Here is a 57,671-nt window from a genome sequence, read left to right on the forward strand (position 1 = left end):
TCACCGCACAACCCCGAACCACACCCAAAACCACATGACCCAACCGCCGCGCCACCGACAACCGCTCCACCAACACCACACCAACACCCTCGGCCCAAGCGGTCCCGTCGGCGTCATCAGAAAACGACTTACACCGCCCATCAACCGACAACGCACGCTGACGCGAGAATTCGATGAACGCGTCCGGTGTCGCCATCACGGCAACGCCACCCGCCAAGGCCATGGAACATTCGCCCTGCTGAACCGACTGCACCGCCAAATGCAACGCCACCAACGACGACGAACACGCCGTATCCACCGTCACCGCAGGACCCTCAAGACCCAACACATACGAAACACGACCCGAAGCCACGCTCCCGGCCTTACCGATACCGAGATAACCGTCCACGCCGTCCGGAACCCGACCGATATTGGACGCGTAGTCGTGGTGCATCATGCCGAAGAAGACGCCAACGTCCTGACCGCGGAGTGACTTCGGGTTGATTCCGGCGTTCTCGATGGTCTCCCAAGAAACCTCCAACAACAACCGCTGCTGCGGATCCATCGCCAACGCCTCACGCGGAGAAATACCAAAAAACTCCGCATCAAACCCAGCAACATCACCCAAAAACCCACCCGACCGAACATACGTCGTCCCCGGCACATCAGGATCCACATCAAACAACCCACCCAAATCCCAACCACGATCAACCGGAAAACCACCAACCGCATCCCCACCAGAAACAACCAACCCCCACAAATCCTCCGGCGAACACACCCCACCCGGCAAACGACAACCCATCCCCACAATCACAACCGGATCATCATCGACAGCCGGCCGCCCGAGGTCGCTGTCAACGGTCGGCTCGGGCCCGGCCGCAGCTCCGAAGAGCTCGCGGTACAGGTGACCGACGAGCACGTCCACCGACGGGTAGTTGAACGCAAGAGCGGCCGGCAGCGACAGACCGGTCGCCACGACCAGCCGGGTGCGCAGCTCCACCGCGGTGGTCGAGGTGAAACCGAGATCCTTGAACGCGCGATCGGCCGCGACCACCGCCACCCCGGACAGAGCGCTGACCTCGGAGCGGACCATTTCGAGCAGCGCATCACGCTGCTCGGGCTCGGAGAGACCCGTCAACTCGGCCCGCAGCGCGGACGCCGTGGCCGGGTCGGCCGCGCGCGTCTCTGGCGTCACCTCGATGAGCCCGCGCAGCGGTCCGGGCACCACGCTCGACTCGAGTGCGGCGGTGTCCGGCTTCACTGCCGCGAGCGTCGGCGCGTCGGAGCCGAGCGCGGCGTCGAACATCGCCAGGCCGTCAGTAGTGCTCAGCGGCCGAACCCCGGCATGGTTGGGCCGAGGCGTGCCGACGAGGTCCCAGGCGAGGTTGAGCGCCGGCATCCCGTGCGCGCCCCGGCGCCGGGCCAGTGCGTCGAGGAAGGCGCTCTCCCCGGCACGATCACCGCCGAGCAGGCCGGACGAGGTGCCAACCAGGACGAACATCCGCAGATCGAGATCGCCGGTCAGCTCATGCAGGTTGACCGCACCGTCCACAGTGGACTGTGTGTGTACGACGGCACGAACGGGCATGGCCGCCTGCCGCAACGCACCGGCCAGTGCCGACCGATCGGCGGGATCGCACGCGACGAGCGACACCTCCGCACCGAAACGGCCGAGGTCCTCGACCAACCGCTCCGCGGAGCCGGCGGCGGCGCCGTCCGGACAGGTCAGCAGCAGACGCCGCACGCCGTGAACCGCGACGAGGTGTCGCGCCACCGCGGCGCCGGGCTCCGAGTCGACGCCGGTGACCATGACGGTGCCGTCACCGACGTCGAACGGCTCGCCGCCGACAACGCCATCGGTAAGGATTCTGGTCAGCCGGGGGCACAGCGGAACTCCTTGGCGCACAACGGTTTGCGGCTCGCCCAAACCGACCACGAGCGGAAGCGCCGCGACGTCCTCGTTCGTCGGCCCGAGATCGGTGATCGCGATTTCCGGCGCGTCCAGTTGTGCGGTGCGGACCACCCCCCACACCGGCGCGCTGGCGAGATCTGCCACGTCGTCGCCGGCGCCCACGGCGACGGCACCCCGCGTCACCACGACCAGGCGGATGCCGCCGAGCGCGCCTTCGCCGTACGCGGTCAGCTGCCGTTCGACCGAGGCCACGCGATCGCGAACCGCATCCGTGATCCGGTCACCCGACTCGTCGCCGACGAGCAAAACCGCCACTCGGGGCGCCGCTCGCCCGTTGGCGAGCTCACCCATCAGCGTGTCGAAGTCAGCGTACTCGTCAGCTTCGATCCCTTGTGTCGCAAGGGTTTCCACAATCCCGAACCGATCACCGCCGAGGACCGCCCAGCTCTCGTCGGACACCTCCGCCGGAGACACCGACGGAACGGGAATCCAGTCCAACCGCAGCAGCGTCTCGTAGTGGCCGCTGCTCGACGCCCGCAGCCGCGCCGGCTGCTCGAGCAGCACGTGCCTGGTGATCTTTCCCGACGCGGTGCGCGGGATGCGGTCGATCTCGTACAGCTCCTCGGGAAGCTTGAAGTAGGTCAGCTGCTCACGACAGGCGGCGAACACGTCGTCCGGATCGAAGCCGCCGTCACTCGCGACGATGAACGCCACCGGGATCTCGCCGAGCACCTCGTGCGGTTTGCCGACGACCGCGACGTCCGCGACACCCGGCAGTTGCCTGATCACCGACTCGACCTCGCCGGGGTGGATGTTCTCCCCACCACGGATGATCAGTTCCTTGATGCGGCCCGTGATCGTGAAGTACCCCGCCTCGTCCCGGCGCGCGAGATCACCGGTCCGGTACCAGCCGTCGGTCACCGCCTGCCGAGTCGCCTCCGGCTGGTTGTGGTAGCCGACCATCACGCTCGGCCCGCTCACCCAGACCTCACCCTCCGCGCCCGCCGACACGTCCAGTCCGTTCTCCGGGTCGATCAGCCGGACACCGAGACCGGGCACCGGCAGCCCACAGGACCCTTCGACCCTCGCGCCGGTCGGCCAGTTGATCGTGATCGACCCGCAGGTCTCGGTGCTGCCGTAGGCGTCGAGCAGAGGCGCGCCGAAGGTCTCCTCGAACGACTTGCGCAGTTCCGCCGTCGTGACAGCGCCGCCGACCAGGCACATCCGCAGGTCGGGCGCCTGGAAGCCGCGCTCCCTCGCGGCGCGGACGAGGTGGTGGTACATCGTTGGCACGCCGGCGAGGAACGTCGAGGATTCCTCCCGCAGCACCGCCAGCACCTCGTCGGCGGAGAAGCCGTCGACGATCCGGGCGGTCGCGCCCACCGCCGTCACCGACAGCACGCAGGCGATGTGCGACAGGCTGTGGAACAGCGGCAACGGCCACAGCACCCGGTCCTCGGCGGACAGCTCGGGGATGGGCACGTAGCAGGCGGCGACGGACCACAGGCAGTTCCGCTGAGTGGACAGCACGCCCTTCGGCCGCCCCGTGGTGCCCGACGTGTAAAGCATCCAGGCCACGTCGTCCAGTTCGAGGTCGTCCCGCGCCTGCCCGACCGGTTCGCTGTCCGCCAGCACGGCGAACGACACGGCCTCGGCCGGCGCCGGTTCGGCACCGACCACGATCACCCGGATGTGCGGGCGCTCCCGCAGCACGCTGCCGAGCGCCTCGAAGCGGACGAGGTCGGTCACCACGATCCGGGCGCCGCTGTCGTCCAACAGGTACGCCAACTCGGCCTCGGTGAGCTGTGGGTTCAGCGGCACACCGATCGCGCTGGCTCTGGTGATCGCCAGGTAGCTCTCGATCACCTCGACGCTGTTGGCCAGCAGGATCGCCGCCCGATCGCCGGGTTGGAGCCGCAGATCGGACAGGTGGCCGGCCAGCCGCCTGGTGCGATTCTCCAGATCCGTATAGGTCACGCTTCGCCGCTCGTCCCGAAACGCCACCTTGTCGCCAAATCGCTCCGCGTTGCCCATGAGCAACTCGGGAAGGGGGCGGATCAGCTCGGTGCGAAGCATTGACGACACTCCTCTACGGGCGAGATATGAAGACGTTTCACGCTCCGTTCGTGACGTTTGCCAACGGCACGGATGCGCAATCGAACCCGAGGCCCAGTCTCACGCCGGCAAAGCCAGCGCATTCCCCAGAACGCCCCCCTAACCCATCCCTAACTTCTGTCCTCGCGTAAGTATTCATGAATCCGCAATAGAGACCGCCGCGCGTCGGACATAGACTGACCGCGAATTGATCACCATCAATTTCACGTCATCGAGCTCGCCGACCCGGGGGTAGCACACACATGAGACAGCATTGGCTATGCTTCCACTTCACAAGATCACCGAGAGCCGCGACGCAAGGAATCGAGCAAGTCATTTCGACCGTCGGCGCGGCGTTGGTCGAGCAAATCCGGTCCGAGGCGGGCAGTCGTTGGCTCTTCCACCGGGGAGGTGAAGGGCGACGGCAGGACATCGAGGTGTGGTTCCGAGCTACCGCGAGCACGCAGCGCGCCCTACGGGAGCTCGCACATCTCAAAGCCAACGAGATTGGCTGGTCGGCGCGGACTTTCAGGCAGAACCCGGGCATTCAGAAGCACGGCACCGCCGGTACGGCGGACCTCGCGGTCGAACTGGCGTCGATCTCCAGCGAGCTGGCACTCGGCCTGCTCAGCTGCCCGGACCCGGCATGGAGTCGAACATTGCCGGCCGCGATCCACCACTTGTCACGAGTCCTCGAATTCGTTCCGGAAAAACATCGATTGAGCTTCCTCTTCCAGTGCTGGCAAACGTGGTCGAACACGCTCGAACCAGCTCGACGAGTAGCGGTCGGCGCATTTGCCGACATGGACGCCGGGCGCGCCACAAAAATCATTGAGTCCGTGCGAGTCGCCGAATCGACGGCGGCCCATTGGACCTCCTACGATTCCGCACTGGCCGAAACCCTGTCAGATAACGCCATCCCGAACGGCACACCGGTCAACTATCTGTTGTTCGAGCACGCGCATCTGACGAACAACCGACTCGGCATCGATACCGAGACTGAGGCGCGTGCGGCGAGGACACTGCGTTCCGCGCTCGTGTCCGGAATATCACTCGAATCTCTCACGACTCCTGCCGGCCAAGCTGACACACAAGTGTTCCAGGCAGTTTGATGAAGGACTGGAGGACCGACCCGCGATGACTTTCCCCGCGCACGGCGAGAAACAGACCGCGGCACCGCCGGAGCCGAGGACCGTTCGCGTCGACCTCGGTGAGCGGTCCTACGACGTCCGGATCGGGCCGGGTGTTCGGCGATCGCTGCCCGAGACGGTCGCGGAACTCGGCGCGCGCCGTGCCGCCGTTGTGACCGCGCGGCCGGACGAGTGGCTGCCCGATCTCGAAGTTCCCACGCTGGTCGTGCAGGCCCGTGATGGGGAGACGAACAAGACGCTCACCTGGGTCGCGGACGTGTGCAGCGAGTTCGCCCAATTCGGGCTCACCCGTTCCGACGTGGTGATCTCCTGCGGTGGGGGCACGACGACCGACTCCGTCGGACTCGCCGCGTCGCTCTACCACCGCGGCGTGCCGGTCGTCCATCTGCCGACCTCGCTGCTGGCGCAGGTCGACGCCAGCGTGGGTGGCAAGACGGCCGTGAACATCCCGGAAGGCAAGAACCTGGTCGGTGCGTACTGGCAGCCGGCAGCCGTCCTCTGCGACACCGACTTCCTCGACACGCTGCCGCGGCGCGAGCTGATCAACGGTTACGGCGAGATCGCGCGCTGCCACTTCATCGGCGCGGGCGATCTGTTCGGCCTCCCGATCCACGACCAGATCGCCGCGTCGGTGGCGCTCAAGGCGTCGATCGTGTCCGCCGACGAGCGCGACACGGGCCTTCGGCACATCCTCAACTACGGGCACACCCTTGGCCACGCCATCGAGCGCGCGACCGACTTCGCCATGCGACACGGCGAGGCGGTCGGGGTGGGCACCGTGTTCGCCGGCCGCCTCGCGGGCACGCTCGGCCGGATCGACGCCGACCGGGTCGCCGAGCACCACGAGGTCGTGGCCCGGTACGGCCTCCCGACGACGCTGCCGGCCGGCGTGCACCTCGACCGGCTGCTGGCCCTGCTGCGGCTGGACAAGAAGGCGGCGACCGGTGGGTTGACCTTCGTGCTGGACGGCCCGCGCGGGGTGGAGCTGGTGCGCGACCTGCCCGAGGCCGTCGTGGCAGGGGCGCTTCGAGAAATGCCGTGACACGCTACGAGCTGCCGCGGGAGACCGGCACCAGGCGCAGCAGGTCGGCCGGGGTCTCCAGCACGTGATCCGGCCGGGCCGCGAGCAGCGTCGCTCTGTCCGACTCGCCCCACATGGCGGCCGCCGAGGTGACGCCGGCGCCGCGAGCGCTCGCGATGTCGGTCACCGCGTCGCCGACCATGATCGCCGAATCGGGTTCCGCGCCGAGCAGGTCGAGCGCGCGCCGGACGATGTCCGGTGCGGGCTTCGGCCTCGCCACCTCGTCGGAGCCGATGACATGGTCGAACAACGCCAGCACACCGAGCCGGCCGAGCAGCGCCCGCGCCCGCTCACCACTCTTCCCGGTCGCCACGGCCATGCCGACGCCGGCGTCGCGCAGGGTGCTCAACAACTCCCGCACCCCGTCGAACAGGGTGACCTGGTGCGCGAGGCGGTGGCTCTCCCGGACGAACGGCTCCTCCATGGCCAGGGGGAGATCCATGATCCTCATGATGTCCGGAAAGTACCGGCCGAGGTGTCTCTCGTACTCGTCGAACGGCGCCTCGCCGTCCCCGACGACCTCGGCGTAGGCGATGGTGAACGCTTGGCGCATCACCGAGAAGCTGTCCGCGATCACCCCGTCGAGGTCGAACACGACCGCGGTCGTCGCCCGCGCGCCGACCGCGTCGCCGCCGTGTGCCATCAGCCTGGTGTTCACGAGTCCTCCTTCATCCGGCGACGGGCTGGCCTGTGATGGCCCGGTGCGCCGAGTCGTAGATCTGCTGAATGGCATGGATGGTCTGCCGTGCCTCTCGGATCGCCCGGCCCTTGCTCGCGGAATCGGCGAGCAGCGCGGGCACGTCGTCGAGTTGGTGGCGGTACTCTTCGCCGACAGGCTCGTCGGGTAGCTCGATCACCGTCGGCTCACCGTCGAACTCGCGGACAAGGGTCGACCCGCTCACCCTGTTCGGGCTGAACCCGAAGGTGCATCGCAGCGTGGCGGTGCCTGCGCTGCCCTCGAACCGGACCAGCGTCACGTCGCGCGCCTCGTGCGAGGCCCAGCTCGCCCGCAGGGAGACCGACAGCCCGTCATCGGCGATCAGGAAGCCGCGTGCGGTGTCCTCGACGTTGCCTGGCCGACCACCGCGCGGCTGCCCGGCGCCTTGCTCGTCATAGCGCCACGCCGCCTGCCGCGAACCATCGCTGATGAAGTCGTCGGACACGGTTCCGACGATCTGGTGGAACGACACGGGCCCGAGCAGCGGCGTGATCGTGTCCAGCAGGTGCCACCCGAGATCCACCAGGGCACCGCCACCGGACAGCTTTTGGCTGGTGAACCATCCGCCGAGGTCCGGAACGCCGCGTGCCCGGACCCAGGCGAGGTCGACGTGCCGGATGCGTCCCAGCGTGCCGATGACCTCACCGAGCGCGCGCACGTCGGCACGATGCCTGGCCGCGCTGCCGGCCAGCAGGACGGCGTCCGTCGCGCTCTCCGCGGCGGCCAGGTCGCTCGCCTCGTCCAGATTGAGGCACACCGGCTTCTCCAGGAACACCGAGATCCCGCCGCGCAACAGCCGGCACGCGATCTTGCTGTGCAGGTGGTTGGGCACAGCGACGACCGCTAGGTCGACGGCGGCCGGGTCGATCTCGGAGACGTCGGACAGCAGCGCGGCACCGCCACCGGCCGCCCCGACCGAGGCACGCGAGACGGGCTCCGGATCCACCAGCGCCACGACCTCGAACTCCGGGTGGTCCAGCAGCCTCGGCAGCCAGATCGAACGCCCCGCCCAGCCGAGCCCGACGACGGCGATCTTGATCGGCGGCGCCGCGCCGGCGAACCTCGAAGTCACGACCGCGCCAGCGTCTCGGCGACGACGTCGGCAACCTGGTGGATCTGTTCCTCCGTGGCCAGCAACGTCCTGTGGTGCAACCAGATGCAGTCGGTGCTGATCGCCTCGGTGTTCGGGCAGCGCGTCGCGATCTCGTCGACCGTCTCGTTCGGCGCGTTGCTCTCCCAGAAGCCGTCGGACCGGTAAATGGCCCGGAATGCCGCGAAGGCCGGGAGGCCGGCACCGACCAGCGCGTCCACGAGTTCATTTCGGCGCTGTTCGGTAATTCCGGGAATGCGGAACATGGCCATGTAGTGCGACTTCCGGTCACACCTGTCGTCACGCGACTGGGTGACGACACCGGGAATCTCGGCCAGTCGAGCGGCGAGCACCGGCCAGCGTTCTTCTCGGGTGTCGACCTGCGAGTCGAGCCGGGCCAGTTGGGCGCGCAGCACGCTCGCGGAGAATTCGTTCATGCGGAAGTTCGAGCCGGACTTCTGGTGGAAATACAGGCGGTCCGCGCGCGGACGGCCACAGCTGTGCCGGAGGAACGCCTCCTCACGCAGCTCCCGGTCGGGAAAAGTGACCGCACCACCCTCACCGGCGGTCATCAGCTTCCCGTTCTGGAAGCTGAACGCGGCGACCGAGCCGAGCTCGCCGACCCGCTTGCCCTGCCATCGCGCCCCGTGCGCGTGCGCCGCGTCCTGCACGATCGGGACCCCCGTATCGGCGGACAGCTTCGCGAGCGCGTCCATGTCGGACATGTGACCGGCCATGTGCACCGGCATGATCGCGCGAGTCCTCGGCGTGATCATGGCCTGTGTCGCGGCGACGTCGATGCAGTATGTCTCGGGGTCTACGTCGACGGGCACCGCGACGGCCCCCAGCCGCTGCGCCGCCTGCGACGACGAGATGAAGGTGAACGCGGGCACGATGACCTCGTCACCCTGGCCGACCCCGAGCACCTGGAGGGCCAGCTCGAGCGCGTGAGTGCCGTTCGTCACGGCCAGCGCGTACTCGGAACCGTGGTGCATGGCGAACTCGCGCTCGAAGGAGTCGACCTCCGCACCGCCCATGCGCCACCACTGTCCCTGTTCGAGCGCCCTGACAAGACCGGCTCGTTCCGCCTCGTCGAACTGGGGCCACGGCGGAAGAGTCAGCTGACGTCCTGAACTTGTGGACATATTTCTCCATTTCATCAGCCGGGAAGTACGAAGCTCCCCCGAATAGTCGGCTATTAGTTCGCAACGACTTCTCGTCAACCCCGGATAGCACATATCCGAGTTATCGCACAACAGCACGCTACCCCAGGTCAGGCGGATCGTCATTCCCCTCAGAGCACCCCTACCTCGCCCCAGTATCGATTCATCAAAGAATTACTCGTCACCGACCGGACGTTGAGATATGCTCGCTATCGAAATGGATCCTGCGCGGAAGTATGCGAGGTGACAGGTGACCGAACTACTGCTGTTGAACGGGCCGAATCTCGGCATCCTCGGCCGGCGCGAGACCGAGGTCTACGGCACGGACACACTCGCCGACATCGAGCAGATGGTGGAGAAGGAGATCGCCGACGTCGGCTGGCAGGTCAGGTCGGTCCAACGCGAGTCCGAAGGTGAGTTGATCACCGCGGTCCAGGACGGCTACGACACCGTCGGCGCCATCGTGAACCCAGGCGCGCTGATGATCGCCGGGTGGAGCCTGCGTGACGCGCTCGCGAATTACCCGAAGCCGTGGATCGAGGTGCATCTGTCGAACGTCTGGGCCCGGGAGCGGTTCCGGCACGAGTCCGTGCTCGCTCCACTGGCCAGTGGCCTGATCGCCGGCCTCGGCGCGACCGGTTACGTGCTCGCGGCTCGCGCGCTGCGTTCCCTCGTCGCGGACTGATCGCTGCGGAGCTGGAAGAACTCGCGGTACAGACTCAGCTGTTCGGTCAGCATGTGGCGGCCCAGGTGCACGGCGTGGCCCTCGGCCGACGCGGCCGCGAGCAGTGGGGTCATTTCCGGCGTCATGATGACGTCGGCCACGAGGCCCGGCCGACCGATGGCCGCCGGATCGAACGGCAGCGGATCCGCGGTCGACATCCCCAGCGGTGTGGCGTTCACCGCGATGTCGACCTTGTCGAGCACCGGAGTCGGCGTGGCGGCCGTTCGCCCTGGCCACAGCCGATCGAGGCGCTGGGCGAGGGCGTCGGCCCTTGCCGTGTCCCGGTCGCACAGGCGCAACACGTCCACTCCGGCGTCCAGCAGTGCCGGCGCGATCGCACTGCCCGCACCGCCGGTGCCGACCAAGGTCACCCGTGCACCGGCCGGGTCGTGGCCGCCACGGCGAAGCCCGGCGACGAAGCCCACACCGTCGAAGTTGTCGGCGTACCAACGCCCGTCCGATTCACGCCGTAGCGCGTTGGCGCCACCCGCGACCGACGCCGCGACGCTGGCGCGGTCGGCCAGCTCGACCGCGCCCGCCTTGTGCGGAATGGTGACCAGCAGCCCGTCGAGATTGCCGACGCGCCGCAGACCGCCGAACACCTCGACAAGATCCACCGCAGTCACGTGGATTGGCACCAACACGGCGTCCACGCTCTCCACGGCGAACAGTTCGTTGACCATCGCTGGCGCCCTGACCTGCGTGATCGGGTCACCCAGCACTCCGTACAGGCGGGTGGCGCCACCGACAGCGGCGTTGGCCGGGCCGCGGGTCACGAACGCTCACTCGCACGCGACCCGGCCACCATGCGTCCGGCTTGGTCGCGCAGCCACTTTTGGGCCTGCCGCTGCCGTTCTGCCCGCGCGGCCCTGGAGAGCTGGCTGAACGCGAGATCACGCACGACAACGCTGTGGAACGCGAAGACAGGCTCGCCGGCACGCGAGTCGTGCACCTCGCGGCGAAGGAACTCACGCTCCTCGAACAGCTCCAGGTATCGCATCACCTCGTGGAGGTCGCGGCCCGATACGGCGGCCACACCCGCCGGGCATATCGACTCACCGAGCACCGCGGCGTCCTGCAGAACCGATTTCTCCGTCAGCGACATCGCGTCCAATCGTGCCGCGATGACGCTCTGCACGGACGGCGGCGGCTCGAGGAACAGGTCGCTCAGATCCTGCTCGAACGCCTCGATCTGCCCGGCGCCGCCCGTCGGCGGTGACGGAAAGCCCTCGGCCTTGTCCCTGAGCATCCGCACGTACTCGACCGCGAATAGCGGGTTCCCACCGATGCGGTTGAGCAGCGCGCGCTGAAAGGTCGCCAGCCTGCCCTCGGTGAGCGACGGTTCACCCGGCTCGCAGAGGCCGTACTTGTACGACAGTTCCTCGATGATCCCCAGAATCGACTCGCCCGACAGCGGACCGATCTCCAGCTCCAGATCGACATCCTCGAGCCCGCCGGAGGAGGCCGGGCGCATGGTCGCCAGCACCAGCGCGGTTATGGCGGGACTCCGGACGAGCTCGCCGAGTACGGCGACCGCCGCGTCACCACCGTGGTGCGTGTCCTCGAAGATCGCGACCGTCGGGGTGCGCGCCGCGATCGCCGAGATGAGTCGAGCACACACCCGGAGCGCGGCGAGTTCGTCGACCGGCCCGGTCACCTCCCGCCGAGGGATCAGCAGATCGCGCAGCTCGCCCCGTAGCGTCGCCGCCGTCGGCTCGTGGCCGACCAGTTCGTGCACGGCGGCGGTGAGCTTGCGGTCGACGACCGCCGTCGGGTCGGAGTCGCTGATCCCGGCCACCGACCGGAGCAATCCGGCCGCGGCGGCTCGCACCGGGTCGCGCCCGAACGGCGAGAAGCGACTGACCAGGATTCGCGCATCGGGATGTCTTTCCCGCACGGCCCTGCTGAATTCGGAGACGAGCCGGCTCTTTCCGGTGCCGGCCTCACCGACGATGGAGACCAGTGCGGAACTTCCCAGGCGGCGGACCTCGTCGAACCGCAGCCACAGCTCGCTCAGCTCCTGGTGGCGCCCTAGCAACGTCGTCGTGTCGTCGTTGTCGGCACGATTCATTCCGCCGACAGTGGAAAGCTCCCAGCCACCAATGGCGTCATCGCACTTCGTGAACTCGAACGCGCTCTTGTTCGCGTTTCTCGTCTTGTCGCACACGCGCGGCTTGCCTGGCGCCGAGGCGGACAGCAGTCGAAGGCAGTCGTCGATAACCGCGCCGATGACCCGGTACGGGTGACCGTCGTCCATCGACGGTCGAGACACCAGCACCTCACCGGTCGCGACCGCCACGCTGGCACCGACGGTGGTCCCCGCCACGCGCGCCCGGTCCGAGGACCCCTCCGCGAGTGCCGCGAACCGCCCGCAGATGGCCAACGCGGCGCGGATCGCCCGCTCCCCGTCGCGCTCCAACGTGTCCGGGACGCCGAACAGGGCGAGCCAGACCGAGCCGAAATGCTTAGCCACCTGCCCGCCCCACTGCTCGACCTCCTCGCGGACGATCGTGGCCAGCTCCTCGACGGTCTGGTCGAAGTCCTCGGGATCGGTCGCCACCGCCGTGTTCCAACTCGGCTGGACCTGCAGGATGGTCGCCCACTTACGCTCGACGTGGATGCCGTCGCCCGTGGCCGGCTGGTTCGCCGGCCGCCACCCGGCAGCCGGCGGATCGGGTTCGTCGATGATCGCGGCCGTTGCGACAGGTACGTCGACGGTGATCTGTGCGCCGTTGTCGCGGCCGGCCGCGCCCATCTGGTCCGCCGAGGTCCGGCTGTGTGGGCCGAAGTGCCATGGCCAGCCGCGTTCGCGCAGGTCCAGCGCGGGGTCCTGGTCGAGGATGGCCCGCTCCAACTTCTGCAGCTCACGGCTAGGGTCCAGTCCCAGGGTCTCGACCAGCACCTGCCTGGTCCGCCGGTACACACTCAGCGCGTCGGCCTGCCGCCCGCACCGGTACAGGGCGAGCATGACCTGTCCGCACAGCCGCTCGCGGAGCGGCTCGGCCTCGGTGAGGGACTCGAACTGGTTGACCACCTCGTGATGCAGTCCGGTGGCCAACTGAGCCTCGGCGAGGTCCTCGAGCACGGCGAGTCGCGACTTCCGCACCACGCTCAGTTCGGGCCAGGCCACGCCGTGTTCCTGCAGGTCAGCGAGCACCGGACCGCGCCAAAGGGCGAGCGCCGCCCGCAAGTCACGGGCTGCCTCCGTCCATCTCCCGTCGGTCAGGTGATCACGACCTTGTTCGGCCAGCTCCCGAAACTGCGTGAGGTCGACCTTCTTCGAGTCGACGGCGAGCAGGTATCCCGGCGATCGCGTGAGCAGTGCCGGCATTCCGGCGCCACCTTTCCCGCTGGCGCCGAGCACGCCGCGGAGGCCGGCGACCGCGTTCTGCAGGATCTTGCGGGCGGTCGCCGGAGGATCGTCCGCCCATAACGCGTTGACGAGCTTGCTCGTGGCCACGACCTGATTAGAGTTGAGCAAGAGGTACCCCAGGATCGCTCGCTGGTTCACACCCCCGAGCGGCACCGGCAAATCCCCAGAGACGACCTCGAGGCCGCCAAGCACCCTGAATCGCACGGTCCCCTCATTTATCATGGTTATGCCATTCATGGACCTAACAAAGAAACGCGGAACTAAATTCGATTAATTCTCACGATACATGCCATTCGGGCTCATCTGGAGGGTCGAAGCGGGCGAACATTCAACACCACCCCCGCGATGGATATGAGGACAAAGGCTCACCGGTCCACGGTCAAACCATTTTCCCCGTCACCCAGCTTCAATACCTTCCGTGACATTATCTAACACAAAGCAAGGCTACCTAAGCAGGTGATCATGCGCAAGTATCCGAGCACGCTCGCTGAGTACATCTTAAGCTTTCCTCAAGGCGCTGACCTGCGGCTTTACTCATCCTTGCGCCGAGAACAGACAACCCGACATAAGATCCTGCCCGAAACACGAAGATGGTCCGCTCCGGCCGCTGCGCACACCCGCCCGACCCGCTCGCCGACGTGCACGTCCGGGTCGCCGGCTGCCCGAGCGCGAGGAGAAAATCATCGACGACCTCGCCGTGGCTGCGAGCGGCATCGTCTGAGAAGCCGTGCAGATCGGCATGGAAGACGCCGTCTGGGAACAACTCCGTGACGCGGTGCGCCCAGTGCACGGCCAAGGTGGTCTCGCCGACTCCGGCGACACCGTCGATGATGATCACGCCCGCGAACTTGAGTTCACGGGCGATGGCGTCTAACGCTGTCAGATGGTCACCGCGGCCCACGAAATCAGGCACGTCGGGCGGCAGGAGATGCGGCACCGCAACAGGCGCCGGCGCGGGCGACTCGGTGTGCGGCTCACTTCCAGGTGCCGGGCAAGCAGTGTTGCGCAACGACTCATGGTGCCGCCGTAAATGGTCTGCTGCCATGTCGTCGGCGTCTTCACGGAAGATTGCCACGTTCGCAGGTAGTAGTCGCTGGCCTCCTGAAACCGTGCGAGGCCGTGCATTGCGGTCAGACACAGACAGTCAGAATTGGACGGCTAGCGCCCGCAAGATCGCCCGCACATGCTTGTACAGGATCTGCAGCGCTCCCTGAAACTACCGACCCCGCAAAGACGCGGGTCAGAAGGCACCAAGGTTCTCACCGAAGGCGCACACACCAAAGTCACTGTCCGCACACACTCTCCAGAACATTTCCCGCTCCCGAACAGTGACTCTCCAGATTTCCTCCAGAACGCGTCCACTGGCGTCGACCGGCACACCCAGCAATAATCGCGACCAAAACCAAAAACACCCGCCGACCAGGGAGAATGTCCCGGTCGGCGGGCGATGCTTCGGGTGGAGCTGACGGGGATCGAACCCGTGACCCCCACACTGCCAGTGTGGTGCGCTACCAGCTGCGCTACAGCCCCATTTGGTCACGCGGACGGCTGCATGCTCTCCGCCGCGTGCTGGTACACGCTACATGACGTCCTCGGTACCGGTGAAACCGGGCTTCCGCCGGGCCACCTCAGGGTGCTACACCAGCAGGCGTGACCATGGACAACGCCGTCCCGCTCCTCGATCGTGACGCCGAGGGAGCCGACCCGCGACAACGCCGTGAACTCCAGGGTGCCCGCCTGCGCGACCTGATCGATCGGCTGCTGGGCGCCGGCGGCCTGCAGGCGGCCCGGCTGCGCGACGCGGGTGTCGAGCGTGGCGGCGACGTGACCTTGGACGACCTGCACCGCCTCCCGATGGTGACCAAGGCCGACCTGTGGGCGCACTATCCGCACGGCCTGCGCGCGGTCGACGCCGAGGAGATCGTCTGCGTGCACGGCTCCTCCGGCACGGGCGGGCGGCCGACCCTGATTCCCTACACGGCGCACGATCTGGACGTGTGGGCGCAGGTGATGGCCCGCGCACTCGCGGGCGCCGGAGCCACCCGCTCGAGCGTGATCCACAACGCCTACGGGTACGGGCTGTTCACCGGCGGGCTGGGCGTGCACCACGGCGGAATCCGGTTGGGCGCAACGGTTCTCCCGCTCTCCGGCGGCATGACCGACCGGCAGGTGCGCATGATCGCCGATCTTCGCCCCGACATTCTGACCTGCACGCCGTCGTACGCGATCTTCCTCGGCGAGGCGCTGCGCACGGCCGGCGTCGCCACCGATCTCCGCGCCGGCGTGTTCGGTGCCGAACCGTGGACCGACGAGATGCGCACGCAGATCCAGTCGCTGCTCGGCCTGCGCGCGCTGGACATCTACGGCCTGTCCGAGATCATCGGGCCGGGTGTGGCGTGCGAGTCGCTCGACTCCGACGGGATGCTCAACGTCGCTGAGGACCACTTCTATGTGGAAACCGTTGACGCGCAAGGGAATCCGGTGCCGGACGGCACACCGGGCGAGTTGGTGTTCACGACGCTCACCAAGACCGGTATGCCGCTGCTGCGCTACCGCACCGGCGATGTGGCGAGCCTGGCCGGCCCGGTCGCCGGCTCGCCACGCACGCTGCGCCGGATGTCGAAGCTGCTCGGCCGCACCGACGACATGCTGGTCGTGCGCGGCGTGAACGTCTTCCCCACCGAGATCGAGGCGGTACTGCTGGCCGACGTCCGGGTCAGCCCGCATTACCTGATCGTGGACGACCGCCGGGTCGCCGCCCGCCCGGAGCTTCGGGTCGCCGTTGAGCCGTTCGAGTCCACTGTGGACAACGATCGGCTGGGCACCGAGCTGACCGGCGCGCTGCGCGAGCGGCTCGGCATCTCCTGCGTGGTCAGCGTTCTCGGGCCGGGCAGCGTGCCGCGCACCGAGGTCGGCAAGGCGCGGCGGCTCGCCCGTTGGACAGAGGGTGAGCCGCCGCTCGCCGGACTCGGTTAGGCGGCGCCGGAGGCGACCCGATCAAGCCAGCCGCTGTCGCCGGTCTCCACGACCTTGTTGTTCACCGCGACGGTCGGCGAGAAGAAACCCTTGCGGCCGCTGGATTCCCGCTGCAGCTCAGGTGCCTTGCTGGCCTTCTGGAAGTCCTCGGCCGCGATCTGGTTGTACTTGCCGGAGTTCACGCAGGACTCGAACGCCCCATCGGTGATCCCGGCGCGCTTGCCGAGGCCGATCAGCTGCCCCTTGTCGTAGCCGCGTGCGCCTTCCTCCGGCTGCGCGGCGAACAGGCTCTTGTGGAACGACGGGAACTGGCCGGCGTCCGCCGCGCACAGTGCGGCGTTCGACGAATCGGCGGAGTACCCCGGCGGGTCGGAGGCGTCGGACAGCATCGGCATCATGTGGTAGCGCACCTTGATCGCGCCTTCGCCGACCTTCTTGTCGATGGCCTCGCCGTTGCGCTTCTCGAACGCACCGCAGCCGGGACACAGGAAGTCCTCGTAGATGTCCACGGTGACCTTCGCGTCCGGCTTGCCGACGACGACCACCGGACCCTCGCGCACGACCTGATGGTTGGTGGCGGTCTGCAACGCGATGGTCTGGTCCTCGGTCTTGTTCTTCTGCGAGTTGGTGTAGATCACGCCGCCGATCACGGCGCCGGCGAGCAGTACGACCACGATCGCGCCGATGATCATCTTGTTCCGGTCCCCGTTGGACCGCGCGGCGGCCACCGCCTTGGCGCCCTTGCTCTGCGCCTTGCTGCCGGGCGTGCCGCCCTGCTGCCGCCGTTTACGAGCGCTGCGCTCGGCTCCGCCCACCTGCTTGCCCTTCCTCGTTTTCTCCTACGTCGTCGAGCTGGTCGTCGACGACGTCGTCATCTTCGTCTGGTTCGGCCTGCTCCGCAGTACCGCCGGACAGCGCGCCGTCCAGCGAGAACAGTGTCCTCGGGCGCACGATCAGCCACGCGGCCAGCAGGAGGAACCCGATGTCGCGGGCCACTTCCTGTGGATACTGGGTCTCGCCCGGCGCGACCGCCCCGCCGCCGCCGAAGCAGCCGCAGTCGATCGTGAGTCCGCGTGCCCACGCCTGGCTCACCGCCGCGATGAGGCCAAGCAGCACCACCGCGGAGGCCACGGCGACGACCCTCGTGCCCAGCCCGAGCAGCACGAGCACGCCGAGGGCCAGCTCGAGGAACGGCAGCCCGGCGGACACCAGGCTCACTGCTCCGGCCGGCAGCAAGTCGTAGGCCTCGACCGCGACATAGCTCTGGTTCAGGTCGATGACCTTGAGCCAACCTGAGATGAGCCACACCGCGGCGAGGCCGAGGCGAACGAGTGTCCCGACGATGTCGAGCACCTTCGCGGATGGCCTTACCACGGGGCGCACAGTACTCACGGAATGTGAGATGAAGCTGAGAGATCGACATTGACTGCCACACTCCATCCGAAAGGTGTCACCCGATCAGACGAGGACGAACGTTGGGGCTGCCGGACGACCTCCCCGACCTGCCGGTTCGCGCGGTCCTGCGGGACGTGGCGTCGACGCTGCACGAGCACGGTGCCGCCGTGCTGCTCGCGCCGCCCGGCACCGGCAAGACCACACTGGTGCCACTGGCATTGGCCGACCGGGGCGCGCGGGTCGTGGTGGCCGAGCCGCGCCGCCTGGCCGCCCGCGCGGCGGCGGCGCGGATGGCCGCGCTGCTGGGTGAGCGGGTCGGCGAGACCGTCGGGTACTCGGTGCGCGGCGACCGGCGCGTGTCCAAGCGCACCAGGATCGAGGTGGTCACCTCGGGCCTGCTGGTGCGCAGGCTGCAGTCCGATCCCGAGCTGACCACCGCGGACACCGTGCTGCTGGACGAGTGCCACGAGCGCCATCTGGACGCCGACCTGCTGCTCGCACTGCTGCTGGACGCGCGCTCCGGGCTGCGGCCGGACCTGCGGGTGCTCGCCACGTCGGCGACGGTCGCGGCCGACCGGGTGGCCGAGCTGCTCGGCGACGCGCCGGTGCTGCGGGTGGACGCCAGAACCTTCGACGTCGACGTGGCGCACGTCCCGCCGGTTCGCGGCGAACGGCTGGAGGCGTGCGTGGCCCGCGCCGTGCGCACCGCGTTGTCCGATGTGGACGGTGACGTGCTGGTGTTCCTGCCCGGCGTGCCGGAGATCAGGCGGGTGACCACCGCACTCGGTGGAATCGCCGCCGACGTACTTCCCTTGCACGGCAGGCTGTCCAGCGCCGAGCAGGACCGGGCGCTGCGGCCGGGCGATCGCCGCAGGGTGGTGCTGTCCACCGCGGTCGCCGAGTCGAGTCTGACCGTGCCCGGGGTGCGCACGGTGGTGGACGCCGGGCTGGCTCGAGTGTCCCAAGTGGACCATCGCAGGGGCATGGCCGGCCTGGTCACCGTGCGAGTGTCGGCCGCGGTCGCCGAACAGCGCGCCGGGCGGGCCGGCCGGGAGGCGCCGGGCCGGGTGTACCGCTGCTGGCCGGCGCACGAGCACGGCACGCTCCCGCGGTACCCGGAGCCGGAGATCCGCACGGCCGACCTGACCAGGCTGGCCCTGGAGCTGGCCTGCTGGGGCACCCCGGACGGCTCGGGCCTGACCTGGTGGGACGCGCCGCCGGCGGGTGCGCTGGCCGCCGGGCGCGCGACGATCGCCGCACTGGGCGCGACCGACGGCGGCGAGATCACCGAACGCGGGCGCCGGCTGGCCGATCTCGGCCTGCACCCCCGGCTGGCCCGCGCGCTGCTGGACGGCGCGCGGACCGTGGGCGCGCGGGCGGCGGCCGAGATGGTGGCGTTGCTGGACGACGACGGGCTGGCGAAATCGGCGGACCTCGGCGAGTCGCTGCGTCTGCTGCGGGCCGACACCTCGTCGCGGTGGACGCGCGAGGTGCGTCGACTGGCCGCGTTGGTCAGCGGTGCGGACGGCAGGCCGGATCCGGCGCTGGTGGTCGCACTCGCGTACCCGGAACGCTTGGCGCGCAAGCGATCCGCGGGTTCCCCGGTGTACCTGACGGCCGGCGGGACGGCGGTCGAGCTGCCGCGCGGGTCCGGGCTGGAGTCCGCCGAGTGGCTGGCGGTCGCGGTGGCCGACCGGCCGCCGGGCGCCGCGCACGCCCGGGTTCGGCTGGCCGCGCCGGCCGACGAGGAACTGGCCGTGGCCGCCGCGCCGGCGCTGGTGTCCACCGGGGACGAGGTGCTCTGGCGGGACGGTGACGTGGTGGCCCGCCGGGTGCGCGCGCTCGGCGCGATCACGCTGTCCGAGCGGCCGCTGGCCGATCCTGATCCGCGTGCGATCGAGGCCGCCGTGCTGGACGGGTTGCGCCGAGACGGGCTGTCCCTGCTGAACTGGAACGAGCGGGCCCGGTCACTGCGGGACCGGATCTCGTTGCTGCACACGGTGTTCGACGACTGGCCGGCCACCGACGACGACGCGCTTCTGTCCACTGTGGACACCTGGCTGGCCGGCGCGCTCGGCCGGGTCCGGTCGCGCGCCGGTCTGGCCACCGTGGACGTCGCGGCGGCGCTGCGGAATCTGCTCGACTGGCGGCAGCTGTCCACGCTGGACGAGCTGGCGCCGGAGCGGGTGGCGGTGCCGTCCGGGTCGCGGATCCGGGTGGACTACACCGCCGACGGTCCGGTGCTGGCGGTGAAGATCCAGGAGGTGTTCGGCTGGACGGACAGCCCGACCGTGGCCGGTGGGCGGGTGCCGCTGGTGCTGCACCTGTTGTCCCCCGCCGGCCGTCCGGCGGCGGTCACCGGTGACTTGAAGTCGTTCTGGCACAACGGGTATCCGGCCGTGCGCGCCGAGCTGCGCGGCCGCTACCCGAAGCACCGCTGGCCGGAGGACCCGCTGGCCGCCGAGCCGAGCCGGCGCACGACCAAGCCCCCGACGAAGCGCGGGTAGCCTCGCGATCATGCGTTGGACCCACGACGAGTTCGAACTGGACGACGATCCCGCCAGGGTGGACCGCGACGCCGTGTGGCAGTACGTGTCCACCGAGGCGTACTGGGCTCGCTGGCGTACTCGCGAGCACGTGGAACAGCAGATCGACAACGCCTGGCGGGTGGTCGGCGTCTACCACGGCGAGGAGACGATCGGGTTCGCGCGCGCCATGTCCGACGGCGTGGCGCTCGCCTATCTCGCGGATCTCTATGTGCTGCAACGGTTTCGCGGGCGAGGGCTGGGCGTGGCGCTGGTGCGCGCGATGATCGAGGAAGGCCCCGGCGCGAGCTTCCGGTGGATGCTGCACACCGACGACGCGCACGAGCTGTACGCGAAGTTCGGGTTCGACAAACCGGATCGCACCTATCTGGAACGGCCCCACCCATCCCTGTGACACCTCACATGACGCGTTCCGAGGAGCCGGATCGCATGATGTGGTCCGCGCGGATCTGGCGCGCGATGAATCGCCCGTTCTCGACATTCGCCGAGATCGCCGTCGGAGCGAGTGAGTTCCCGTCCGGGAGCCCGGCGTAGTACAGGCCGGGAATCGCCCCGAGCAGGCCCTTCTGCTGGATCGGCGCGCCGAATTCGTCGAGTGCGTTGTCCGGCAGGATCCGGTAGTCCGGCCCGAATCCAGTGCACCAGACAATCGTGGTGATGTTTCGGCTCACCAGGTCGAGCTTGTTCCCGAAGTTGGATATCACGCCCATGTCGACGCCGGGTGCCGGCCGTTGCTCCGGTACGACGAAACCGCGCTGACGAATCCCGGTGTCGATTTTGTCCAGCACTTTCTGGAACGAGCGGGCGGACGCCTCCGCGATCGCGACGACATTGTCCTCCAGCAGGAGAACATCACCTTCCGCCGCGCGCGTGGAACCGACGAGCACGACTCCCTTCCTGGCCAATGTGCCGAGATTGAGATCCTCGCCGCGATCCTTCACGGCGGTCACCGGCAACCCGGCCAGCGGACGGTCACCTGCTTCCCCGAAATCGGGCGTGACGAAGTCCTCGTACAGCGAGAAGACGAACATCCAGTCGTGCAGGCCGCGACCGCGATACCGGCGGGGCCACGCCTGGTGGCGACCGACCGACAGCACGACATCGCGTCCGGCGTCCACGAGTTCGTCCGCGATCTGTTGACCACTGATTCCCGCGCCCACCACGAGGACGCTCCCGTCCGGCAGGGCCTCGGGATTGCGATAGTCGCGCGAATGCATTTGATTGACGGACGGATCGACATGCGACGCCAGATCGGGTATTCGAGGGTTCGCATAGCCGCCCATCGCCGCGACGAGATTGCGGGACTCGACGACGCCACCGGTGGATAGATGGGTCCTGAATCGGACGTCGTCGCGATCGGTGGCATCCGGCGGGCACTCGACCTCTCGAACCGGCGTGTGCTGCAACACCCGAAGATTTCGCTCTTTCACATAGCGGCGCAGGTGTCGAGCCAACTCCGGCCCGGACATGAGGCCGTCGGGATCGTCGCCGTCGTATTCCCACCCGGGAAACCGAACCGACCGATTCCCGCTGCCCACGAGCAGACTGTCCCAACGCTCGTGCGCCCACGCCTGACCGATCTCCACCCTTTCCAGGACGATCGACTCGTGGCCGAGCTCCTGCAGGGCGGCGGCCACCCCGCAGCCCTGTTGCCCGGCGCCGATGACGACCGTCTCCGAGTATTCGATGTCCACCTGGATCAACCTTCCACCGAGTTCACTAAAGCTAGGCTTACCTAAGCCTGCTCGTTGAAGTCGGCTTGATGTCAACCGTGATGAAATCCGGAGGGAGATCCGGCCACGAGCGCGCCGATCCAGCCCGTGAAGGTGACCGCACGGCCGCGCGAGGCCGTATGCGCATCACCCTCACATTTCCCGCGCCTTGGTGATCATGTCTGACCAGGGCTTTCTCTGCGGCCGAGGGACTTTAGCGGGCTAAAGTACGCGAAGGGGTACCGGTACGTTTGTCAAGCACTTGGTGACCCGGAGTTGGTCAGCGACGTCTCGGTCGGGCACTAGTCGACGGGTTCCAGGAACTGGCTGAGCACGTCGGGCAGCGCGTCGTCGGCGAACGCGACGCCCTCGTGCGCGTCCATGTCGAGGAACTCGTAGGCACCCTTCACCGCCGCCGTCGTCGCGGCCAGCGTGATCAGCCCGGCGCGCCGCTGGAACGGCGTCTGGCGCACCGTCCAGCCGATGATTCCGTTGCGCCGCAACGCGACCGTGCGCCGGGCGAGCACACCGTGCCTGGTCACCGCGTAGTCGCCGGACAGCCCGTGCCCGAGGTTGCGGTAGGCGTCCCTGGCCGCGAGTACCGCCGGCGGGGTGAGCACGATCGCGCTGATCCACGCGATGTGCAGCAGTACCGGCGTGACCGTCAGGCCGAGCACGACCAGCACCACGACGACCGCCGCGACGCCGGCCAGCGCCCACCGCAGCCTGCGCCCGCGCGCGGCGGCCGGGTGCGCGATCAGCCGCACGGTCTCGGTCGGCGCGACCTGCTCGCGCAGTACGTCGGCCGCGACCGCGTGCGCGACCTCCAGCGGCGCCTCGGGCAGTAGCATGCGGCTCGCCACCTTCTCGTCCTCGGCCTTCTTGGCCAAGCCGGTGGCCACCGCCTCCAGCCGGGCCGCTCCGACGAACCGGGCGCCCAGCGGCTCGACCACCTCGATGCCGCGCAGCCGTCGCTCCTCCAGCGAGACCGACCGCTTGGTGAGGAATCCGCGCTGCAGGCGCAGCGTCGGCCCGGGTTCGCGCTCCAGCCGGTAGTTGGACCACATCTCGACGTACAGGCCGAGCGTGCAGATCAGCCCGACTCCGAGCACCACGACCACGAGCAGCAGGATCGCCTGCCAGAGCGGCAGATCGCGGATGAACTCCCAGGCCCGGTGCAGCACGGTGTCCTGCGCGCCGAACCAGTCGGCGACCTTGAACACCACGCCGATCGCCGCCGCGCCGAGCAGCACCGGCCACACCGACAGCGGCGCGTACCTGATCCACTTCCAGTCCAGCGTGGCGATCGCGTCGTCCGAGGTTGGGACCGCCGTCGGTGTGGCCGTCGTCGGCGTGCGGTCCAGCAGGGTGGCCCGCAGTTCGTCGGCCCGCTCGCGGCTGATTGGGTCCAGCGTCACCTGGCCGTCGTCGGACTCGCCGTGCTGCCCGGTGCCGATCTTCACCTTCGCGACGCCGAACGCGCGGTAGATCGGGTTGGCGGTGACGTCCACGCTGCGGATCCGGTCGCGGTGCACGGACAGGTGCTTGCGGTGCAGGATCCCGGTGCGCGACTCGACCCGGTCGCCGGTGATCCGGTAGCTGAACTTCTTCCAGCGCAGGTAGTCGCCGAGGACCGCGAGCGCGACGGCCAGCACCACGCCGGGCACGCCGAACGCCAGCACGATCCCGACCGGCTTGTCGTCGCGAGTCATGCCGATCAGGATCGGAATGCCGGCGCCGATCAGCGCGCCGCCGACCAGAACCGCTGTCACACCAAGGGATCTGCGGTCCAGCGGGTGCCACTGGGTGTCCTGTGTGGACTTGACCGACGCTGTCATGTCGCGTCCCCGGGCGTCGCCTGGGTCACCTCGGTCAACTGCTGCACGAGGTCGGCGGCCAGCTCGTGGTCGAGCCCGTCGATGACGATCGCACCCTTCGCCGACGCCGTGGTGACGGTGATGCTGGCGAGCCCGAACGAGCGCTGCAGCGGGCCGCGTGCGCTGTCCACGGTCTGGATGCGCGACATCGGCGCGATCCGCCACTCCTGCCACAGCCACCCGGTGCGCGAATACACCGCGTCATCGGTGACCTCCCAGCGGTGTACCCGATAGCGCCAGCGCGGCAAGATCAAGGTGGAGGCCAGGCCGAGCACGGTGATCACGCCGGCGGACAGCCACAACCACTGCCGGGCGCCGGGGATCAACATTGCCAGCACGGCGAGCACGAGCACGATCGGCACGAAGCTGAGCAGTTCCTGGGCGGTCCACCACCGCACCGCGCGCGGGTCGACTCTGTTCCTTGGCGGGCGGAGCCGAACCGCGTCTCCCCCGATGGTCGCTGTGGTCACGCGGACAGCATGGATCAGCGCGACTACTCCCGCATCACCCCGCAGATCGATCCCCATGTCAATCGAAAGACTGACCCCACAGCATGTCGAGATCGTCTCGATTGACCGATTTGCGCATGGTCTGGGTCACATTTCGCATCTAGCCTCAGACAACCAACCACCCGCGACCTGCGCGGACGAGCCGAGCGGAGGCCAGCGATGTCGAGTGAGACGACCGAATCCACCTGTACCCACCCGTCGGGCAAGACCGTGCACACCCTGTGCGAGGCGTTCCAGGAGAGCGCGGTCATGCGCCCGGACGCGGTCGCGCTGCGCACCGCGGGCGGCGGGCTGGAGATCACCTGGCGCAGCTACGCCGAGCGGGTGCGCGCGATCGCCGCCGGGCTCGCCGCGCGCGGCGTCCGCAGAGGCGACACGGTCGGCCTGATGCTCACCAACCGCCCGGAGTTCAACCTGGTGGACACGGCCGCGCTGCACCTTGGCGCGATCCCGTTCTCGATCTACAACACCAGCTCGGCCGAGCAGATCGCCTACCTGTTCTCCAACGCGGAGAACAAGATCGTGGTGACCGAGCAGCAGTTCCTGCCCCGGCTGGGCGGCGTGGACCTGGAGCACGTGGTGTCGGTGGACGGCGAAGCGGACGGTGCCACCGAGACGCTGGCCGGCCTCGAAGCCGCGGGCGACGACGGGTTCGACTTCGACGCGGCGTGGCGGGCCGTCGAGCCGTCCGCGGTGGCGACGCTGATCTACACCTCCGGCACCACCGGCCCGCCCAAGGGCGTCGAGCTGACGCACTCGAACCTGCTCGCCGAGGCGGACGCGCTGTGCGGGTACATCGACGCCGGCCCGGACGACCGCACCACGTCCTACCTGCCGTCCGCGCACGTCGCCGATCGCGCGGCCACGCACTACTTCAACATGATCTACGGCGTCCAGATCACCACGGTGGACGACCCGCGCGCGATCGCCGCCGCGCTGCCCGAGGTGCGGCCGACCGTCTGGGTCGGCGTGCCGCGCGTGTGGCAGAAGATCAAGGCCGGCATCGAGGCGAAGATCGCGGCGGAACCCAAGCAGGCCAAGCGAAAGATCGCCGAGTGGGCGATCGGCGTGGGCCGGAAGGCCGCGCTGGCGCGACTGTCCACATCGGACCTCCCGCTGCCGCTCAAGGTCCAGCACCGGCTTGCCGAGACTCTCGTTCTCGGCAAGCTCCGGCACGCGCTGGGCCTGGACGAGCTGCGCTGGGCGGTGTCCGGCGCGGCCGCGATCCCGGTGGACACGCTGGAGTTCTTCCTGGGCATCGGGATTCCGGTCTACGAGGTGTGGGGCATGTCCGAGACGACCGCGGCGGTCACCACGAACAGCCCGGAGGACCTGCGGATCGGCTCGGTCGGCAAGGTGGCCCCCGGCTCGGAGTTGAAGCTCGCCGAGGACGGTGAGCTGCTCGTACGCGGCCCGCTGATCATGCGCGGCTACCGCAAGCAGCCGGACCGGACGGCCGAGACCATCGACTCCGACGGCTGGCTGCACTCCGGTGACATCGCCAAGATCGACGACGACGGCTTCGTGTTCATCGTGGACCGCAAGAAGGAACTGATCATCAACGAGTCCGGCAAGAACATGTCGCCGTCCAATATCGAGAACGCGCTCAAGGGCGCGTCGCCGCTGGTCGGCCAGGCGGTGGCGATCGGAGACGGCCGCCCGTACGTGACCGCGCTGATCGTGCTGGACCCGGACATGGCCGCGGCGAAATCCGGCCTGGCCGACGCGGCGCCGGTCGCACTCGCCGAGCACGAGGGCCTGCGCGCGGCGGTCACCGAGGCGGTGCGCACCGGCAACGCGTCGCTGTCCCGAGTGGAACAGGTCAAGCGGTTCCGCATCGTGGCCAGCGCCTGGGAGCCGGGCGGCGAGGAGCTCACCCCGACCATGAAGCTCAAGCGCAGGCCGATCGCCGACAAGTACCGCTCGGAGATCGACGGGCTCTACGCGCCGTCGCCCGATCCGGACGTGATCAACATCTGATTGCGGTGTCTGACATCGGGCAAAGCCGCCGCCAAGCACGCCTTCGGCGTCGGCGGTCGCCCTCGCCTTTCAAGCCGACCACAGCGTGGTTACCGCTCGGCGCGGACGTCCCGCTGTTCTCAGACGCTCACAGCGTGCGAACTCTGGCGAACACGACCAGCGGGGCGAGTGCGGCGACCCCGGCCACCACGGCCAGCAGCACGTACCCGCCGCCGGCGAACAGCGGGCCGGCGGACAGGCTCGCGAACGCCGCCGAGCCCCACACGACCGCGTCCACCGTGCCCTGCAGCCGGGTGCGCTCCGCCTCCGGCAGGTCACGGGCCAGCAGGCTGCTGCCGCCCACGAACGCGAGGTTCCAGCCGTAGCCGAGCAGGAACAGGGCCAGTGGCAGGCCGGTCGCGTGCGCGGTGGGCGCGGTGACGCAGGTGACCGCGGCGAGGATCAGCGTGCCGATGCCGAGATAGATCGTGACCCGGCCGCCCCACCGGTCGGCGATCTTCCCGGACAGCGGCGCCAGCGCGAACATGCCGACCATGTGCGCGGCGATCACCCAGCCGACCACGTCGAGCCCGTGGCCGTGATCATGCAGCTGCACCGGGGTCATGGTCATCACCGCGACCATCGCCACGTGCGCGGCCACCATCGCCGACAGCGGCGCCAGCACGGCCGGCCTGCGCAGCGCGGACAGGACCATCGATGGCGACTTCCGCTCGACCGGCGCGACCGCCTCGCCGCGCGGCAGCACGAACGTCGCGCCGACCGCGAGCAGGACGATCACCGTGGTCACCGCGATCGGGCCGGACAGCTCCGGCAGGCCGAGCCAGCGCGCGACCGACGCGCCGGGCGCGATCAGCGCCGGCCCGGCGATCGCGCCGACGGTGCCGGCCCACACGATCACCGACAGCCCGAAACCCTTGCGCGCCAACGGATACAGGTCAGCGGCGACGTACCTGGCCAGCTGTGCGCCGGCGTTGCCGATACCGAGCAGCACCATGCCGACGAGCAGCAGCGGCAGCACCCCGGACACCGCGGCGAGGAACGCGATGACACCGCCGAGCGCGCCGAGTCCGTACATCAGGGACAACGCGGACCGCTTGCCGAGTCGGGCCATCAGCGTGCCGGCGAGCAGCGATCCGGTCGCCGTGCCGAGCACGTTGGCCGCCGCCGGCAGGCCGCTCCAGCCCGCCCCGCCGATCTCGGAGGCGATCAGCGTCGCCGCCGTACTCGCCCCGACGATGGCCGTCGTCTTCGCCGCCACGCCGACGAACAGCGCGATCATCGCCCGCCGGCGCGTTCTCGCGTCGGTCTCCGCCTCCGTGCCCGTCTCCGTCACGATCACGGACACTAACCCGATCGGGTGACAAATCCCGAGTCAGTTGGCCAGGCTCGGCGCGGCGACGCGGGCCGGCTCGCGGCTGAGGCCGACCAGTGCCGCCCCGACCAGGGTGAGCGCGGCGGCGACCACCGCGGCGAAGGTCATGCCGACGGCGTACTCGTGCGGCGCGCTTCCGGTGGCCGGCGCGAGCGCGATCACCGCGGCGGTCAGCGCGAACCCGACGCACGAGCCCACGTAGCGGGCGGTGTTGTTGGCGCCGGAGCCCATCGCCACGCTGCTCGCCGGCACGCTCTGCACGGCGAGCGTGCCGAGTGCCGCGTTGGTCAGCCCGTACCCGGCGCCGGCGATCACGAAGCCGGGCAGCAGCCGCACCCAGTCGGAGTGTTCGGTGAAGCCGATCATGGCCAGTTCGCCGGCGCCACACAGCGCCAGCCCGACGGCGAGCCGGATCCGCGCGCTGATCCTCTGAACGCGGCCCGATCGCAGTGCGACCACGGTGGACAGGCCCGCCCAGATTCCGATCACCAGCGCGCTGCCGACCGGGGTGAGACCGAGCGCGATCTGCATCGCGGTGGGCGTGTAGCTGATGAACCCGATCACCGCGATTCCGTTGAACAGCGCGCCGAGTGTGGCGGCCCGGAACAGTGGCCGGCGCAGCAGCGCCAGGTCCAGCATCGGCTCCGCGACCCGCCTCTCCACCACCACGAAAACGGCGATCAGCAGCACCGCGGCGATCAGCAGGACGATCACGGCCGGCTGCCCCCAGCCGGCCCGCGCCTGCGTCAGCGCGGTGACCAGCAGCCCGACTCCGACGGCGAAGGTCAGCGCGCCCGGCAGGTCGAGCCGCCGCGGTACGTCGCTGCGGGACTCGTCCACGCCGAGCCGGCCGGCGATCGCCAGCGCCGCGGCGGCCACCGCGACCAACCAGAACGCGACGCGCCAACTCACCAGCTCGGTCAGCGCCGCCGCGATCAGCGGGCCGATGGCGGTGCCGGCGCCCACCATCGCGCCCCACAGGCCGGTCGCCCGCGCGCGAGCCGGTCCGGTGGGGAACGCGTGGCCGACGAGTCCGAGACCGGCGGCCATCACCGCGGCACTCGCCCCGCCCTGCAGCACCCGCCCGATCACGAAAACAGCGGTGTCCTGGGCCAGCGCACAGATCACGCTGGACAGCGCGAACGCGGCGGCGCCGATCACGAACACGCGCCGGCGGCCGTGGTCGTCGGCCAGGCTCCCGGCGACCAGCAGCACGGTGGACAGGCCCAGGCTGATGCCGCCGATGATCCAGGTGGTGCCGACCGCGTTCGCACCGAGCGAGGCGGCCGTGTCCGGCACGATCACCAATGCCATCGCGAAGTTGGCCAGTACCAAGAAAGTCGACGCGCTGGACACGACGAGCGTGGACCGGGTCCGGTCCGATGTGGACGTCGTTGCCACCGCGACTCCCTGAGTTCGTTCATTGAATCCAGGGTCACGGTAGCAGCGTCGGTTCAATGAATGAACCCAGTGATATCGTGAGTGACATGGGTCTCGGAAAGGGGTACGCCACCCAGGAGTGCGCCATGGCCAAGGCGCTCGAGCTGATCGGCGAGCGCTGGACGCTGCTGATCGTCCGGGACGCCTTCTTCGGCGTGCGCCGGTACAACGACTTCCTGCGGCGCCTCGATCTTCCGCGCGCGGTGCTCGCCGAGCGGCTGCAGGCCCTGGTCGAGCACGGCGTCTTCGACCGGCTGCCGGACCCGAACCACTCGACTCGCAGCGAGTATTCCTTGACGCCGCAAGGGATCGCGCTGTGGCCGGTGGTCTACTCACTGGCCAGGTGGGGCGAGCGGCACATGGACCCCAAGGGCGCCACCCGGTTCTACTTCCACGTCGAGTGCGGCAAGCGGATCGACGCGAACGGGCTGTGCGGCGAATGCGGCCGGTGGGTGCCGCCCACCGAACTCGAGGCGCGGCCCAACCCGCGGCGCGCCTACACCCGCACCGACCCGGTCAGCCTCGCGCTGCGCAAGCCGCACCGCCTCCTGGAACCGCTGCTTCCCTGAGCACGCACCGAAATCGCGTGCCACTACGTATTGCTTCGCGGTTTTCGACCGCTGATGCTGAGTAGTGGTCACGCCCCGAACCCTGCCGGTGGCGGACCGTTCTCAGCGAGGGAGAAACCATGAAGTCGATCAGGCGGCGGATGCTGTGCCTCGGCGCGGCCACCGCCACCGCGTTCACCGTGCTCGGAACCGGGTCGGCCCAGGCGGCCGTGCCGGGCGTGTACATCGTCGGCTTATCGGGCACCGGACAGACGGCCGAGACACTGGCCGGCCGCTACGGCGGCGACGTCCGCCAAGTGTACTCGGCCGCGCTGCGCGGATTCTCGGTCAGCATGTCCGACGAGCAGGCCAGGCGGCTCGCGGCCGACCCCGGCGTGGAGTTCGTGCAGCGGTCGACCCTGGTGCGCGGCGACGGGTACGGCGCCGGCCGGGCGGCCGGTGAGCGGCCGAAGCCGCCGTCGTGGGGGCTGGACGTCATCGACGGCAAGCGTGACGGCGTCTACACGTACCCGAACGGCGGCACCGGTGTCACCGTGTACAACCTGGACACCGAGCTGAACCTGGATCACGTGTCGTTCGAAGGCCGCGCGACGTCCGGGTACGACTTCGTCGACGACGACGCGAACGTCAACGACTGCAAGGCATCGTCGGACAGCGGGCACGGCACGTTCACCGGCGGCGTGTCCTCCAGCGAGGACTACGGCGTGGCCAAGGACGACAAGATCGTCGGCGTCAAGATACTGAGCTGCCAGGGCAGCGGGTCGAACGAGATGGTGATCGCCGGCATCGACTGGGTGGTGCGGAACGCCGCCAAGCCCGCCGTGATCAACGCGAGCTGGGGCGGCCCCGGAAACACCGCGATCGACCGTGCGGTGTCCAACGCCGTGCGGAGCGGGATCACGTTCGTCGCCACGGCGGGCAGCTCCGACTCCGACGCCTGCCAGTTCAGTCCCGGCCGGCTGCCCGAGGTGATCACGGTCGCCGCGACCGACGATCAACTCGCCGAGACCGGTCCGTCCAACCACGGCAGCTGCGTCGACCTGTACGCGCCGGGTGCCAACATCGTGTCCACGAGCAACTCGGACAACCAGGGCAGCAAGATCATGAGCGGCACCTCGCCGGCCACCGCGCACGTCACCGGCGCCGCGGCGATCTACCTGTCCGCGCACCCCGACGCCACGCCCCAACAGGTCCGCGACGCGCTGGTGAACAACGCCAGCGACGGCTGGGTGCTGAACCCCGGTCCCGGCTCCCCCAACAAGTTCCTCAACGTCAGCAAGCTCGGCGAGTAAGCCGGCCGACGGTCGGTCCGTCTGGGCTGTCGAGCCACACACGCTGCTCGTCGTCCGGGGTGACGGTGAGGCCGAAGCGGTCCCATGTGATCCAGCAGTACGCGGCGGCATACCAGCGGCTCCTGGCTGCTGCGGAAGAGCCCGATGAAGCCCGGAAACTCGTTGCTAGGGTGGCAAAGCAGTACCGATGAAAGATCAAACGAGAGAAGGCAATCGTGGGCACGATCGACCTGAACGACCTGCGGTGGCGCACGAGTTCCTTCACCGGAGGCGACAGCGGCAACTGCGTCGAGGCGGCCTGGCCGGGTGGCGGTGCCGCCATTCGCGACTCCAAGAACCGGGACGGCGGCACGCTCTTGCTGACGAGCACCGCGTGGGACGCGTTCCGCGCCAACCTCGGCTGACCTGGCGCGCTCGTCGGCGCGGGGCACAATTGGGCCATGACTTCCGGATCCGAGAACACGCCAGTACCCGAGGGCGACTACACCGAGTCGGGGGTGCCCACCTTCGACTACGTGCGGGACCAGATCGAGGGCCGTGCCGCCACGTCGACGGGCGCCGCCGAGCTGCCGACCGAGGCGGCCACGGCCGAGGCACTCGACGAGCAGATGGCCGAGCGTGAGAAGGCCGGCCGCGACAAGCTGGAGGAGATCCGCCGGTCCATGCGGGAGCGCTGACCCGCGACCTACCGCAGGTCGGTGACGCCGTCGTAGTCGCCGACCTCGGCGGCGCCGGTGACCTCGTACTCGAGGACCAGCAGACCGCGCGCGGTGGCGTCGTGCCGGACGAGTCGCAGGCCGGTCGCCGTGGCGGGGTGAGTCAACAGCCGGCGGCCCGATCCGAGCACGGTGGGCGCGACGACGAGCCGGAGCGTGTCGACGAGCCCGGCGGACAGCAGCGCGCCGCCGAGCCGGGCGCTGCCGTGCACCTGCAACTCGCGTCCCGGCCGCGCCTTCAGTTCGCGGACCGCCGGCTCGCCGCGCAACACCGTGGTCGGCGCCCAGTCCCCCGCCTCGATCGTGTTGGACACGACGTACTTCGGCAGCACGTTCATCCGCTCGGTGAACGGGTCGCCGGGATCGGTGATCGCCGGCCAGTCGCGCGCGAACGCGGTGTACGTCCGCCGGCCGAGCAGCAGGCCGTCGGCGAGGTCGAGCCACTCGGAGGCGCACCGTATGAACGCCTCGTCCATGTGCGGCACGAGCCAGCCGCCCAGGGTGAAGCCGTCGCTCGTGTCCTCTGTGGACGATCCCGGCCCTTGGCTCACGCCGTCCAGGGTGACGAATTCCGTCAGGGCGATCTTCATCCTTCGACCAGCTTGGTGAGTTGATCGGCGGCGGAGCCCCAGCCCTCGGCGAACCCCATCTCGGCGTGCCGCGCGCGGGCGGACGGATCACCGTGGCGCACGACGATCCGGTAGTCGGTCCCGTCCGGGTGATCTTTCAGCAGCACCTCGGCGGTCATCGAGAGCGGCGCCGGGCTCGCCGGACGCCACCCGCTGTCGACCGCGTTGGTAAACACGATCCGCTCGAATTCGTCCACCACAAGGAAACACGCGTCCATGTGCGGAACGAACGCCTCGCCGTCGTCGCTCATCAGCGTGACCAGCCCGCCGCCGGGCCGAGCGTCGAGCCGCTCGACGTGACAGCGCGTCGGCGCGGGGATCCACCACCGCGCCAGGTTCGCCGGATCCGTCCACGCGTCCCACACCGCCTTGCGAGGCGCGCGAATGACGCGGTCGATACCAAGATCGAGATCAGGATTCACTTCTTCTCCTCAGGATTCGTCACGAACTTCTCCAGGCGATCGGTGCGGTCCGACCAGATGCGCCGCTGCTCGGCGAGCCAGTCCTCGACGAGCGCGAATCGCTCCCGGTTCAGCTCACACGTGCGCACCCGCCCGGACTTCGCCGTGCGGATCAGCCCGTTCGACTCGAGCACCCGCACGTGCTTCATGAACGACGGCAACGTCATCGGCGCGTCCTTGGCGAGATCACCGACACTCGCCGGCCCGCGACCCAGCCGCTGAATCACGGCCCGCCGCGTCGGGTCCGCGAACGCCACGAACATCCCGTCGAGCACCGCCGAATACTGAGCCATGTGGCTAAGTATGGCCCGTCAGAACACTTAGCGCAAGGGCTAAGTGTTGTCGAGCGGGCGCGGTCATGCTCGTCGTGCACGACCGTGATGCTCAGCCGGCCTTTCCGTTGGCCACCGGCCCGGTGCCATCCTCCGGACATGAGCATTCGTCTCGACATCAGACAGCGAATCGTCGCGTTGACAGGCGCCGCCGCGGTCGCGCTCGCGTCCGCGACCGTCGCCACCGCATCCGTCCCGACCCCGGCGACCGGGCACGGCTGGACCGGAACCTGGGCGAGCGCCGCTCAGCATCCCGGCGCCGGTCCGTTCGAACCGGACTGGTCCACCGACGGGTTCGCCGACCAGTCCGTCCGCCAGGTGGTGCGCGTCAGCACCGGCGGCGCGGCCCTGCGCATCACCCTGTCGAACGTCTACGGAACGAAACCGTTGCGCCTGACCGGCGCGACGGTCGCGAAGACCAGCGACCAGGCCTCCGTCCGTCCGGATACCGTGCGCCCGCTGGCCTTCCACGGATCGCCGGCCACCGTCATTCCCGTCGGCCGGCAGGCCACCAGTGACGGACTCGGGTTCCCCGTCTCACCGCTGGAGCGGCTGACGGTGACGCTGTACTTCGCCGAGCCGACCGGTCCGGCGACGTTTCACCGGTTCGCCACGGCGGAGACCTACCGCGCGTCCGGCGATCGCCGGTACGACGCCGGCGGGGCGTTCAGCCTGACCGACACGAGCACGGCGTCGTACTTCCTCGCAGGCGTGGACGTGCTCGGGAAGCCGGGCCGGGCGCGGTCGTGGCCTTCGGCGATTCGATCACCGACGGCGTGGGCTCGTCCACGGGTACGGACAACCGCTATCCCGACGAACTGGCCGAACGGCTCGCCGGCACCCACCGGCCGGCGAGCGTGGTCAACACCGGCATCGGCGGCAACCGGCTGCTGAACGGATCACCCTGCTTCGGTGACGCGGCCCTCGTCCGATTCCAGCGGGACGTGCTGGACCAGGCCCGCGCCCGAACCGCGATCGTCCTGCTCGGCATCAACGACATCGTGTCCAACGACGTGGACACCTTCGGCTGCTTCGACCCGCGGCCGACCGTCACGGCCCAGCAGATCATCGACGGTCACCGGAAGATGATCAGGGCGGCGCACGCGCACGGCATCAGAATGATCGGCGCGACCATCACTCCGTACGAGGGCTTCCAGTTCTACACCGCCCAGGGTGAGCGGCTTCGGCAAGAGGTGAACCGGTGGATCCGCACCAGCGGTGAGTACGACGCGGTGGTCGACTTCGACCGGGTCGTCGCCGATCCCAGCGCCCCTGGCCGCATCCGCGCCGAGTACGACAGCGGTGATCACCTGCACCCCGGCGACGCCGGATACCGCGCCATGGCCCACGCCGTCGACCTGAAGACCCTCTGAGTCCGAGTTCAGTCGTGCAACTCGGCGACGTGCAGCCGGCGGCCGGCGGGCCAGGTCATCGTGGTGCCGCCGGTGAAGGTCACGTGCACGTCCCGGTTCTCCGGCTGCACACGCGCGACGTAGCCGACGGGCCCGATCGTGCCGTGCAGCCTGACCCAGGTGCCGAGCTGGAGTTCGCCGGCGGCGACGGTGCCGGTGTTGTGCGCGATCGAGGCCGGCGCGAGCCGGGTGGTGGCCAGGCGCCAGAACCCGTAGCCCGCAACGGGAAGCAGGACGACACACGCTCCGCTGATCGCCGGGTAGACCGGCAGCAGGGCGATACCGGCGACGAGTCCCAGGAGCAGGCAGATCACGACGATGATCAGACCGGTGCTGACCGGCCGGTCGCCGGCCTGCACCCAGCCGGTGGTCCGGACCAATCCGTTTCCGAGGAGCCCACGTGGCCGGTGGGCGACCGCCGGATCGCCGCGGTCGTGCTCGCCGACGAGTTCGGTGTCCAGTACAGGGTCCATACCGGTGGGCTTGCGGAACATGTCGACCATCGGCTCGGGCTCGTCGCGTGCGCTCACGCCCTCCTCCACCTCGGCTGGCGACCGTCTCGGTCCCTGCACACCACGTGCTCGCCTTCGACGGTCACGCCTCGGGCGCCCTCCGGGGAGCAGCGGTCACCCTTGCGCACGCCGTGTTGCACACCGTCCTGAGGCGGCGGCGTGGTGGGCGGGACGGGCGGCGGCCGGTGGGTCGGCGGCGGCGGTAGCTGGGTCGGCGGTGGCGGTAGCTGGGTCGGCGGTGGCGGCGGGCCCTGCTGGTTCGTGGGCGGTGGGCTGCTCGTGGGGTTCGGCACGCACGGCGGGCCCCACACTCCGCGCCGCGCCTGCCGGGCGTCGGCTTCCACAGCGGCGAGATCCTGCTGGTTGGGCGCGGTTCCGAGACTGATGTCGACCTGTGCCGCCCCACTGGCCAGGACGGTGTGCGCGTAGTCGTGCCCGTCGGCCAGCAACACCCGAGCCGGAACGCGGCCATCCGGGTCCGGTTGATGCGCACCAGGACGCTCGTCCCCGGCCAACCTGACCTGCTTGCCGAGCACCAGTTCCACGGCATGCAGCCGCGCCTGGTCGGCCCAACACGGTGGCGTGGCCCGGATTCCCGATACCCGCACCGCCACCGGCCGGTTGGTGAGGGTGTCCACGCCGTCCAGCAGGTTCGCCGACGGCACACCGATCACCGCGATCACCCGATCAGGTGCCGGCCGTGCCTCGGGGGTATCGCTGGTCTGGCCGACATCGGTGCTCGACGAGGCGGTGGGCGTCATCGTGGGAATCGGCGGCCGCGCGACCGCCGAAGCCGGGGCTCGCCCCACACCGGCCAGCGCCACACCGGCCACCACCACCGCGAGCAGGGTGCCCGTACACACGACCGCCACCCGCGTGCGCTGAGACACACGCCACCACCAGCGGCGAAGTGCGTCCGGATCGGACTGGCTGCCGTCGCGCATTTTCCATCTCCCCGACATTTGTTCGAGCGACGTATCCTGCCACACCGCGACAGAAGCCCGTCACCGACATTCGAGGGATATTCTCCGCACCCGCCAACAAAGAGCACCCAAAGCCGCGGATTGTCGATTTCCGCAGGTCAGAGCGCATGACGACTGCACATCGCCGATGCCCGTAAATAACGCGGCGCTAACAATTCACATCCAAGGCAATCCCACATCATTGCCTGAATCGGTCAGGCCCGCTCGATTCCGAGCGCGTGGTGGAGCTGGCGTGTCCACCAGAGCACGTGTGCGGTCGAGTCGTTCGCCGCGGCGCCGGTGAGGCCGGCACTGCGCCGGAAGGCGCTTCCGTGGAGGGCTTCCGTGGCCATCGCCTGGTGCAGGGCCGCGACCGTGTGCCGGGTGTCGTCCACGGAACTTCCGGGTGGCCGAAGCCGGTGGAGTGCGTAGACGACCGGATCGAGCATGCCGCTGCCCCGGTCGCGCCAGCCCGCCGCGTGCAGCGCCACCGCGAGTTCGCCGTAGCCGCGCCGGTACAAGGCCTCCAGCGACTCGACCAACTCGTGGAGATCGGCCCCGCCGTCCAGCCACGTCGCCAGAACGTCCTTGAGCGCGGCTCGAAGCTGGCGTCCACCGTGTCGAAGAAGCTCGGCGAGCAGCTTGTCGCGATTGCCGAAGTGATGCGTGACGCCGGCGTCGGTCATGCCGACCCGCGCGGCCACCGCGCGCACCTGTACGGCGGCGACGCCTCCCTCGGCGAGCAGCGACGCCGCGGCGTCGAGGATCAGCCGGCGGGCCTCGTCCGGGGGCCGTCGCACTCGCGAGGTGGTCACGAGCCAACACTACCTTGGCGCGTCAAAGTAGTGTTACCTTGGCAGCCCAAGGTAGAAAGGATCAACGATGCTCCCAGCAACGGTGACCGGCACGGGTCCGACGGTCCTGCTGCTGCACGCGGGCGGCGAGAATCGCGGCGTCTGGGCGCCGGTCGCGGCGCGGATGGCCGAGCACGGCCTGCGGACGGTGGCCCCCGACCTGCGCGGTCACGGGGACAGCTCCGGGCCGGCGACCACGCTTCGGGTGTTCGCCGACGACGTGATCGAGATCCTGCGCCGCGAGCCGGCGCCGATCGTCGTGGTCGGCGCCTCCCTCGGCGGGTTCGCCGCCCTCACCGCTCTCGGCGAACCGTCCATCGCGCGTCGCGTCGCCGGCCTCGCGCTCGTGGACGTCGTGCCCGATCCCGATCCGGACCGGGTGCGCGCGTGGCTCGAGACCCAAGGACTCGCCGGCCAGCAAGCCGAACTCGTGGACGACATCCTCGAGGCGGGCCCGGAGCTTCTCGCGACGACCGCGGCGTTGGACCTGCCCATCCTGCTCGTGCGCGGCGGACGCTCTCCACTCGGCGACGCCGACGCGGACCGGCTCCGCACGGCCAACCACCGCGTCACCGTCACCCGCGTGCCGGACGCCGGCCACCTCGTGGCGCGTGACGCCCCCGCGGAACTCGCGCACATCGTGTCCGCGTACGCCACCACCTGGCTCGCCGCCGGCGATGTCGTCAGCCGCGCGTTCGAGCTGCAACGCGGTGCTGGGAATCGAACCCAGGTCAAGGTCGCCAACTTGGACTGACCGTGCCCTGATACCAGGCCGCCAGCCGCCGTTCCGGTTCGAGATCGAATACGGTGGGCGGGTGACAGTCGGTGGGGGACATCAGCCAGCCGTGAGCCTGAACCGCAACCAGCACCAGGGCCTCTACGGCGAGTCCTTCGTGCGGGTCCTGGCGTCGGCCGCCGGGCTCACGGTCGCGAAGGCCGACCTGGATGTCACGGGCGACGACTACACCATCTGCCGCAAAGGCAATCACGGCGGCACCCGGCATCCGAAGATCGACGTCCAGGTCAAATCATGGTCACGGCGGTCAGCGGTGCATCACGATGGGCACTGGCATTACTCGATGCGACCGGGCCACTTCAACGAGCTGGCCGGCACGGATTTCCCACTGCCACGCTATCTGATCCTGGTTATCGTGCCGGACCAGCGGTCCGAGTATGCCGAGACCCGGCCGGACTCCCTGCTGGTCCGCTTCGCGGCCTACTCGATGTCGCTACAGGATCGCGAGCGGGTCGACCCCAACTCGACCGCCAAGGTGCCGGTGCACGTTCCGGTCGGCAATCTGCTTACCGTGGACAAGCTGCGCGACCTGATGGTTCCGCCGCCGGCATGGCGAAGGGAGTCCTGATGACGATGGGGCTTTCGGCCGGCGATCTGGCCGGCGTCGAGCTGGCTGGGATCGTCGCCTATCTCCGGGCGACCGGCTGGCGGGAGGCGGACAGCTTCGCGCGGACGGTCGTCTGGGCCCGTGCGGTGTCGGAGGACGACACCGAAGTGCTGGTGCCGGACAGCCGCCAACTCCGAGGGTACGAGAGCAGCGTGGCCGAACTGCTGGCCACGCTGTCGGCGGTCGAGCGGCGCCCGAGGACCGAGGTGTTGCGCGACATCACCTCCACAAACCTGGACGTCCAGTACATCCGCACCACGCCGGACGGGCCGAGCGGCACGATCCCGCTGCACGAGGGGTACCTGGCCATTCACGGGGTGCGTGATCTCTTCCTGTTCGCCGCGACCTCGGCCGTCTCGACCGATCGGCCCGCGGTCCTCCCGAGTACGAAACCCCTTGAAGCACAAGGATTCCTCGACACCGTCCGACTTGGACAGACCGGCAGCGGAAGCTACGTGCTGCGCCTGGAGACGCCGCTGCCGCAAGCGAACACGACCCCGCCTCTGTCGTCCAGGGACGTGTTGCTGCACCTGCACGCGGCGGTCAGCGCGGCTCACAACGCCGCGGTCGACTCGGTGGAGCGCCAAGACCTGACCCACTTCGCGGATCGCATCGTGGACGGCGTGTCGGCCAACCTGTGCGAGGCGCTCACCAAGATCGGTGGCCTGCGGCAAAGCGAGTTCGACATGCGATTCGCATGGGCCCCGGCCGCTCCGGTGGAGGAGGAGACACCGGCCGTGGCGTTCGACCAAGGCCAGATCAACGCCCTGAAACGCGGGGCGAGGTTTCTTCGAGAGTTGCCGGTCCTCCAGCGGGCGACCGTCGTGGGACAGGTCGTCGACCTGCACCGTGCGCCACAGGACAGGCTCGGCAAAGTGCAGCTCGAAGGCACCGTTCAGGGGCAGGAGGCGGCCCTGGTCACCATGCAGTTGCCGTCGAACTGGTACGACCTCGCCGTGGTGGCGCACGGCGAGCGTGAGCACGCTCAGCTCCAGGTCGTCGGTGATCTCCGGTTCACCGGGCGCCAGTATGTGGTCAGCGGCGTCACGAGCGTCGAGATCATCCGGGAATCGCGCTGAAGAACCCGCAGTCCCGGGTAGCGAGGGTGTCGACCAACAGGGCACGGTCCAGGTACTGGTTGCCGCGTTCGCAGGAGGTCTCCGAGGCGAACAGGCAGGCGTGGCAGGCTGCGCCGTACAACCGTCCGTGGACCACCGGATCATGCTCGGCGCACAGTGGATCCGAGCTGCACAGTCTGGCGGACTCCAGTGCCCGGTCGATCAGGTGACCGAGATGTGCCGACCTGCCGAGCGACACCAGGCCGCCGAGAGTGCCTTCGCTGTCCGGCGCCGCCGTGTACAGCAGGACCCCGGCCATCGGCACGCCCTCGCGCGTGGCGTAGATCCGTTCGGCGATCCCCGCCGCGCTGTAGCCGGAATCGAGCGCCAGCTCGCGAATGAGCAGGTGCGCGAACGTATGCAGCAGCACGTACCGGAGTCCGGGCCAGCCTCGAGGGTCGACATCGCGTCGACGACACCACTCGTCGTGTGCGGGAATCAGCCTTTGCCGCGCCCGCAGGACGGTTTCGGCCTTGCGTTCCCATGCCGCGACAGCGGCCTCGTCGAATCGCAGGAACAAGCCCTCGCCGCGCAGTTCGGCACAGGGAACCCAGGTTGGGTCGCCCTCGGCCAGTGGCGCACGCCGGCTGTCCGGTGTTTCCCGCACCTCCCATTCTGGCGCGTCGATTCGGGTGAACCCGTAGAGCGCGGCGACCTCACGAAGCCTCGGAACCAGCGTGACCCGGTGCAGCCAACCACGAGCCGAACTGGGCACTGGCTCGTCCTGAGTGGTGAAATCGGGATGTGTCACCACTTTCGCCGAAGTGAACGCCTCCCATTCCGGAATGGAAAGGTCTTCACCGGTTCGCGTGGGCGGGGATGCCGTACCACGGGCGGCGCGCGCCCGGATCGCCCGCCAGACGTTGTCGAGCCCGTGCGGCTCCAGCTCCGACCAGCAGTTCTGCTTAACCAGCAGCTCCTTAGCCGGGCCCTCGTCCAGTCCTGCGAACAATAGTAGTAGATCCCAGAATTCTTCGACGAGATGCTCGAGTGGATCGTCGGCCAGCGGCAGCGTGAATACCCGCAGCTGCATGGGAAACCAGCTGTTGGTGGCGCCAAGAACTAACGTTCGGGTCGACTTACCGCAGGTGCTGAAGGTACCGAGGTGCGGATGACGGCCCCGGCATGCCGGCAGGTTGATCGGCGCGTCCGCGCCGAATGCCTGTGACATTGGACGGCGTTTACCACATTCGTCACAGGTGACATACACATTGGCCGCTTCGCCGGTGCTGCCCGATTCGGTCATCTTGAGCGAGTGGCCAGATTCCGGCACGTCGCCTTTGTGTGCGTAGTACTGCCACGGAAAGTCGTCCAGGTGCCCTTCTTCACACGCCAGCACGAAACGTGCGGGGAGGGCTGGGGGACGATTCGAGCCACTTCCCTTGCATGAATGCACATACTTGTTCCTATCCGGTCTCGCCGAATTGGGAACCAGTTCGAAATAGTCGAAGTTCGCGCGGCCGAGACGGTTGCACCGGGAGCAGCGCAGCCAGGTGGGGAAGAGTTGAACCGGCACCCCGACTTTGGCCCACGAGCCGAACGGATCGTAGGTTTCCTGCTCGTACGGCGGAAGGCGAAGATGGGCGACCTGGTTACCGAGCTTCGCCCGGACGGCGGCCAGCAGGCGTTCCTCGACGATCTCCGTCGACTTCTCCACCTTCCAGGCGTCGAGCCCCTGCATGATCACCGACAGGTTCGGCAGATCGGCCATCGCGCCGACACCGTAGGTGTGCAGCAACTGGTTCGGCCGCAATGTGCCGACCCGGAGCGGTTGTGGGTCCGGCGAGGTCACTGGTCTCCCCCGTTTCCGTCGTCGGGCAGCACGAACGGCTCGAACGGCGGCCCGTCGTCACCGTCGTATCCGCCCGTCGGCTGCATCAGCAGTTGCACTCCCGGCTCGACATCCCGCAGCGACAGTGACACGGTGCGATGTCCCCAGCGCGGCTGTTCGCCTGGCCGGTACAGCAGGCCGTCGATGTCGTCGGAACCGCTCCCCCGCCCGTAACCGAGGCGACGGCCGGGAACTCGACGCTGCCTCTCCCATGTGGACAGTCGAGCGTCCAGCTCCTCCTCGACCCGGCGGGCCACCTCGCGGTCGGTGATCTCCTCCGCGCGGCGCCTCACGTACCGAACGACGTGGTCGGCCAGCTCGGAGGTCTTGCTGAACTCCTGCGCGCCGAGGTTTCCGTTGTACCTCGGGCCCAGTTCGCGAACGAGCGAGACCAGCAGCCCGGTCAGCCCGCGGTCCACGGCGCGCTCGGCGAACGGTGTCACGGACAGCGCTTCCACGTGGGCATACGCGGTGGCATGGAAGTGCTCAAAAGTCTCGTAGTGCGACAGGTCCCTCGGCCGGGCCCAGTTGTACACGGTGAACACCAGTCCGGGTGCCGCTCGTCCCACACGACTGGTCGCCTGGATGTACTCCGCCGTGGATTTCGGCTGACTGCACACCACCATGGCGCCAAGACGTGACACGTCGACGCCGACGGCGATCATGTTGGTCGCCAGCAGCACATCGATCGGGCGAGGCGCGTCCTTGCCGGCACCACGCGGGAACGGCACCTGAAGCCGGTCGAGCAACGGGCGAATCTGGTCGGACGTCAGCCGCGAGGTCAGCTCCTCGATGATCGGATCTGGTCGCCGGAGCAGACCGCGCTCACCGGCTCTGCCCAGCCGGGCGGTCACGTCGTCCTCCGCGAGACGGCGCATCCCGCCCAGGTCGCGCAGGCTGTTGAAATATCCGACCAGGGTCATGTAAGGGTCGGTCACCTCGTTGCGCCCGTACTTGACGTGCAGTTTCTGGGCGGCGCCGAGCACCGAGACATACACCCGGATCAGGGTCGACTTGATCCGCGCGCCGTGCCCGCAGATGCCGACATAGCGCCGGCCCGGCGTGCTGGCCGTGTCCCGCTGCCTGGCAAAGAAGTTGTCGTTCGCGGACAGGCCGGGCGGTGGGAACACCTCGGTGCGCCGGTTGAACAATGCGGAGATCTGCCGGTTCGCTCGCCGCACGGTCGCCGTTGACGCGATGACCTTCGGCCGCACGTCTCGCCCCGTGTGCGGATTGCGCCAGGTGGCGAGTCGGTCGACGGCGCTTTCATAGAGGCCGACGAGAGAACCGAGCGGGCCCGAGATCAGGTGCAACTCGTCCTGGATGATCAAGTCCGGGGGGCGCAGCGCCGGCACCTCGACGATCTGCGCGGCCGGCGCGTCCGGCCTCGGCGGATGCCTGGTCGATTCCCAGTCCTTCGCCGCGATGTCGTCGGTGACAAGCCCGTGTCGCTGACAGCGCTTGCGCACCCGGCCGAACAGCGCCGCAGTCTCACCCTTCCACGGCAGTTGCGCGAACTTGTCCACAGTACCGATCAGCAAGGCCGGCGGGTGCCGGTAGATCTCCTCGTCGACGACGAGCACCGGCAGCCCTTTGCGTTGCTCCGCCTCGGCGCCCCGGCCCGGGAAGTTGACCGTCCCAAATGGACAGTCGAGGTCCGGGCAGACGACGATGGTGCGGCGATAAGCCTTGAGTACCAAGATATCCCGGCCAGGGTCGATCGCGCTGCCGCACCATGGGCAGCTGGAAAGCTGGTGTGGCGAGCCCTGTCCCCTGTGCCCCGGTCCCGCGTTGCGCCGGCGGCTCTTCAGCCAGTCCGCCGCGTGCTCGTTCGTGTTCGGCGTGACCCGCATGCCCACCCACATCCCGATGCGGAACGGCACCTCGCCCCAGATGCCCTCGTCCTGCCGGCGCAGCACCTCGGCGGCACAGATGAGCGTGGTGGCGCGCTCGAACTGCTGGATGGTCAGCAGCCGTAACGTGTAGCGCATCAGCACCGCGACGCCGTCCCGCGCGTTGAGGTCGCCGTAGTCGGGCTGCCGCCTGCGGATGGCGATGGTGTACGCGGTCAGCCCGAGGTACGCCTCGGTCTTGCCGCCACCGGTCGGAAACCAGAGGAGGTCGGCGACCGCCAGGTCGTGGTCCTCGGACCGCTCGGGATGTGCCGGGTCGGTCAGCGCGCAGAGGTTCAGCAATACGAAGGCCAACTGGAACGGCCGCCAGCGCGGCACATCCGTCACCTCGGTGACCACCGCGCTCAGTGTCTTCGTGGTGTCCTTGCGCCGGATCGCGGCGGCTTGGGTGTGCACACGCTGCAAGTGCATCGCACGATTGGCGAACCCGAACGCCCGGCGGGCCTCCGGGTCACGCGCGAGCAGGTCGATCCCGGCCGCGATCCGATCGGCGGTTCGCCCCGCCGCGTCGAGGTTGTCCCGCGCAGTGGCGGCGAACTCGGCCAGGTGATGGCCGTCCTCGCCGATCTCCGAGCGCCGCCGCTCGATCCAGGCGCGGTATCCGGCGACCAGCGGACGCAGGGCATCGGCGACACCCGCATCCGAGGAGTCCGCGAGGTCGGCGAGCGCACCCATCTCGAGCACGAGGTCCGCCAGTTCGGCGAGATCGGGATCGGTTTTCACGCTCGGCACGTCCGTCGCCGCGATCTCGTACTCCGGCACCGTCCGGGTGTGAATTCGCTTGGCGCGCAACAGATTCAGCTGATCGACCTCGACGTGTACCGCCGCGCCGCTGCCGACCGCGAACTCGGGCGTGAACCGGTAGGCCATGGCCAGCCGTTCCCGTTCCGCCGCGTCGTCCGGGTCTCCGCTCCGTGATCGTTCCGGGCGCGGCAGAAAGACCGCGTCCGCGCCGGGGCCGGCGGCGGACAGGCGCACCTGGAAGGTCCAGGAGGGTGCGTGTCGGCCCGGACCGGGCGCCTGCCGGTTCTCCAGGAACAGCGACACCAACCAGTTGCCGTCGTGCCGGCGCACCCGCCCTCGGACCACCACGTCCTTCTCGTCGGGGTCGGGCGCGAGGGGGACGACCAACCCTTCGATCAGGCGCACGGAAACCGTGCCCCCCATGGACACCCGACGCCACACCCGCTTGTCGAGCGTCTCCTCCCGCTCCGACATGGCCAGTTCGTAACGCCCCCACGCGGCGGTGACCAGCAGCTCGGTCGCGTCTCCGGCGATGTGCGCGGTGAACCCGACCGAGGACGGGTTCAGGCTGGGCATGTTGGGACTTCTGGTGTCGTCGTCGTTCTCACTGGGCTCGCCCGTGGCGGCCGGGGTCGGCTCGCCCTGAGTGTCCGGCTCGATCACCTCGCCGCGGGGCGCGAGCCTGCCTAGCGGATAGCGATCGATCGGGTTCTCCCCGACGAACTCCTCGTCCTCGCCGCCGAGCGGACCGTGCAGGTCGGCGAGTACCAACGCCTGCAGCTCGTCGCGGATGAGCCGCGAGTCGGGCGGTTCGAGCACTGGCTGATCGGTCACCGGCGACCCCCTTCGCGAACGCGGCCACGATGCGTGTGCGTGATCTCCCCGAGAGCGGCCGCTGTTAGCACACGTTATCGACTCCACCACGCACAGTAGTGGAGTTCGTCAAACAAGCCAGGCCGTGCGGTACCGGACCGCGACCTTGATCTTGGCTTCAGCCAGACCGGCAGGCCTTCGTTTCGTTCGTTTTGCAGTACCGTGGAGGTATGACCACGACCGAGCGAACCGTCCTGCCACCCGAGAGGCCCGCGCGAATGCTCGAGCTTCTCGGGGCGATGAGCGCTCCCAAAGTGGGCGGCGGAGCGGCACTGGTCGACAGGGACGGCACTCGCATCGAGCTACCGGACGAGCTGTACGAGGTGCTGCGGGACATGCTCACAGCCCTGTCGCAGGGACTCGCCGTTTCCGTCGTGCCGCAACACATGATGCTCACCACGAGCCAGGCCGCGGAGTTGCTCGGCGTGTCACGGCCGACTCTGGTACGACTACTCGAGGCTGGTGAGATTCCGTACGACAAGCCGAACCGGCACCGTCGAGTGCGGTTGGACGATCTTCTCGCCTACCAGCAACGGGCCCGGCGAGCTCGCGCGGCGGCGCTCGACGACATGGTTCGGGTGTCCGAGGAGGCAGGCTTGTACGACCTGCCCGAGGACGCGACGCCGGAACGTCTGCCTCCGAACGGGAACGATTGAGTCCATGTTCCCGGAACTGCTGCTGGATACAACACGACGCCAGGGTGCTCCCCGCGCGCAGAGCCGCCCATAGCTGACGCGGAGGCGTCAGTCGCCGTCGAGGACCTCATCGACATCGCCGTCCGAAACGTCGGCGATCTTGAGGTGCTCGAGGACCTTGGCCATCCTCAAGTCCGACTTGACGCTCGCGCGGTGCAGCTTGTACAGGGTGTCGCCATAGCCACCCTCCACGTCGGCCAGCCGGGCCTCCAACGCCTGAATCCGACGCTCCAACGTCTGTATTGACGCCACGATGTCCCCTTACGTTGGTCGCCCGGCCAGTGATCTCAGCGAGAGTATTGCACGCCAGGCGCTATCGCGCGGCCTCGCGGCTACGCACGACGAAAGCTGTTGCGGCACTTGGCTTTTCGCTGCTCACGGGCGGACGATGCCGACCTCGGCCAGCCGGCTGAACAGCTCCATGGCGCTGTGCACGGATTTGAAGGTGCCACGCATGCCGGGGTCGACACTGACCACCTCGACGCGGTTGGGCAGCACCAGGCCCCAGGCGAGCACGCGGGTGTCGGCGACCTCGCCCTCTTCCAGTTCGCGCTCGATCTCGCAGACGGCGAACACCTGCGGTGCGGTGTCTGTCACCTCGGCGGCAACCGGCGCCTTTTCGCCGCCTTCCAGTGCCCAGTAGTCGAGCGCTTGCTTCGTGTCCACGGTGGCTCCTCGCGTCGAATCGCTTACCGGCATGCAGTGTGTTATTCATAACACACGGCGCTCGACACGACTACTTGGGAGACTGCGATGATCGAGGTCATAACCGGTGACGGAGGTGCCGAGATGGCTCAGCGAAGCGACCCTTCGGCCCTGCGCTGGCTGATCGGCACCGAGCTACGGCAGGCTCGGCTGCGCTCCGGCCGCAAGCAGGCCGAGGCGGGCAAGACGATCGGCTGCACGCAAGCGAAGATCAACTATCTGGAGATCGGCCGTAACCAGCAGCAGCCGGAGGAAGTCACCAAACTGCTGCGCTTCTACGGTTGCGACGCCGCGCACTCCGACCGGATAGCCTCGCTGGCGGGCCGCGCCGATCAGGGCACCTGGTGGGCCGCGTTCTCGGATGTCGTGCCGGATTGGCTCAAGACCTTCGTCGGCCTGGAAGGCTTGTGCGCCACGGAGTTCATGTATGAGCCCTTGCTGATACCTGGCCTGCTCCAGACGCAGGAGTACGCCGAAGCGTTGTTGGTCGACCACCTGCGCGTGGCCACCGTGGACGTCGACCGGGTGGTCAACCTGCGCATGACCCGCCAGGCTCGACTGACCGATGAGGACACGCCACTTCGGTTCAGCACGGTGATTGAGGAGACCACGCTGCATCGGTTGGTCGGTGGCCCACAGGTGATGATCCTCCAGTTGAAGCACTTGCTCGAACTGTCCGAACTGGACAACGTAATCATGCAGATCATGCCCCAGTCGGTAGCCGTGCACGACGGCCTCGAAGGTGAGTTCACTCTCCTGGACTTCACCGAGGCGCAGAGCATCGGCTATGTCGAGTTCCCGGACGGCGCCATCTACGTCCAGGACCAAGATCAGGTGGCGGCGTATACTAAATCCGAGGAGCGGATGCGCGCGGTCGCGCTGTCGCCAGTCGATTCGGCCGAGCTGATCCGCAAGCGCCTCGCCAAGCTGCGCAGAACCAAGGAGTAGCCATGACCACCGGCCCCGAGGCCCGGACCTGGCGGAAGTCCAGCTACAGCGGCAACGGCGCCAACTGCGTCGAGCTGACCATCGCCCCGACGGCTGTGCTCGCCCGCGACTCCAAGAACACCGCCGGCCCGGTGCTCGGCTTCGGCCACACCAAGTGGGCCACCTTCCTCACCGCCGTCAAGTCCAAGTAGCCCTAGAACAGCATCCCCTCGTCCGATGGCGGGGCAGCCTTGCGCGACCGCTTCGCCGGGCTCTTCTTCTTGGTGTGCAACCCTTTCGCGACCTCTTCGGCATACCGCTCGTGATTCAACTCCAGCAGCCGGTCGAGCAACTCGTCCCTCGCCTCGGGTGACACGGTGAACCGCCGCCCCTGCCGCGTCTCGTGGAATCCATGCCCAAGATCCAGGTCGTCCCACCCGTACGCCTCAGCGGTCGCGAGATCCACCTCCACATGAATCTCCCGCAACCGCACGATGTCGTCGTCGGTCACCGCCGGATCGTGCACCAGGTTGTACAACTTCGTGAGCCCCAACTGCCGCCCCAACATCACTCCCCGGCGGAACTCATGCAACTTCTCCCCCACCCGATCCATACGCCCAGTCAATTCCAGAGGCTGCGCGAACGTCTCGAAAGCATCTGAGGGCGAATAGTTTAGGGTGACCCCCAGAGACGAGCTGTAAGCATGAGCCCACAACTGGTTCACTCCAGAGGAAAGGAGGCAAAGTTCACTGCCGGTCGACATCGAAAAGACAACGAGCTTATTCGATAGCACCTGATCCCTAGTGACGATTTCAGGCGTAAAATACTTCGTGACCAAGGAAGCGACTATTACCTGATCCAGTCCCGAGATCGCCGCCAACATTTCGCCACGAACGCGCCAATATTGCCACCACCGATCCATCAAGCCCACATAGGTCAGCGGATTCTTCTCTTCCCGCTCAGGCTTGACTAGCTTCTCTACGATAGACAGAACCTCTGGATAGCCTCGCGACTGATCGATCGACCAATCGTGAAAGTTGATAATCCATCGCGTTGCGGAGCAATCTGGCCGCGAGTTCAAGTCCTCCCCAGTGAGATAAGGAAATATCACATCCCGGTTGCGTCGATCTTTACGGAGGAGTTCCTGAGCGAGCGACGATTCAAGGATAAACCCCATCCCAAGAGGCTTACACCCTTCAAACGATAGATCGGAGTTTTCGTCCAATCGATGCGGCTTCCTAATGCTAGTGCTTGATTCCACCTCAAGCGAAGGTGAAATCCCTCTCACTGGGCTGCCGTCTAGTACAAGCTTCTCACTCTCACCGATCCGACGGGAGACCCACACGAGAGACACATAAATATTTGCTGTTCCCGTCCACCTTTGGGAGCTGACAGCTCTATAGGGACACCATCCAGCAGTAGACGTGCGCTCCAATCCAATCTCGCGCGTGTCACCCTCAGTTATCGTCTTCTTTGCAATAATTCCAATCCTTCCACCTGCGGCGATATCGATATTTCTCCGCAGGAAGTAGGCGCACAAGTCGCCCCTACCTCCTGCGGTCTCTCCAGCGAGAATTGTCGAACTCAAGTAGCTTGAAACGTCCTTACCGACTGCACCACTGATGAGCGTGCCGCCGATAAAGGGCGGGTTACCTACGACTGCGTCGAAGCCGCCTCGGTTCATGACTTCGGGGAATTCGAGGGGCCAGTGGAGGGGGCGGATCGCTGTTGGGCGGGTTCCCTGGAGCCAGGCGGTGATTTCGTCGCGGAGTTGGGGTTCCAGGGCGTTGTCCTCGGCGCGAAGATAGTCGTTGATCTGGTCGGCGATTCCGTCGAGGCGGGTGTCGAAATCGACGGACTCCTCATCGGCCAGATGTCGAACAACAGTGGACAGCGCGGCTCCGACGATGGCGTCGGCGGTGAGGCGCAGTTTGGCGGTCATGAACTCGGCCGTGTCCAACAGGTCCGATTTTTCCTCGGCTTGGCGGGCGTCCTGCACGACGGACGATTCGATCTGGAGCCGCATGTCGGTGACATCTGACATGATCATTTCGATTTTGTCGTGCAGGTTGCGGAACAGGTTGGAGCCCCCGGCGAGTCCCATTTTCGGGTCGAGGTGGAAGGCGGCGAGCTGATCGGAGGAAAGCAATCCGATCAGGGAGTCGCCGCAGCGCAGGGCGTGGTCCAGGAAACCGAACGGCTTGTCCTTGGCGAGGGTGACCAGCCACATCGATAGCTTGGCCAGCTCCACCGCCATGTCGTCGCGGTCGACGCCGTAGATGCACCGCGCGGCGACCAGGCGGCGGGCCGCTAGGAGCAAACCCTCGCGATCGTCGCCGGCTCCGACCAGGGCGCTGACGTCGCTTGGAACACCGTCGCGGTCCCAGGCTTCGACCACCCGGTCGGCCAGGTAGCGGCACGCGGCCACCAGGAACGCGCCGGAGCCCATCGCCGGGTCCACGACCTTCAGCTCCAGCAGCTCGTCGGCCTTCTTCGCCCGCCAGTTCGTCGGCTCGGCACCCTGCGCCGGTCCGGGGGCGAAGCACAGCGGCGCGAGCGTGTGCCGCACGATCTCCTCGGCCAGCTCACGTGGCGTGTAGTGGGTTCCGGTCGCGCGGCGGTCACCGACCTGGGTGAACAGCACGGACCTCGCCGGGAAGACCGTTGGCGCGCCGCGCAGATCGTCACGCAGCAGACCCCAGAACGGCAGCACCCGCTCGGTGAGCGCGTCGTCGTTGTCGCAGGCCGCGTGCAGATCGCCGCGCTGCTTGAGATCCGGCGTGGCGGCCAGCCACTTGCGAGCCTGATTCTCGGTGGCCTTCCAGGTCGTGGTCAGCCACTCGATGACCGCTGGTTCTCCTTGCCCCGCAATGGTTTCCAGCTCGGTGAGAGGCAGCTCCGGCTTGGTCTTGACCCGCAGTCCGACGAACGGTTCGTCCACCTTGAGGCAGGAGTACTCCAGCAGACCCTCGTACACGTGCCCGATCTGCTCGACGCCCAGCCGGGCGTAACTCAGCCGTTCGGCCGCCTTTCCCTTGTGCCGCAACACGAGCAGCGCGTGCAGCACGGCCCGCACGACCCGGTCGGTGATCGCCGCGTCGGCCAGCCACGGGTAGCTCGCCGGGTCGAACAGCGAGCCGCCGTGCGCCGGAATCCGGAGATCCGGGTGCTCGCAGCCCGCGTGGATCGCGCCGAACAACGCCAGCAGCCGAGGCCAGGCGGCCGCCCGCCGGTCACCGACCTCGTCGCCGTACAGACCGCGCTCGGCCTCCAGCTGCTCGTACAGGGTGGAGACCGCATAGCCGTTGGCATACACGGGATCCGTGATCGGCAACAGCCGTTGCTCGTCGGCGAACAGCAGGAACACCAATCGCATCAGCGAGGTGAGCGCGGCACGGTAGATGTCGCGCTCGGACACGTCGGCGAGCAGCGCGCCGCCGGCCTCGCGGTCCAGCCTGGCGAGTTCGGCGACGAAAAGCTCCACCGCCTCGCGCACCTGCCCGCCGAGCGTGGTGGTGACGTGCGCATGCTCCTCAGCACTGCGTGCGAACAGCTCGGCGAGGTTGCCGTCGGGGCGCAGAACCCTTGGCGCACAACACAATGAAGCGAACACGCGGAGCAGCACCGGCTCCTCGGACCACAGGTCGGCGTCGAAGCTCGCGACGCTGGTCGCCTCGCCAGGTCGGGCGTGCACCAGCACCCACAGCCGCCCGTTGGTCAGCAGCGCCAGCGGGACCCGGGTGTCCCGGCACATCTGCGCGACCTGCTCGGCCAGCGCCGGCTGGCCGTCGACGGCGGCGATCAGCGGGTCGTCGGCCTCGCGCTGGTACACGTGCAGCCGGGTCGGCTGTGGCGCGTCGGACGGTCCGTCGACCACCGCGTCCGGGCGCAGGCCCGGGAACTCGGCGGCCAGCGACGCTCCGGTACGCAGCGCGGACGGCGGGAAGCGCAGCACCTCGGACAGGATCAGGTCCTGCCAGGCGGGACCGAGCGGGCCGGGATCGGCGGACACCTCTGTCCACGCCTGGCGGACCCGGGAGCGGGTCTCGTCCGGCACGGTGTCCAACCCCTGTGGGAAGGCATCGGTGAGGATCGGCAACGCGAGGAACGGGCCTTCCGGCCGAAGCAGCCCGAGCCACTCGGCGTGCTGCTCGGCGACCGTCGGCGGTCTGCTTCGCTGAGCCGTTCGCGGGGCCATCAGCGGCCTGCCCTGCCGATCGCGGCCGGCACCAGGAACTCCACCGCAGCGGGGAACCTACGCGCGGTCGGGTCGGCGTAGCGGCGCCGCAGCGCGTCCGCCTCGGCCTCCACCTGGTCAGGAATCGTGTCCAGCCGGTTCAACAGCGCCTCGTGATCGGTGCGCAACTGCTCACGCTCGTCGAGTTCGAAAAGGCTCGCCTGCTGCCACTGCTCGGTATCGTGCAGCGCGGCCCGAATGTTGCGCTCCAGCTCACCGAGCACCGCCTCGACAGCCGCCACCTCTTCATCACACCTGTTGCGCAGCAACGCTTCCATGCTCCTGGTGCGATCCACGGCGCGGCGCCTGAGCAACCGGCCGAGCGGGTCGGCGAGACCGGGCCACAGGGCGGCAAGGCGCTGACGGACCGTCTCGGCGACCGGCTCGTCGGACGCCGCCGCGAGCCACGCGGCGACCTCGTCGGCGTTGCCCCTGGACAGCTTGCCCTGTTCGATCAGGCCGCCCGCAGTCATGACCTCCTCGTGCAGCCGGGTGCCTTCGGCGCCGGTCACCACGACCCGGCCGTGCGCGACGACGGCCGGCACCCGCAGCAGGTCGCCGGGCACCACCCGCGCGGTGACCCGGTGCAGCTTGGCCGCGCCATGGCCGGTGCGGGCCTGCGCCCACAACTCGGCGCGCAGCAGCCGCAGGCACATCTGCACCAGTCGGTGCCCCAGATGCAGCACCACCACGTCGCCGGGACCGGACACCGCAGCCTGATCGAACGTGACCAGCCGCTCGGCGCCGGTCACCGGGTCGTTCAGGCCGTCGTTGCGCGCCGCCGCCCACGCACCGGGCAGCTCGGGCAGCCGGAAAACCTTCGCGTCCACGGTGGACGGAGCGGTGGCCGGCGTCAGGTCTTTGCGGTGCGCCAGCTTCAACGCGATGCGCACCACCTGCTCCACTGTGGACGGTTTCAGGTCGAGCTCGGTGCGGGAGCGGGCGAGTTGCTCGGTCAGTCGCTCCAGTTCACGGGCCAGGTCCCGGTCAACCTTGAGCCGGGCCCGAGACGCCCGGCGACCGATCTCCGCGTCGGCCGTCTGCCATTCGGTCTGCCGGCCCAGCATCTTGCGCTCCACCTGCGCGGAGATCACCTCGCCGGCGCTGCCCAGGTCGGTGCGGATTTTGTCCACCTTCTCCACGGCGATGCGCAGGAACGCCAGCTCGTCCTCCAGCGATCCCTCGCCGAAGGTCTGCGTCTGCCATCCGGCCGGCACGAAGTGACGCACCTCGACCTCGGGCGCACGCTGTCCGTGCCGGTCGACCCGGCCGTTGCGCTGCTCCAGCCGGTTGGGGTTCCACGGAATCTCCCAGTGCAGCACCCGGTGGCAGTACCACTGCAGGTTGATTCCCTCGCTCGCCGCATCGGTGGCCACCAGGACGCGCACCGGATCGAGATCGGGGTCGGCGGTGAACACGTTCTTGACGCGCTCCCGCTCGTCACGATCCTGGCCGCCGTACAGCAGGGCGAGGCGTTCCTTCGGATAGCCGGCGGCCATCAGCCGCTCGTACAGCCACCGCTGGGTGTCCCGGTACTCGGTGAAGATGATCACACGCTCCGCGGACTCGCCCTTCGGTGGCACGATCGGGTCCAGCCAGGTGCGCAGCGCGGCGAACTTCGCGTCGGTCCGGTCCCGCGCGTCCTCGGCCCAGCGCCCCAGCTGGGCGAGCACCGCCTTCTCCTCGGTGGACAGTGCGGGCGCGGCGTGCCGGACGGCGGTGAGCGCCTCGGCCTCCGCCTCGGCGTAGGCCTGATCGTCCTCAGCGGTCTCGTCCACCCGCTCGAACAACGGGACGAGCACCCGTTCGGTCGTGGCCACCCTGACCGGCGTGTTCTCCCTGTCCCGCATGGTCTTCTGGTGCACGGCGATCGTGTTGGCGAAGGCCGTCGGCGAGGAGAACAGCCTGCGCTTGAGCAAGGTCGTGACGAAGTCGGCCGCCGTCCTGGCCGCCTTGTCCGCGCCGACCGTGTCCCGGCGGCTGCGCGCGTAGGACGCCAGCAGCTCGTGCGCACGACGCTCGGGCTCGGAGTAGTCCACCTCGATGTAGTCCAGCCGGCGAGCGCTGAACCTCGGCGTGCCGTCCCAGCGCGGTGGCAACTCGCTCTTCAGCCGGCGCACCATCACCCTGGCCAGCTGCTCGTCGGTCGGCCGCACTCCGCGCTGAAAACGGTGATCGTCCAGCAGCTCCAACAGCGCTGTGAACGACTCCAGATAGCCGTTGTGCGGGGTCGCCGACAGGAACAGCCGATGCTCGCAATGCGGTGCCAGCTCACGGATCGCCTTGGTGCGCAAAGAATCCACCGCGTACTTGCCGCGCCCGCCAGGTGCGCAGGTGTGCACTTCGTCCACCACGAGCAAGTCGAACGCTCGTGGGTACCGCGGTGTGGACGGCAGGATCTCGCGCAGCAACCTGCGCGGCCGTTCCCGCTTGAACCAGTCCACGCTGACGATCAGCCGCGGATAGTGCGTCCATGGGTTGACGTACAACCCCTGCTGACGGCGCAACTGTCGCAGCAGCTCGGCGTCCACGATGCGGAAGTCCAGCCCGAACTTGTCCCGCATCTCGTCTTTCCACTGCAACGTCAGGCCGGCTGGGCACACGATCAGCATCGTGCGGGCGCGGTGTCGCAGCATCAGCTCCTGCATCACCAGCCCGGCCTCGATCGTCTTGCCCAGCCCGACGTCGTCGGCGATCAGCAGGTTCGTGCGCGGCATGGACAGCGCCCGAACCACCGGGTCCAGCTGGTAGTCCTCGATCTGGATGCCCGAGCGGAACGGCGCCTGCAGCGCGGTGGTGTCCGCCGAGGCGATCGCACCCCATCGCACCGCGTGCAGAAACGCGGCCAGCTCCGTCGGATCGTCGAACCCGTGCGCCGGATCGGGCAGAACCGCCGAGTCGTGCACGAGCGCGCCCGGCTCCAGCTCCCAGACCACGCGCAGCTCCTCCTCGCGCGCGTCGTCCTCGATGCTGATCAACGTCACCAGGTGGGTGGCGCGGGCGGTGAGCGCGCCCGGGTCACTGCTCAACACGTCGCCGCGCGCCACGTCGGACGCGATCCACTGCCGGTTTCGCACGGTCACCAATTGGCCCGGCGCCGGCACGCCAACCGCCGGTTCGCTCGCCACACTGGTCATGTTCGCCCCCAGGCTTTCGTCGGTAACGGTTCCACTCGAACCACGTACCTGAATACCATCGGTAACCACCGTAGTACGGCCCGCGCGAAAGCGGGCACCGACTGGAGGGGGGACTGGGTGCCACGGCTGAGTATCGACGTGGGCTTCCTGGCGAGTTACACCAAGTTGCAGCCAGCCGTGCGCAAGGCGGTCGACCGGACATTCGCCAAGTTCACCGAGCACACCCATGCCGGGCTGCACCTGGAAAAGCTGAACAACGCCAGGGATCCGCGAATCCGCACGATTCGCATCGACCAGGCGTGGCGCGGTGTCGTACTGGCCCCGGAGTCGGGCGACGAGTATGTGCTCATGGCGGTCATGCACCACGATGACGCCAACGCGTTCGCGACGAGCCGGCGTTTCTCGGTCAACCAGGCGATCGGTGTGCTGGAGGATCGCAACCAGCAAGCCCTCGACGACATCGAGCCAGCTCTGCGCACTGCGGCGAACGCCACAGAGGAGCGGCTGTTCGCGGCATTTCGGGACAAGGAACTCACGAAACTCGGTGTGGACGCCGATGTGCTGCCACTCGTTCGTCTGCTGACCTCGGACACGCATCTGGAAGCCCTGGCCAACCTACTGCCAGATCGCCAATACGACGCGCTCATCGGGCTGTCGTCCGGCATGACCGTCGAAGAGACCTGGCAGGAACTGTGCGCCCACATCGCCGAGGAGCCGCCGGAGCACATCGACACCACCGACCTCACGGCGGCGATCGAGCGCACCTCCGACCGGTTCGCGCCGATCTCCGGCCCGGAGGAACTCGCCGACATCCTGAAGCACCCGTTCGACGTATGGCGGCGGTTCCTGCACCCGCACCAGCGAGCCATCGCCTACCGGCCGTCGTTCAGCGGGCCGGCGCTGGTCACCGGAGGTGCGGGAACCGGCAAGACGGTCACCGCGATCCACCGTGCCGCGTTCCTGGCCAAGCGGCTGCCGCCCGGCGACGGCCAGGACATCCTGCTCACCACGTACACCAACAACCTCGCCGACTCGTTGGCCGATCAAGTCGGGTTGCTCCTCGACGGACCCGGTCTGGACCGAATCCATTCAACGACCGTCAACAAGCTGGCTGTTCGGATTGTCACCGATGCCGAAGGCACCACGCCGGACATCATCAACAGGGGCGCTGAGGACCAGCTATGGAAGTCGGCATCGGAATGGATCGGCCTGGCCTTCTCCCCTGCCTTCCTAAAACGTGAATGGGAGCAGGTGATCCTCGCTCAAGACTTGCCTCATCGCTTGGCCTACCTGGCATGCAGCCGCCGTGGCCGGGTGCGGCCAATCTCGCAGAATCAGAAGGAGACCGTGTGGGCTGCCATGACGTATGCACTCGACAAGTTGCGTGGATCAGGACGACGAACGCATCTGCAGGTCGTCGCCGAAGCTGCTCGAATCCTCGCTGAGCGACCAGCGCGTCCCTACCAGCACGTTCTCGTCGACGAGGGGCAGGATCTACACCCCGTACAATGGCGACTTCTCCGCAACGCAGTGCCGAGTAGACCCGACGACTTGTTCATCGTCAGTGACCCGAACCAGAGAATCTACAACAACTACGTGTCACTGGCTCGTATTGGTATCGAGGTACGCGGGCGCAGTAACCGTCTTTCACTCAGTTATCGAACAACTCACGAGATCCTGAGCCGGTCGATTCGGATACTCGACGGAGATATCCCCGTGGGCCTGGACGACGAGCCGGATGCGTTGAACGGATATCGCGCCCAAAGGCATGGCGCTCGCCCCACCGTCCGCGGGTTCACCTCATGGACCGACGAACTCGTTGGCCTCACCGACCAGGTTCGAGTATGGCTCGATCGGGGCATCGAGCCGCATGCGATCGGTGTCGCTGCCCGCACCAACGCGACAGTTGACCAGGCCATACTGGCCCTTGACCACGCCGACATCCCCTGCGCCACAAAGCGTGCCGCCGATCGAATTCGAGTCGGCACCATGCACGGGATGAAGGGACTGGAGTTCCGCACGGTGGCACTCGTCGGCCTCGACGATCGTGCCGTGCCGCTGCCCGCAGCGGTCACCGACGCCGCCGAAGACATCGCCGCGCACGCACAGGACACCTTCCGCGAACGGTCTCTGCTGTTCGTCGCGTGCACGAGAGCGCGGGACGAGCTCTACCTGTCACACTCGGCCAACCCGAGCCCGTTCTTGGGTACCTAATGTGGCCAGCGCGTGGCGACGTAGTCAGGAACCTCGGAGATATTCAGCGCTGGGCTGGTGTTATTGGCGCGCACGTAGAAGGCCTTATCCGTGGCGTCCTTGCCCGTGCTCGCGTAGACGGGCTTCGTTGACGGCGCGACATCAATGATGATCACCCATTTTCCGTCGACCTGCTCCGTGCGTGCCCGCGTGTGCGAAAAGATCGGCCCGGACCCGCAGGCGCTGGCGAGCCCATTGGTGATCGCGTTGAGATAACCGTCGATGTCCATGCCGCTGCGCTGGAAATCCGCCTCGAGGCCGAGGATGTGATTGTCACGATCGGTGATGCCGATGCCGAGCGTGCCACCGTCGGTGTTCAGGAACGCGGCGACCGTCTTGATCACCGCGTTGCTCGGGTATTTGTCCTTTCCAAATCGCTCACCGTATCCGACCGCCGTCTGCTTGAACTCGACCTCGAACGACTCGATGCCCGCCACCAGTTCAGCGACCGTCGGACCGGACCACCGGTCGGGCTGAACGGCGCCCGGGATGGCGGCGACCCCGGTGCGCAGCTTGTCGAACGCGGCCCTGATGACCTTCGCTATGTTCTTGCGGCGAAGGGCCAGGAACTCGTTGTACTCGAGCTGCTCCCACCCCTCCGGAAGCGCGTGCAGAAAGCGAACTCGCTCGTGATCCTCCCCCGGCACGTGCCGCTCCCAGAGAGTCGCCAAGTACTCAAGCGACGACTCGTTGTTCGGCCGGAACCCATGCCTGTCGAAAATCGCGTAGTTGGCCATCTGATTGAGCTGGCCGACCCCAGTGACGCCGACCGACTCCAGGTACTTGCGGGGAAACAACCGCCAACGATCCATCGCACCTAGATCGGGGCTCACAGAGGGGTCAAGCAAGTCGCCGATGCGGACGTCGGAGAAGAGCACGTTCGCATCGAGCAGAATCAGCGCCGCATGATAGGAAAAAAGGCTGGGTGAGTATCCCGCCGACGTCGCCAACAAGTCCGGCAGCGCGACTTTCCAGAAGTCGTTGGTCAACTGCGTGTCGATGAC

At 68.2% G+C, this 57,671-nt stretch carries 47 protein-coding genes and 1 tRNA gene (1 of these 48 running past the window's edge); 20 read left to right on the forward strand and 28 right to left on the reverse strand.

Annotated features, from left to right (window positions below; translation table 11 throughout):
• The coding region (locus EV193_RS28265) for a beta-ketoacyl synthase N-terminal-like domain-containing protein (protein WP_130347994.1) at positions 1-3,967 on the reverse strand (3,967 nt) is incomplete at its 3' end.
• A 281-nt stretch (positions 3,968-4,248) separates the two neighbouring features.
• Between EV193_RS28265 and EV193_RS28270 the strand changes: the two genes are divergently transcribed.
• The gene (locus tag EV193_RS28270) at positions 4,249-5,097 is read left to right on the forward strand and encodes a lantibiotic dehydratase C-terminal domain-containing protein (RefSeq protein WP_130347995.1); all 849 of its coding nucleotides are present in this window, start codon (positions 4,249-4,251) and stop codon (positions 5,095-5,097) included.
• A gap of 25 nt (positions 5,098-5,122) precedes the next feature.
• Positions 5,123-6,178 (forward strand): 3-dehydroquinate synthase family protein, encoded by a 1,056-nt coding sequence (locus EV193_RS28275; RefSeq protein ID WP_130347996.1) that lies wholly within the window; start codon positions 5,123-5,125, stop codon positions 6,176-6,178.
• A gap of 4 nt (positions 6,179-6,182) precedes the next feature.
• Here EV193_RS28275 and EV193_RS28280 read toward each other — a convergent pair whose 3' ends face one another.
• Genes EV193_RS28280 through EV193_RS28290 form a run of 3 tightly spaced genes read right to left on the reverse strand, consistent with a single transcriptional unit; the run spans position 6,183 to position 9,170 of the window.
• Complete coding sequence (locus EV193_RS28280) at positions 6,183-6,860, reverse strand: HAD-IA family hydrolase (protein ID WP_130348103.1); 678 nt, start codon at positions 6,858-6,860, stop codon at positions 6,183-6,185.
• A gap of 25 nt (positions 6,861-6,885) precedes the next feature.
• Positions 6,886-8,007, reverse strand: coding sequence for a Gfo/Idh/MocA family protein (locus EV193_RS28285; protein ID WP_130347997.1), 1,122 nt, complete (start codon positions 8,005-8,007; stop codon positions 6,886-6,888).
• Positions 8,004-9,170, reverse strand: coding sequence for a DegT/DnrJ/EryC1/StrS family aminotransferase (locus tag EV193_RS28290; RefSeq protein ID WP_130347998.1), 1,167 nt, complete (start codon positions 9,168-9,170; stop codon positions 8,004-8,006). Before EV193_RS28290 ends, EV193_RS28285 begins: the two co-directional genes overlap by 4 nt.
• Before the next feature lie 268 nt (positions 9,171-9,438).
• Here EV193_RS28290 and EV193_RS28295 point away from each other — a divergent pair, with 268 nt between their 5' ends.
• On the forward strand, positions 9,439-9,873 hold the full coding sequence (locus tag EV193_RS28295; RefSeq protein ID WP_130347999.1) for a type II 3-dehydroquinate dehydratase: 435 nt from the start codon (positions 9,439-9,441) through the stop codon (positions 9,871-9,873).
• Here EV193_RS28295 and EV193_RS28300 read toward each other — a convergent pair.
• The 4 genes from EV193_RS28300 to EV193_RS28315 form a co-directional block, all read right to left on the reverse strand.
• Positions 9,828-10,688, reverse strand: coding sequence for a shikimate dehydrogenase family protein (locus EV193_RS28300; RefSeq protein ID WP_242613731.1), 861 nt, complete (start codon positions 10,686-10,688; stop codon positions 9,828-9,830). The two genes, EV193_RS28295 and EV193_RS28300, sit on opposite strands and share 46 nt — an antisense overlap.
• The gene (locus EV193_RS28305; RefSeq protein ID WP_242613732.1) at positions 10,685-13,372 is read right to left on the reverse strand and encodes an ATP-binding protein; all 2,688 of its coding nucleotides are present in this window, start codon (positions 13,370-13,372) and stop codon (positions 10,685-10,687) included. The genes EV193_RS28300 and EV193_RS28305 overlap by 4 nt, the downstream gene beginning before the upstream one ends.
• 373 nt (positions 13,373-13,745) lie before the next feature.
• On the reverse strand, positions 13,746-14,360 hold the full coding sequence (locus EV193_RS28310) for a hypothetical protein (protein WP_130348001.1): 615 nt from the start codon (positions 14,358-14,360) through the stop codon (positions 13,746-13,748).
• Between the two features lie 382 nt (positions 14,361-14,742).
• A tRNA-Ala gene (locus EV193_RS28315) sits at positions 14,743-14,815 on the reverse strand.
• A 126-nt stretch (positions 14,816-14,941) separates the two neighbouring features.
• Between EV193_RS28315 and EV193_RS28320 the strand changes: the two genes are divergently transcribed.
• On the forward strand, positions 14,942-16,261 hold the full coding sequence (locus EV193_RS28320; RefSeq protein ID WP_130348105.1) for a phenylacetate--CoA ligase family protein: 1,320 nt from the start codon (positions 14,942-14,944) through the stop codon (positions 16,259-16,261).
• Here EV193_RS28320 and EV193_RS28325 read toward each other — a convergent pair.
• Complete coding sequence (locus EV193_RS28325; RefSeq protein ID WP_130348002.1) at positions 16,258-17,076, reverse strand: DsbA family protein; 819 nt, start codon at positions 17,074-17,076, stop codon at positions 16,258-16,260. The two genes, EV193_RS28320 and EV193_RS28325, sit on opposite strands and share 4 nt — an antisense overlap.
• Positions 17,048-17,635 (reverse strand): MauE/DoxX family redox-associated membrane protein, encoded by a 588-nt coding sequence (locus EV193_RS28330; protein WP_242613733.1) that lies wholly within the window; start codon positions 17,633-17,635, stop codon positions 17,048-17,050. Before EV193_RS28330 ends, EV193_RS28325 begins: the two co-directional genes overlap by 29 nt.
• Before the next feature lie 101 nt (positions 17,636-17,736).
• Between EV193_RS28330 and hrpB the strand changes: the two genes are divergently transcribed.
• Positions 17,737-20,163 carry an ATP-dependent helicase HrpB gene (gene hrpB / locus EV193_RS28335; protein WP_423202239.1) on the forward strand — a complete coding sequence of 809 codons (2,427 nt, stop codon included), beginning with the start codon at positions 17,737-17,739 and terminating at the stop codon, positions 20,161-20,163.
• Between the two features lie 10 nt (positions 20,164-20,173).
• Positions 20,174-20,596: a GNAT family N-acetyltransferase gene (locus tag EV193_RS28340; RefSeq protein WP_130348004.1), complete on the forward strand. Its 423-nt coding sequence runs from the start codon at positions 20,174-20,176 to the stop codon at positions 20,594-20,596.
• Positions 20,597-20,600: 4 nt separating this feature from the next.
• Here the strand turns inward: EV193_RS28340 and EV193_RS28345 are convergent, their stop codons facing one another.
• The 3 genes from EV193_RS28345 to EV193_RS28355 all read right to left on the reverse strand — a co-directional run bounded on the left by EV193_RS28345 (position 20,601) and on the right by EV193_RS28355 (position 24,261).
• A complete protein-coding gene (locus tag EV193_RS28345) occupies positions 20,601-21,896 on the reverse strand; it encodes a flavin-containing monooxygenase (RefSeq protein ID WP_130348107.1) in 1,296 nt (431 codons plus the stop codon).
• 320 nt (positions 21,897-22,216) lie between these two features.
• Positions 22,217-23,752 carry a PH domain-containing protein gene (locus tag EV193_RS28350; protein WP_130348005.1) on the reverse strand — a complete coding sequence of 512 codons (1,536 nt, stop codon included), beginning with the start codon at positions 23,750-23,752 and terminating at the stop codon, positions 22,217-22,219.
• On the reverse strand, positions 23,749-24,261 hold the full coding sequence (locus tag EV193_RS28355; protein WP_242613734.1) for a PH domain-containing protein: 513 nt from the start codon (positions 24,259-24,261) through the stop codon (positions 23,749-23,751). Before EV193_RS28355 ends, EV193_RS28350 begins: the two co-directional genes overlap by 4 nt.
• Before the next feature lie 198 nt (positions 24,262-24,459).
• Between EV193_RS28355 and EV193_RS28360 the strand changes: the two genes are divergently transcribed.
• On the forward strand, positions 24,460-26,280 hold the full coding sequence (locus EV193_RS28360) for an AMP-binding protein (RefSeq protein WP_130348007.1): 1,821 nt from the start codon (positions 24,460-24,462) through the stop codon (positions 26,278-26,280).
• Between the two features lie 127 nt (positions 26,281-26,407).
• Here the strand turns inward: EV193_RS28360 and EV193_RS28365 are convergent, their stop codons facing one another.
• On the reverse strand, positions 26,408-27,613 hold the full coding sequence (locus tag EV193_RS28365; RefSeq protein WP_242613735.1) for an MFS transporter: 1,206 nt from the start codon (positions 27,611-27,613) through the stop codon (positions 26,408-26,410).
• 39 nt (positions 27,614-27,652) lie between these two features.
• Entirely contained in the window at positions 27,653-29,053 is a 1,401-nt protein-coding gene (locus EV193_RS28370; protein ID WP_242613736.1) for an MFS transporter, read from the reverse strand.
• An 86-nt stretch (positions 29,054-29,139) separates the two neighbouring features.
• Between EV193_RS28370 and EV193_RS28375 the strand changes: the two genes are divergently transcribed.
• The 4 genes from EV193_RS28375 to EV193_RS28390 all read left to right on the forward strand — a co-directional run bounded on the left by EV193_RS28375 (position 29,140) and on the right by EV193_RS28390 (position 31,630).
• A complete protein-coding gene (locus EV193_RS28375) occupies positions 29,140-29,661 on the forward strand; it encodes a winged helix-turn-helix transcriptional regulator (RefSeq protein ID WP_130348008.1) in 522 nt (173 codons plus the stop codon).
• A 119-nt stretch (positions 29,662-29,780) separates the two neighbouring features.
• Positions 29,781-30,953, forward strand: coding sequence for a S8 family peptidase (locus tag EV193_RS28380; protein WP_130348009.1), 1,173 nt, complete (start codon positions 29,781-29,783; stop codon positions 30,951-30,953).
• A gap of 215 nt (positions 30,954-31,168) precedes the next feature.
• Positions 31,169-31,357: a DUF397 domain-containing protein gene (locus tag EV193_RS28385; protein WP_423202240.1), complete on the forward strand. Its 189-nt coding sequence runs from the start codon at positions 31,169-31,171 to the stop codon at positions 31,355-31,357.
• A 36-nt stretch (positions 31,358-31,393) separates the two neighbouring features.
• Positions 31,394-31,630 (forward strand): hypothetical protein, encoded by a 237-nt coding sequence (locus tag EV193_RS28390; RefSeq protein WP_130348010.1) that lies wholly within the window; start codon positions 31,394-31,396, stop codon positions 31,628-31,630.
• A gap of 8 nt (positions 31,631-31,638) precedes the next feature.
• Here the strand turns inward: EV193_RS28390 and EV193_RS28395 are convergent, their stop codons facing one another.
• From EV193_RS28395 to EV193_RS28405, 3 genes are read right to left on the reverse strand one after another with little or no spacing between them, the layout of a single operon-like run.
• Positions 31,639-32,259 (reverse strand): dihydrofolate reductase family protein, encoded by a 621-nt coding sequence (locus EV193_RS28395; RefSeq protein ID WP_130348011.1) that lies wholly within the window; start codon positions 32,257-32,259, stop codon positions 31,639-31,641.
• A complete protein-coding gene (locus EV193_RS28400; protein ID WP_130348012.1) occupies positions 32,256-32,720 on the reverse strand; it encodes an SRPBCC domain-containing protein in 465 nt (154 codons plus the stop codon). The genes EV193_RS28395 and EV193_RS28400 overlap by 4 nt, the downstream gene beginning before the upstream one ends.
• Positions 32,717-33,052, reverse strand: a complete 336-nt coding sequence (locus EV193_RS28405; RefSeq protein ID WP_130348013.1) for an ArsR/SmtB family transcription factor — start codon at positions 33,050-33,052, stop codon at positions 32,717-32,719. Before EV193_RS28405 ends, EV193_RS28400 begins: the two co-directional genes overlap by 4 nt.
• Positions 33,053-33,190: 138 nt before the next feature.
• Between EV193_RS28405 and EV193_RS34275 the strand changes: the two genes are divergently transcribed.
• Positions 33,191-33,985, forward strand: a complete 795-nt coding sequence (locus EV193_RS34275; protein WP_242613737.1) for a hypothetical protein — start codon at positions 33,191-33,193, stop codon at positions 33,983-33,985.
• Positions 33,868-34,464: an SGNH/GDSL hydrolase family protein gene (locus EV193_RS34280; protein ID WP_242613738.1), complete on the forward strand. Its 597-nt coding sequence runs from the start codon at positions 33,868-33,870 to the stop codon at positions 34,462-34,464. Before EV193_RS34275 ends, EV193_RS34280 begins: the two co-directional genes overlap by 118 nt.
• An 8-nt stretch (positions 34,465-34,472) precedes the next feature.
• On the opposite strand, the gene EV193_RS28415 is transcribed toward EV193_RS34280, so the two are convergent.
• From EV193_RS28415 to EV193_RS28425, 3 genes are all read right to left on the reverse strand, one after another.
• A complete protein-coding gene (locus EV193_RS28415; RefSeq protein WP_130348014.1) occupies positions 34,473-35,033 on the reverse strand; it encodes a hypothetical protein in 561 nt (186 codons plus the stop codon).
• Positions 35,030-35,959, reverse strand: coding sequence for a thermonuclease family protein (locus EV193_RS28420; protein WP_165401536.1), 930 nt, complete (start codon positions 35,957-35,959; stop codon positions 35,030-35,032). The genes EV193_RS28415 and EV193_RS28420 overlap by 4 nt, the downstream gene beginning before the upstream one ends.
• 233 nt (positions 35,960-36,192) lie before the next feature.
• Complete coding sequence (locus EV193_RS28425; protein ID WP_242613739.1) at positions 36,193-36,792, reverse strand: TetR/AcrR family transcriptional regulator; 600 nt, start codon at positions 36,790-36,792, stop codon at positions 36,193-36,195.
• A 67-nt stretch (positions 36,793-36,859) separates the two neighbouring features.
• On the opposite strand from EV193_RS28425, the gene EV193_RS28430 reads away from it, so the two are divergent.
• From EV193_RS28430 to EV193_RS28440, 3 genes are all read left to right on the forward strand, one after another.
• A complete protein-coding gene (locus tag EV193_RS28430) occupies positions 36,860-37,585 on the forward strand; it encodes an alpha/beta fold hydrolase (protein WP_130348016.1) in 726 nt (241 codons plus the stop codon).
• Between the two features lie 91 nt (positions 37,586-37,676).
• Positions 37,677-38,195: a DUF4365 domain-containing protein gene (locus EV193_RS28435; protein ID WP_165401537.1), complete on the forward strand. Its 519-nt coding sequence runs from the start codon at positions 37,677-37,679 to the stop codon at positions 38,193-38,195.
• Positions 38,195-39,313, forward strand: a complete 1,119-nt coding sequence (locus EV193_RS28440) for a hypothetical protein (RefSeq protein ID WP_130348018.1) — start codon at positions 38,195-38,197, stop codon at positions 39,311-39,313. The genes EV193_RS28435 and EV193_RS28440 overlap by 1 nt, the downstream gene beginning before the upstream one ends.
• On the opposite strand, the gene drmB is transcribed toward EV193_RS28440, so the two are convergent.
• Positions 39,294-41,144 (reverse strand): DUF1998 domain-containing protein, encoded by a 1,851-nt coding sequence (gene drmB / locus EV193_RS28445; protein ID WP_207222844.1) that lies wholly within the window; start codon positions 41,142-41,144, stop codon positions 39,294-39,296. The genes EV193_RS28440 and drmB overlap by 20 nt on opposite strands.
• Positions 41,141-44,674, reverse strand: a complete 3,534-nt coding sequence (gene drmA / locus EV193_RS28450) for a DISARM system helicase DrmA (protein ID WP_130348019.1) — start codon at positions 44,672-44,674, stop codon at positions 41,141-41,143. The genes drmB and drmA overlap by 4 nt, the downstream gene beginning before the upstream one ends.
• Positions 44,675-44,883: 209 nt before the next feature.
• Between drmA and EV193_RS28455 the strand changes: the two genes are divergently transcribed.
• A complete protein-coding gene (locus tag EV193_RS28455; protein WP_165401538.1) occupies positions 44,884-45,369 on the forward strand; it encodes a helix-turn-helix domain-containing protein in 486 nt (161 codons plus the stop codon).
• Between the two features lie 87 nt (positions 45,370-45,456).
• Here EV193_RS28455 and EV193_RS28460 read toward each other — a convergent pair whose 3' ends face one another.
• Together EV193_RS28460 and EV193_RS28465 are read right to left on the reverse strand one after the other, a co-directional pair.
• Positions 45,457-45,660, reverse strand: coding sequence for a hypothetical protein (locus EV193_RS28460; protein WP_130348020.1), 204 nt, complete (start codon positions 45,658-45,660; stop codon positions 45,457-45,459).
• 123 nt (positions 45,661-45,783) lie between these two features.
• On the reverse strand, positions 45,784-46,074 hold the full coding sequence (locus EV193_RS28465; RefSeq protein WP_207222845.1) for a hypothetical protein: 291 nt from the start codon (positions 46,072-46,074) through the stop codon (positions 45,784-45,786).
• A 123-nt stretch (positions 46,075-46,197) separates the two neighbouring features.
• On the opposite strand from EV193_RS28465, the gene EV193_RS28470 reads away from it, so the two are divergent.
• Both EV193_RS28470 and EV193_RS28475 read left to right on the forward strand, forming a co-directional pair.
• A complete protein-coding gene (locus EV193_RS28470) occupies positions 46,198-47,061 on the forward strand; it encodes a helix-turn-helix domain-containing protein (RefSeq protein WP_130348021.1) in 864 nt (287 codons plus the stop codon).
• 2 nt (positions 47,062-47,063) lie between these two features.
• Positions 47,064-47,252 (forward strand): DUF397 domain-containing protein, encoded by a 189-nt coding sequence (locus EV193_RS28475; protein WP_130348022.1) that lies wholly within the window; start codon positions 47,064-47,066, stop codon positions 47,250-47,252.
• A gap of 2 nt (positions 47,253-47,254) precedes the next feature.
• Here EV193_RS28475 and EV193_RS28480 read toward each other — a convergent pair whose 3' ends face one another.
• Both EV193_RS28480 and drmD read right to left on the reverse strand, forming a co-directional pair.
• On the reverse strand, positions 47,255-51,238 hold the full coding sequence (locus tag EV193_RS28480) for an Eco57I restriction-modification methylase domain-containing protein (protein WP_130348023.1): 3,984 nt from the start codon (positions 51,236-51,238) through the stop codon (positions 47,255-47,257).
• Positions 51,238-54,414, reverse strand: a complete 3,177-nt coding sequence (drmD, locus tag EV193_RS28485) for a DISARM system SNF2-like helicase DrmD (protein ID WP_130348024.1) — start codon at positions 54,412-54,414, stop codon at positions 51,238-51,240. The genes EV193_RS28480 and drmD overlap by 1 nt, the downstream gene beginning before the upstream one ends.
• Positions 54,415-54,531: 117 nt before the next feature.
• Between drmD and EV193_RS28490 the strand changes: the two genes are divergently transcribed.
• Positions 54,532-56,628 carry a UvrD-helicase domain-containing protein gene (locus EV193_RS28490; RefSeq protein WP_130348025.1) on the forward strand — a complete coding sequence of 699 codons (2,097 nt, stop codon included), beginning with the start codon at positions 54,532-54,534 and terminating at the stop codon, positions 56,626-56,628.
• Here the strand turns inward: EV193_RS28490 and EV193_RS28495 are convergent.
• A protein-coding gene (locus tag EV193_RS28495) for a GmrSD restriction endonuclease domain-containing protein (protein ID WP_130348026.1) crosses the window boundary here: on the reverse strand, positions 56,625-57,671 show its final stretch. 1,260 nt of this gene lie beyond the right edge of the window; the window shows 1,047 of its 2,307 coding nt (coding positions 1,261-2,307); its start codon lies beyond the right edge, outside the window; the stop codon is at positions 56,625-56,627. The genes EV193_RS28490 and EV193_RS28495 overlap by 4 nt on opposite strands.

The organism is Herbihabitans rhizosphaerae (genome assembly GCF_004216555.1).
Taxonomy (GTDB): Bacteria; Actinomycetota; Actinomycetes; order Mycobacteriales; family Pseudonocardiaceae; genus Herbihabitans; species Herbihabitans rhizosphaerae.

Bases quoted from the DNA above. Each gene is read 5' to 3' on its own strand.
- EV193_RS28270 (WP_130347995.1), top strand. From the start codon at position 4,249: ATGAGACAGCATTGGCTATGCTTCCACTTCACAAGATCACCGAGAGCC.
- EV193_RS28275 (WP_130347996.1), top strand. From the start codon at position 5,123: ATGACTTTCCCCGCGCACGGCGAGAAACAGACCGCGGCACCGCCGGAG.
- EV193_RS28280 (WP_130348103.1), bottom strand. From the start codon at position 6,860: ATGGCACACGGCGGCGACGCGGTCGGCGCGCGGGCGACGACCGCGGTC.
- EV193_RS28290 (WP_130347998.1), bottom strand. From the start codon at position 9,170: ATGTCCACAAGTTCAGGACGTCAGCTGACTCTTCCGCCGTGGCCCCAG.
- EV193_RS28320 (WP_130348105.1), top strand. From the start codon at position 14,942: ATGGACAACGCCGTCCCGCTCCTCGATCGTGACGCCGAGGGAGCCGAC.
- EV193_RS28340 (WP_130348004.1), top strand. From the start codon at position 20,174: ATGCGTTGGACCCACGACGAGTTCGAACTGGACGACGATCCCGCCAGG.
- EV193_RS28350 (WP_130348005.1), bottom strand. From the start codon at position 23,752: ATGACAGCGTCGGTCAAGTCCACACAGGACACCCAGTGGCACCCGCTG.
- EV193_RS28360 (WP_130348007.1), top strand. From the start codon at position 24,460: ATGTCGAGTGAGACGACCGAATCCACCTGTACCCACCCGTCGGGCAAG.
- EV193_RS28375 (WP_130348008.1), top strand. From the start codon at position 29,140: ATGGGTCTCGGAAAGGGGTACGCCACCCAGGAGTGCGCCATGGCCAAG.
- EV193_RS28380 (WP_130348009.1), top strand. From the start codon at position 29,781: ATGAAGTCGATCAGGCGGCGGATGCTGTGCCTCGGCGCGGCCACCGCC.
- EV193_RS28390 (WP_130348010.1), top strand. From the start codon at position 31,394: ATGACTTCCGGATCCGAGAACACGCCAGTACCCGAGGGCGACTACACC.
- EV193_RS28395 (WP_130348011.1), bottom strand. From the start codon at position 32,259: ATGAAGATCGCCCTGACGGAATTCGTCACCCTGGACGGCGTGAGCCAA.
- EV193_RS28405 (WP_130348013.1), bottom strand. From the start codon at position 33,052: ATGGCTCAGTATTCGGCGGTGCTCGACGGGATGTTCGTGGCGTTCGCG.
- EV193_RS34275 (WP_242613737.1), top strand. From the start codon at position 33,191: ATGAGCATTCGTCTCGACATCAGACAGCGAATCGTCGCGTTGACAGGC.
- EV193_RS28420 (WP_165401536.1), bottom strand. From the start codon at position 35,959: ATGCGCGACGGCAGCCAGTCCGATCCGGACGCACTTCGCCGCTGGTGG.
- EV193_RS28430 (WP_130348016.1), top strand. From the start codon at position 36,860: ATGCTCCCAGCAACGGTGACCGGCACGGGTCCGACGGTCCTGCTGCTG.
- EV193_RS28440 (WP_130348018.1), top strand. From the start codon at position 38,195: ATGACGATGGGGCTTTCGGCCGGCGATCTGGCCGGCGTCGAGCTGGCT.
- EV193_RS28455 (WP_165401538.1), top strand. From the start codon at position 44,884: ATGACCACGACCGAGCGAACCGTCCTGCCACCCGAGAGGCCCGCGCGA.
- EV193_RS28470 (WP_130348021.1), top strand. From the start codon at position 46,198: ATGGCTCAGCGAAGCGACCCTTCGGCCCTGCGCTGGCTGATCGGCACC.
- EV193_RS28475 (WP_130348022.1), top strand. From the start codon at position 47,064: ATGACCACCGGCCCCGAGGCCCGGACCTGGCGGAAGTCCAGCTACAGC.
- EV193_RS28480 (WP_130348023.1), bottom strand. From the start codon at position 51,238: ATGGCCCCGCGAACGGCTCAGCGAAGCAGACCGCCGACGGTCGCCGAG.
- drmD (WP_130348024.1), bottom strand. From the start codon at position 54,414: ATGACCAGTGTGGCGAGCGAACCGGCGGTTGGCGTGCCGGCGCCGGGC.